This window comes from Halomonas sp. TH-94 (genome assembly GCF_057473365.1).
Window position 1 is genome coordinate 1 of sequence record NZ_JBYCKL010000039.1, and the last position, 52,599, is coordinate 52,599.

Consider the following 52,599-nt stretch of genomic DNA (forward strand, 5'->3'; position numbering starts at 1 on the left):
ACAGCCCCTCCGGGTCGGCGCCGGAAAGGGTGAAGGCATCGGTATGGCAGACACTGGTGGCCTTGATGTGCACCAGTACCTCGCCGGCTCGGGGCTCCTGGACGTCGATTTCGGTGAGTTCAAGGGGCTTGCCCGCTTCAAGGGCAACGGCGGCGCGCGATTTCATCGACAGGTCTCCCTGGTTCTTGTCATGTAAGGCGCGGTCGCGCCCGCAATGGGATGACGCTGATGACAGTCTAGGTGAGAGGAGGTGGGGTCATTGTGACGCTGGTGCACAACTGAGTTGCCGCTAGGCAACATTCCAGCAACGCGGATTACACGAGGGGTCCGGTGGGGCTGTGGAGCCACCAGCGGCGTGCCAAGCCGCCGGTGGCAAGGGCATGTGCCATGGCGCCCAGCTCGTCCGGGGAGAGCGAGGCCAGTGCCTGAGCTTCGGCCACCCAGGGCAACGGCTGCCAGGCCGCCATGGGATGGCTCGAGAATGCCTGGCGGCGGAGCGCCTGCCAAAGTCGGGTCATGGCCTCGGCGTGGGTTTCGGGAGGGCCGGCGTTGGCGAGCAGGCCCCGTCGGCGGCGTGTCAGGTCGTCGGTAGTGAGATGTGCCAGCGCTTCGTTCTGTTGATCGATAAATTCGAGGATGGCCTGACGTAGCGTCACTACCTCGATATCAGGTGACTGCACCACGTAGCCAAGCCTCGGGAATCCTGCCGATTCGCGATAGCGTACCGCCGCCGCGTAGCCAAGGCCCCGGCGCTGACGCATCTCGCGGTGAAAGGCCGCATCGTGGCACTGCGCCAGTAGCTGCAGTAGCCAGCGGCTGCGAGGGGTGTCGTCGGGGCCGACGACTTCGAGCATGACGGCATGATCGCTCCCCTGTGGTGGAAGACGGTGCGTCGTCGCAAGCGGCTCATGGGCGGTCTCGTCGTTACGTCGGCGCGCCGCAAGTCGACGGAGCAGCGTCTCGGCGGCCTGGGCATCGGCGTTGCCATACACCCAGCCGAGCGGCTGGGGGGGCTTGCCATCAAAGGCGTCGGGGGGCGGTAAGGTCTCGAGTCGGGACAGCATGCGCTGGGCCAGCAGCCCACACTCGGGTCTTTCGGGCACCTTGGGTGCTTTCTGAGGCCAGCTCGCCAAGGCCAGCTCCGCCAGTGCGGCAAGGCGCTCGGCCTCGCCCGTGGCAATCAGCCAGGTGCCGCGGGCATCGCCATCGCAGTTCAGCTGCAGGCCATGGGCCTGGGCGGCCTGACGCAGCGGCAGCGCGTTCTGACGCCACTGCGACAGGTAAGCGGCCTGCGGCGAGGCAGTCGTGGGCCAGCCCAGGCAGAGAGCGGCCGACGGGGTATCCGCCAGGCGCACCGGATCGCCGGCCCATAGTTTGAATCCGGCTCCCTGGCATAGCTGGCGCGGAGTCGGATCTCCGGCGCTCGAGGGAATAGGTCGAGTGGCGAGGGCCGGCGGCGCTCGCCATGGCAGGGGCACATTCTCTCGCGGTAGCGGTTCGAGGCGCCAGGCGGTGCCGGTCTCCGACATGTGCTTCCAACTGCCCGGGGTGTCAGGCGAGAGCCATAGCAGCCGGCACTGCTCAGGCGCCAACCAGGGTAGCAGTTCCTCTTCCGAGGCCTCGGGGGGATTGCTGCGGTTTTCCGTGGCGGCCAGCCGACAGGCGTGTTGCCGAGGCCAGGCGTCGAGGTCGATGGGAGGCGCGGATGGAGTGAACAGCGGCGAGGCGAGCGCCCGTTCCAGCGCCTGGCGACAAACGGAAAATAGCGTCTGCAGCGTCTCCCCGTCGGGCACCGGGGCCAGGCGCAGGGTCAGCGAGGCTCCGGTTCCCCCCGGGGCGAGCGTCACCTCGAGGCGATCGAGTTCGATCGCGGCCTGAAGAGTGGCGGCCAGCTTGCCGTCGAGCAGTCGCGCGGCGACGGCGTTCAGTCGCTCGCGATGAGTAGCGGCGAGTTCGTCGGGCAGCGGCCAGAACACTTCCAGAACCGAAGCCTCAGCGGTGGCTTGGGGTGGATGCCAGGCCACACCGCCCGGCTCGGCCCAGCGCCATGGGCGAATTGGCGGCCGGACTTCGCCCATCGGCAGCGCATTGCCATATCGCTCTAGCAGCGCCAGTTGCTCCTCGAGTGGCAGCGGTCCCAACATCGTCAGCGCCATGCACCCGGTGCGGTAGTGCTGCGTGTGAAAGTCGCTGAGACGGGCGACCAGATGAGCGACGTCGTCGCCCAGGCTCTTGCGGTTGCCGGCATGGCACTGCCGGGCAGGGTGTCCTTCACGACAGAGCCGGCCTAGCGCCGTCAGCCGGTGCAGGGCGGGGTCGCCCAAGCGGGCGCGGAATTCAGCGTCGAGCACGTCCACTTCGTGGCCGATGCGCTCGGCCTCGAACTGGGGACGGGCCAGCATGTCCACCAGTCGGGCCAGGCCTTCATCGGTATCGTTGGGCGGCAGCTGCAAGTGCACGTCGGTGACGGTCTCGTCGGTGCGGGCGTTGTAGCGTCCTCCGTGCTCGCCTACCCAGCGGGTGAAGCTGTCGGGGCCGGGAAAACGGGCCGATCCCAGGAACAGAGCGTGCTCTAGCAGGTGCGCCAGGCCGCGGCAGTCGTCGGGCTCGTCCAGGTAGCCGACACCCACTGCACCGACCAGACGCTGCATCCGCGCAGTGGGTACCTCCGCCGCGGCGATCCAAAGGCCGCTGGCCAGGCGAATTTCATGCAGGCGGCTGCCGGGTGGTAGCCCCGCGCGCCGGGCCGCTTCGTCGTTGGGGGCGGCGGGCGCATTCATTGGCGACAGAACACTTGCGACTCGCGCGCGTTGCGTAGGGTCAGCGTCTCCATCTCAGGTGAGGCGGCTTCGGCTTCGCGACGGGCAGCTTCGATCAGGTGATGATCCGGCGAGAGGTTGCAGACCGGGTCGGTGGCTGCAGCATCGCCGGTGAGCAGATAGGCCTGGCAGCGGCAGCCACCGACATCCTTGTGGCGCTCGTCGCAGCTGCGGCAGGGCGCCTGCATCCAGGCGTCACCGCGATAGCGGTTGAAGGGTTCGCTGTCGTACCAGATCTCCCTGAGCGGGCGCTCCCGGGCATTGGGAAAGCTCATCGGCAGCATGCGTGCGCTGTGGCAGGGCAGCACCGCGCCATCGGGGGCCACGGTCATGAAAATTGCGCCCCAGCCGCCCATGCACGCCTTGGGTCGCTCGCCGTAGTAGTCGGGCACCACGAACAGCAGGCGCATGTCGCGGCCGCGCTCGGCAAGGTGCTCGCGCCAACGGGCGGTAGTGGCTTCGGCGGCCTCGAGCTGGGCACGACTGGGTAGCAGCCCCTCGCGGTTGAGATGCGCCCAGCCGTAGAGCTGACAATTGGCCAGTTCGACCGCGTCGGCGCCGAGCTCGTCGCACAGCGCAATGATCTCGTCGATACGATCGATGTTGTGCCGGTGCAGCACCACGTTGAGCACCATGGGGTAGCCGGCGGCCTTGACCGCACGCGCCATGGCGAGCTTCTTGGCGTGCGCCTTGGGCGAGCCGGCTACCGCCGCCGCGACGTCGGGGTCGGCGGCTTGCAGGCTGATCTGGATATGGTCGAGTCCGGCGTCGCGCAGCGCCTCGATGCGCGCCTCATCGAGCCCCAGCCCCGAAGTGATCAGATTGGTATAGAAGCCGAGCCGGCGTGCCTCGGCTACCAGCGTTTCGAGATCGCGGCGCACCAGGGGTTCGCCGCCGGAGAAACCCATCTGCACGGCACCCATGGCGCGGGCCTGGGTCAGCACGTCGATCCATTCCTCGGTGGAGAGCTCCTCCTTCACCGCGGCGAAGTCGAGCGGATTCGAACAGTAGGCGCACTGCAGCGGGCAGCGATAGGTGAGCTCGGCGAGCAGCCACAGCGGTGCGCCGGTGGCGCCATTGACGGCAGTGGTGTGGGAGCGGTCAGTCATGTTGGATCCACCCTTGTTGGCTGGCGTCATGCAGGAATTCATGGACGTCCTGCTCGATCGCCGCGGCCGGCGCGTCGGGAAACAGTGCCTGCAGGTTGGCCACCATGCTCGCCACGTCGCGCTGGCCATCCAGCTGATTCAGTATGGCACCGGCGCTGTCGTTGAGCTGCACCATGCCCTCCGGATAGAGCAGCACGTGGCGGCCCTGGGCTTCCTCCCACTGCAGGCGCCAGCCGGGGCGAAGACGATAGACGCTTGCTGACTCTATCATGGCCATCATAGCCCCCTATGGTAGACGCGCCGATCGGTGACCGTATGAAAAGGCGGACGCTCGAGCTGGTAGGCCAGGGTCATGGCGTCGAGCATCGTCCACAGCACGTCGAGCTTGAACTGCAGGATCTCCAGCGCGCGCTGCTGGGCAGCGGCTGTCGTGCATACCGCCAGGGCCACCTCCAGTCCGTGATCGACATCGCGGCGGGCCTCCTTCAGACGCTTGCGGAAATAGCCGTAGCCGGCCTCGTCGATCCAGGGATAGTGGGTCGGCCAAGTGTCGAGCCGGCTCTGATGCGCCTCGGGGGCGAACAGCTCGGTAAGCGAGGAGATTGCCGCCTCGCGCCAGTCGGCGCGGCGCACGAAATTGACATAGGCGTCCACCGCGAAGCGCACGCCGGGCAGTACGTGCTCCTGGGCCCACAGCTCGTCGCGGGTCAGACCCACCGCCTCGCCCAGGGTCAGCCAGGCCTCGATGCCACCGCCATCGTCATCGTGGCCGTCATGATCGAGCAGGCGCTGAATCCAGCGGCGTCGCGTCGCGGCGTCGGGGCAGTTGGCCAGCAGCGCAGCGTCCTTCTGTGGAATGTTGACCTGATAATAGAACCGGTTGGCTACCCAGCCGCGAATCTGCTCCGGCGTGGCGCGTCCTGCGGCCATATCGACCTGATAGGGGTGGTGAATATGATAGTAGGCGCCCTTTTCCAGCAGGGCCTCGCGGAAAGCCTCCGACGACAGGGCGGGAGCATCGGTCTCGGCCGCCGAATCGGTGAAGGGCGAAGCGATCGATGTCATGGCGTTGCGTCCTTGTGTCGAATACGTTCTTGACCGTTATCTTGTGACGTCCGTCGTTCTTGCGGGTTCATATCTCCAGACGCATACCGTCGAAGGCGACCTCGATTCCGGCCTCGTCCAGCGAGGCTCGCTCCGGCGAGTGTTCGTCGAGGATCGGATTCGTGTTGTTGATATGTATCAGAACCCGGCGAGTGGCCTGCGGCAATCTGCCGAGCTCCTCGAGAAATCCACCAGGCCCGGCCAGCGCCAGGTGCCCCATGTCGGCCCCGGTCGACTTGCCTACGCCGGCGCGAATCAGCTCATCGTCGTGCCACAAGGTTCCGTCGACCAGAACGCAGTCCGCCTGACGGAGATAGCCGCGTACACGGTCGTCGAGCCGGCCGAGGCCGGGAGCGTAGAAAAGCTGCGTGCCGCGGGCGCGGTCCTCGATGATCAGGCCGATGTTGTCGCCCGGCGTGGGGGCGCCACGGCGTGGCGAGTAGGGCGGGGCGTTGCTGTCCAGCGCCACGGCGGTGAATGCGAGGCCGGGGCAGGCGGGTATCTCGAACGCCGCTTCTCGATGGTCCTGGTCGATGGCGATGGGCTGCCAATTCAACCCGCCCCAATGCTTCAACATGGTGAACAGAGGAAAACCGCTGCTCAAGTCCTCATGTACGTTCGGCGTGCACCAGACATCGAAGGGGCAGCCTTCGCGCAGGGACAAAAGGCCGGTGGTGTGATCGATCTGTGCGTCCACCAGCAGCACGCCCGAGATGCCGCTGTCGCGGGGAATGCGCCGTGGATGCAGCTCCGGGTTGGCTGCCAGCTGGCTGCGGATGTCGGGCGAGGCGTTGCATAGCAGCCAGCGCTCACCGTCGCTGCTGATGGCGATCGAAGATTGGGTCCGCGCGGTAGCCTCGATGCTCTCGTTGCGCAAGCCGTAGCAGAGCGGACAGTTACAGTTCCACTGGGGGAAACCGCCACCGGCGGCGGCTCCCAGAACCAGTACGTGCATGCAGTGCTCCGTGTCGGTGACAAAAAGAACGACGGCTGACGCCCTGAAGAACGTCAGCCGGTCGTTATTGCGTCATGGGGTGAATTTAGCGGTTGGAGATATATAGCGTCACTTCGAAGCCAAGACGAAGATCGGTATAAGCGGGTTTGGTCCACATAGGAGCCCCTCCACGATGGGTGGATGTATTTGCCTTGCACCCTAAGTAAAGCAGTGAATGCCAGTCCTGCCTTTCGACCAAAGTCGTAGGCGTGTTGGCAAAGTCATGGCGAAGCGATGTTTGGCACGGTGTTACAGCATTGTTGCTGGGGGGCAATAGTCTTTTGACTGAAAAGAGGTGCCTAAATCCACTCTGCTGCCCTGCCGCAAAGCTAAGTTGTGCTAGACCTTCAATGTCAATAGCTGAAACACAACTACACAACTACACAAGATGTGCCGTTCCCCCAGGCACACCTTCAGTGAGACGGAGAAACGCCATGCTTAGGGTGACCGGTTTTGCAGTCGCAGCCACCGGGCTGCTGGCGGCATCGGTGGCACATGCCAACCAGAACCAACTCGAACTCCAGCAGAACCCGGAATACTGGGCGACCCAGCTGGGTAATTATCAAGGCAACCGCTTCAGTGAGCTGGATCAGATCAACCGCGACAACGTCAATGAGTTGCGTTCGGTCTGGCAGTTCTCCACTGGCGTATTGCGGGGTCATGAGGGCGGTCCCCTCTATGTCGGCGATGGCCGGCTATATATCCACACCCCGTTTCCCAACAAGGTTTTCGCGCTCGATCTCGAGGACGAGGGGCGTGTGGTCTGGAGCTATGAACCCGACCAGGACTCTCGCGTCATTCCGGTGATGTGTTGCGATACGGTCAACCGCGGGCTGGCCTACGCCGACGGGCGTCTTTTCCTCGGCCAGGCCGACAACACCCTGATCGCCCTGGATGCCGAGAGCGGCGAGCTGCTGTGGGACGTCAGCAACGGTGATCACACCGTCGGCGAGACCAACACCATGTCGCCACTGGTGGTACACGACAAAGTCATCGTCGGCATCAGCGGCGGTGAGTACGGCATCCGCGGCCACATGACCGCCTATGACGTCGAGTCCGGCGAGATGGTGTGGCGCGGCTACTCCACCGGCCCGGACGATGAAGTGCTGATCGACCCCGAGACCACCCTGATGATGGGTGAGCCCATCGGCGAGGCCGACCTTGGTGTCTCCACCTGGCCCGAAGGCGAGTGGGAGCGCGGCGGCGGTGCCCCATGGGGCTGGGTCACCTACGACCCCGACCTGGATCTGATCTACTACGGCACCGGCAACCCCGGCACCTGGAACCCCGATCAGCGCGCCATCGACGGGGAGCCGGCCGACAACAAGTGGGCCATCACGGTGTTCGCCCGTGATCCCAGCAGCGGCGAGGTCAAGTGGGTCTATCAGAAGGTACCCTTCGACGAATGGGATTATGACGGGGTCAACGAGAACCAGCTGATCGACATCGAGTTCGAAGGCGAGGAGCGCAAGGGCCTGGCGATCATCGATCGCACCGGCTTCGGTATGCTGCTGGACCGCGAAACCGGAGAGCTGCTGGTGGCCGAGAAGTTCGCCCCGGAAACCAACTGGGCCGACAGCTACGACATGGAGACCGGCAGGCCCAATGTCAGCGAGGAGTACAGCACCTTCCGCCAGGGCGTGAACGTCAACACCACCGATATCTGCCCCACGGCCATGGGCGCCAAGAACATGCAGCCGAGCGCCTATTCGCCGCGTACCGGGCTGATCTACGCCGGGATCAATCGTATCTGCATGAACTACGAGCCCTACGAGACCGAGTACGTGGCCGGACAGCCCTACGTCGGCGCCACGCTGACCATGATGCCGGCACCGTCCGAGAACGGCGCCATGGAAGGCCGCATGGGTAGCTTCATTGCCTGGGATCCGGTTGCCGGCGAGACAGTGTGGGAAGTCGATGAGCGCTTCGCGGTATGGAGCGGGGCCCTGGCTACCGCCGGTGACCTGGCTTTCTACGGCACCCTGGAGGGGCACGTGAAAGCGGTGGACATCGAGAACGGGGAGGAGCTGTGGCGCTTCAAGACACCCTCCGGAATCATCGGTAACGTCAATACCTTCATGCACGAGGGCAAGCAGTACGTCGCCGTGCTCTCAGGCGTCGGCGGCTGGGCCGGCATCGGCCTGGCAGCCGGGCTCGAGGACCCCGAAGAGGGCCTCGGCGCCGTCGGCGTTTTCTCCGCGCTGGGTGACTACACCAAGCTCGGCGGTGTGCTGACGGTCTTTGCCCTGCCGGATTGATCCGGTTCTGTCCTGGGCGGGTATGGTGTAGGCCGTACTCGCCCCTCTTCACTCCCTTCTTCGATGGCACGCCGCGCGTGCCGTCGAAGCAGTCGCAAGAAGGATGTGCTGCATGACGGTATGTGTACGTTTTCGCGCTATTCCCGTATTCGCCCTTGCCTTGCTTGGGTTCGTTACCACTCACGCTGCCGCCGACGACGAGGACCGCATCACCGGCGAAGGGCCAGGGGCCTTTGTCGTCGAAGATGGCAAGGTGGACCCCAATACCTACGAGGGCTATCTTGTCTACACCCGAGCCTGCATGGCCTGTCATGGCCCTGATGGTATGGGCTCCTCCTTTGCCCCCAACCTGATTCGCGCGGTCGAACGGCGCGGCTGGGAGAATTTCGCCGGCACCATCGCCTCGGGTCGCGAGGTGCAGCCCGGCCAGGTGATGCCATCCTTCGCCGACGACCCCTATGTGATGGGCAACATCCCCAACCTCTACAGCTACATGCGAGCCCGCGGCGAAGGTGGTCTGGGGCGCGGCCGTCCCCGCATCATCGAGGCGATGCAGGAACAGGATGAAGAGAAAGACGAAGCCGCCGAGGAAGCGAATGCCGAGAGCTGAGTCCTGCGCCATTCTCGAGATCACTTCCTGAAGCGGAGGATGCATGAACGTAGCCTGTCGTCACCTGTTGCCCATGCTGGCCCTGACCATGGGGCTGGCCGCTGCCACCTCTGTGCTTGCCAACCCCCCCGAACGCCAGGAGCGCGAGGCCCTGCGGGTCTGCGCCGACGGCAACAACCTGCCCTTCAGCAACCAGGCCGGCGAAGGGTTCGAGAATCGCATTGCCGAGCTGATGGCCGACGATCTCGGCGTGCCGCTGACTTATGTCTGGTCGCCCCAGGTCATGGGCTTCGTGCGCAATACCCTGGAGCTGCGCGTGTGCGACGTGATGATCGGCGTCGTGGCGGGTTACGACTTCCTGCAGAACACCAACGCCTACTACCGTTCGGTCTATGCGCTGGTGGTACCCGAGGACTCCGAGCTGGAGGTCACTCGGTTGAGCGATCCAGCGCTGGCCGGACGGCGCATCGGTGTGGTGGCCGAGACCCCGCCGTTGGTGCCTTTACGGCAGACCGGCGCACGTATCCAGGGCTATCCGCTGATGGTCGATACCCGTGTGCGTGCTCCGGTACGCGATGCCGTTGCCGATGTCGTCGAAGGAGTGACAGAAGGTGCCGTGCTTTGGGGGCCGCTCGCGGCATACTACGCGGCCCGCCAGGACCCACCGCTCAAGGTCGTACCTCTGGTGGATGACGACTCCGACGCTACCCTCGACTATCGCATCACCATGGGCGTGCGCCGCGGCGAGCCCCACTGGAAGGATTGGATCAACGACTTCATCGAGCGCCGCCAGGGGGAGATCGATGCCATCCTGCGCGAGTACGGCGTGCCGCTGCTCGACCGCCGCGGCCAACTGCTGGGTACGGACGAAGGAGATGAGGCATGAGTCGTTCGCGTCCTTTCGCCCCCTTGCTGCTGGGAGCCGGGTTCACGCTAGCGCTGTTCACCGCGACCGAGCTCGAGGCCCAGCGTGCCGCTGCGGGGCCACCCGACTGGCCCTGCGTGCAGCGTCTGATACCTGAGCTGTCATGGGGCACCATCTGGACAGGCCCCTCCCCGGAGGAGCTGGAGCAGGCATGGTGGGAGGATGAGGAAGTCGGCCGGGTGGCGCGCTTCGCCATCTCGCGCTCGACTCCGGAGGCACAGGCTCTGGAGCGCGTACGTGAGTTCGTCGAGTCGGTGAACGAGGAGGCCACCGCGGAGGAGGCCGAACAGCGTCTCACGCTGCTCTTCGCTGGCTTGTTCGAGCTCACCAACCGTGAGCGGCGGCGCACCATCGAAGGAATTCGCAGCGCTTCCCGTGCCCAACTGGCACGCCTGGGAACCATTTCCGCCATGGTCGACGAACTCGAGGAGCGCCGCGCCGAGGAAGGCGCCGATGCCGCGGAGGTCGAACACCTCTCCGAGGCCCTGTTCTGGGAGCAGCGTACCTTTCAGCAGCGCCAGCAGGCGCTGCCGGCCATGTGCGAGCAGCCTTACCTGCTGGAGGAGAAGCTGTCCCGCATGGTGAGAACGATCATGGCGCACATGCCGTGAAGCAGTGGAGAGGGCAAGACAACAACCACAACAGCGGCAGCACGACTGCCTGAGGAGCATTTATGAGAACCTTACCCCGGTGCCTTCGCTGGCTGGTGATGGGGGGCATCGCCGCTGGCCTGGGCTGGTCGCCCCTGGTGTTGGCCGAGACGCCGGCAACCATCGTCGTGGGGTATCTGGGCATGGAGCGACCCGACGATCAGGAGCCGCTCTCGGTACTCGACCCCGTACTCGATGACGAAGGGCTTCAGGGCGCTCGGCTGGGTCTCAACGACAACAACGCCACGGCGCAGTTTCTGGGGCAGGAGTTCGTCTTGCACGAGGCGGTGGTGGCCCAGGGGGGCGACGTAGGCGAAGCGCTCGAGAGCCTGGTCGAGCAGGGCGCCGAATGGATCGTCAGCGGACTGCCCGCCGCGGCGCTCAATGAGCTGATGGCGCATCCCGCCCGCGGTGACCGGGTGGTGTTCAACGCCTGGGCGCCGGACGACGAGCTGCGCGGCGAGGCGTGCCATCCGGAGCTCTACCACTCCACACCGAGCCGGCGCATGCTGGCCGATGCGCTGGCTCAGTTCCTCGGCTTCAAGCAGTGGGACCGCTGGGCGCTGGTCTACGGCAATACCGACGAGGATCGCATCCTGGCCGACGTGCTGCGCGCCTCGGCCGAGCGCTACGGCCATCGCATCGTGGGTGACAGAATGTGGCCCCACGACCCCATGGCGCGTCGCGCCGAGGGGGGCTTTCACGCCATTCAGCGCGAGATTCCCGTTTTCATGCAGGATCTGCCCGAACACGACGTCCTGGTGATCGCCGACGAAACCGACTATTTCGGCGAGTACTTTCCCTTCCAGACCTGGGCCCCGCGCCCGGTGGTCGGCACCCAGGGGTTGATGGCCACGCCCTGGCATCGGGCTCACGAGTCGTGGGGCGCGGTGCAGCTGCAGCGGCGCTTCGAAAAGCTTGCCGACCGCTGGATGACGCCGCGGGACTTTGGCGCCTGGCTGGCGCTGCGCTCGCTGGGCGAGGCGGCGGCACGTACCGGCTCCGTGGAGCGCGAGACGGTCCTCGACTACATGCTCAGCGAAGAGTTCGAACTCGCCGGCTACCTGGGCTTCCCGGTCAGCTATCGCACCTGGAACCATCAGCTGCGCCAACCCATCCTGATCACCGGGCCGCGCATGGTGGCATCGGTGTCGCCGCAGGAGGGCTATCTGCATCCACGCACGCCGCTCGATGCACTCGGCGCCGACGAGGGGGAATCACAATGTCGCTTCTGAACCGCATTTACTCACCCGGGCTGCTCGGGCTGGCGCTGGGGGCACTGGCGCTGCTGCCATTGAGCGCGCAGGCGGAGCGTATCTTCGTCTCCAACGAGAAGGACAACACCATCTCGGTCATCGACGGGGCGCGCCTCGAGGTAGTGGAAACCATCAGCGTCGGGCGGCGGCCACGGTCGATGGCCTTCAGCAGCGACGGCAGCGAGCTGTTCGTGGCGGTGGGCGACGACGAGGCCATCGACATGATCGATCTGGAAACGCTGCAGGTGGTCCGCAGCCAGGCGTCGGGCGACGATCCGGAGGTGATCCGCGTCGACCCCAACCGGCCCTACATCTACGTTTCCAACGAGGACGACAACATCGTCTCGGTGCTCGACTACGAGCGGCGTACGCTGGTCACCGAGATCCCGGTGGGGGTCGAGCCGGAAGGGCTGGGCATCAGCCCCGACGGTCGCTGGCTGGTCTCCACCACCGAGACCTCCAACATGGCGCACATCATCGATACCGAGACCATGGAAACGGTCCATCACCGCTTGGTAGGTGCGCGGCCTCGCCACGCCGAATTCACTCACGACGGTCGTGAAGCCTGGGTCTCGGCGGAGATCGCCGGCACCGTGTCGATTCTCGACATGCAGGAGTCTTTCGACGTCGAGCACGTGATCCGCTTCGACGTGCCGGGCGTGCCCCGGGAAACCGTGCAGGCGGTAGGGGTGGCGCTGACCTCCGACGGTCGCTATGGCTTCGTCGCCCTGGGGCCCGCCAACCGGGTGGCGGTGGTCGACCAGCAGACCTACGAGGTACTCGACTACATCCTGGTCGGGCAGCGGGTGTGGCATCTGGCGCTCAACGGCGACGAGAGCCGGCTCTACACCACCAACGGGGTCAGCGGTGACGTCACCATGATCGAGGTGGATAGCCTGCGGGCGGTGCGTTCGATCCCGGTGGGGCGCTTCCCCTGGGGCGTGATCGTCGAACCGTGAATGAGGTCAACCACACGGCCGGGGCGGAGGCTCTCGCCCTGGATATCCACGAGCTGAGCTTCACCTACACCGGCAGGCCGGCGCTCGACGACGTCTCCCTGGCCATAAAGGCCGGGGAGTTCGTCGTGCTGCTCGGACCCAACGGCGCCGGCAAGACCACGCTGTTCTCGCTGATCACCCGGCTGCATGACCGCCGCCGGGGCGAGATTCGCATCGGCGGCTTCGACGTGCGCCGCCAGGCGGTGCAGGCCCACGCCCGCATCGGCGCGGTGTTTCAGCAGCCGACCCTGGATCTCGACCTCAGCGTGATGCAGAACCTGGCCTACCACGGTGCCCTGCATGGCATGTCGCCACGCGAGGCGAAGGCACGCGCGCTGGCTCAGCTCGAGCGGGTGGGACTGGCCGACCAGCGGCGCACCCGAGTGCGCCGCCTCTCCGGCGGCCAGCGGCGGCGGGTGGAGATCGCCCGCGGGTTGATGCATGAACCGCGCTTGCTGCTGCTCGACGAGCCCACCGTGGGGCTCGACATCGCCTCACGTCGCGATCTCGTCACTCACGCTCACCGGCTGTGCGTCGAGGCCGGCGTTGCGGTGCTGTGGGCGACCCACCTAATCGACGAGGTACGCCCCGGCGACCGGGTCGCGGTGCTGCACCACGGGCGGCTGCTGGCCGACGAACACAGCGAGACGCTGACCGCCCGCCTCGGTGTCGAGACGCTGGGTGAGGCCTTCGACCGCCTCGTCGGGGATGAGGAGACCGCATGCGAGTGATGCCCTGGCTGCACTGTCTGCGCGGCGTGGTGGGCCGCGAGCTGCTGCGCTTTCTGCACCAGCGCAGCCGCTTTCTCGCCGCGCTGGTGCGGCCGCTGGTATGGCTGTTCGTGTTCGCCGCCGGCTTTCGCATGGCACTGGGGGTGGCCATGACCGAGCCCTACCAGACCTACATCCTCTACGAGGTGTACATCGTCCCGGGGCTGGTGGGCATGATCCAGCTGTTCAACGGCATGCAGAGCTCGCTCTCCATGGTCTACGACCGCGAGATGGGCAGCATGCGGGTGCTGCTGGTCAGTCCCTTTCCGCGCTGGTATCTGCTGGTGTGCAAGCTGCTGGCCAGCACCCTGGTGTCGGTGGTGCAGGTCTATGTCTTTCTGGCCATCGCCTGGGTCTACGGCATCCAGGCCCCGGCGATGGGCTATCTCTACCTGCTGCCGGCACTGCTGGTGACCGGTTTCATGGTCGGCGCGCTGGGGCTGCTGCTTTCGTCATTCATCCGCCAGTTGGAGAACTTCGCCGGGGTGATGAACTTCGTCATCTTCCCGATGTTCTTTCTCTCCTCGGCGCTCTATCCGCTGTGGCGCATCCGCGAGGGCAGCTATCTGGTCTATCAGATCGCTGCGCTCAATCCCTTTACCCACGCCGTGGAGATGATCCGCTTCGCCATGTACGAGCGCTTCAACGCCGATGCGGTGCTGATCAGCGTGGTGGTGGCGGTGGTGCTGCTGGTGCTGGCGATTGTGGGGTATAACCCGTCCCGCGGCATGATGGCCCGCAAGGGCGGCTGAAGCCCACGCCACGCGGCCTATTGCGTCGAGTCAGGGAGTGCCCTGGCTCTCCTCGTTCTGGCTTTCCAGGCTGCGGTACTCCAGATAGTCGATGATGCGCTGGCGGGTGCGTTCGTCGAGCTCCCACAGCACCATGCGATTGCCCGGCAGGAGGGCCTCGGGCCCGGCAAGGAAGGCGTCGAGGGTGTCGCGGTTCCAAACCAGATCGGCCTGCTGGAGCGCCGGCGAGTAGTCGAACTCCTCGATGCTCCCCGCCGGGCGCCCGATCAGGTCGTGCAGGCTGGGGCCGGCCAGGTGGCGGCCGGGTTCGATGCTGTGACAACCGACGCACTGAGCGCGGAACAGCCGCTCGCCCTCGGCGTGTTCGGCGGCGTTGGCCGCAAGCGGGGCGAGCAGCAGCGTAGCGAGGGCCAGACCGAGGCGGCCGCTTCGAGCATGGGGCCTGCGCATCAGAAGCAGCGCAGGTTGGCGTCGGCCTGAGCCTGATTGAGCGCCTGCACCTGGTCCTGCATGCCGCGCTCGGTGCGGAACAGCACGCCCAGTTCGCCGCGCTGGTCCTGCATCCCCATGACCGTCTCGACCTGCTCGTAGGTTTCGTAAGGCAGGTGCTCGGCGATCACGTCGATGCTGCAGGCGCACTTCTGCATGGTCAGGTAGCTGTTGCCGTTGGCCGCCATGCAGCCAAGCACGTAATCCACCCGTGCTTCGGTAGGGTAGTCATTGGCCAGGGCGGGCAGGGCGAAGGAAAGCAGCAGGCAGGCGGGCAGGGCGGGGCGCAGCACGCGTGCCGCCGTCGTCCGAAGTCGAGGCATTGTTGTTGTCCTCCGGATTGTCAGGGGCGTGTATTTTCAAGTTATGGCAGCCGGACGCTTTTTTCCACCGGCAATGCCGTCTTATCAGGTCGATGCGAAAAGGCTATTGGTCGATTCGATAGGGCAGGCGGTAACGTGACCCGGTCGGCCGAGTCCGACTGTCTGCATCCCCCTGCATGACACCCTTTCGACCCGCCACCCGGCGGGTCTTTTTTCATCGAGCTACTTTCTGCGCTCGTCCTCGCGCACCTCGTACTCTCCCTCCAGCAGTTCCTGTTCGCCGCCGCGGCGATGTTCGCGGAATGGGGAGTCGTGGCTGTAATAGCCGCTGCCTGCGTCGCGGGCCTGCTCGGCGCGGAGCTGCTCGAGGCGCTTTTTCATACGGTAGCGCACGATCGGCAGCATGGCCCAGCCGAGCAGCAGGAAGAACAGGCCGAGCACGGTGCCGACGATGAGCAGTACGCCGAACAGCAGCCAGGTCAGGATCAGCTTCAGCCCGCCCAGGGGGCCGCGGGGGGAGCTGCTGGCCCGGGCGCGCCATTGCTGGGCGGCCTGCCAGGCGGCGTTTCGGCGTGGGTCGTTGGGATCGAACATGGACATCTCCGGGCGGTAATGGCACCGCCAGTCGCGGGATCGAGTACCTCTTGGAGGCCCGCACGGGGCAAACGTTCCCGAGCCTTGGTCATCACAGCCATAGCCGCCACAGCGCCGCCGCCAGAATGCCGGCGCTGATCGCCGCCAGCGCTTTCTGCGTGGCCAGCATCACCACCAGGGTGGCCACCAGCGCCAGGCGTGCGCCCCAGTCACCCTGCACCGCCATGGGCGTGATCACGGCGACCAGTACCGAGCCCGCCATGGCATTGATGAAGCGCTCTACTCTTGGCCCGATGGGCACGCGCGACATCACGAAGACACCGCCGGCACGGGTCACATAGGTGACCACGGCCATGATCACAATGGCCATGACGGCGCCGGCTGCTGTGGAAGGCAGCGTCACGCGGGTGTCTCCTTCGCCGGGGGTGACGGCAACAACAGGCCCGCCAGGCCACCGGCCAGGGCCCCGACGATCACATGCGAATGCGGCGGCAACCAGGCCATGGCGGCCAAGGCGGCAAGCGCGGCGGCGCCCCACGGCACCAGCATGGCCAGGTCGCGTCGACCGCCCACCAGCATCGCCAACAGGAAGCAGCCCATGATCACGTCGAGGCCGAAGCGCTCGGGCTCTTCGATACCGCTGCCGAAAACCACGCCGAGCAGGGTGCCGAGCAGCCAGGTCAGCCACAGCGCGATGCCGCCGCCTACCAGCATGCCCACATTGGTTTCACCCTTCTGGCGATCGGCGGCAGCCATGGCCCAGTTGGAATCACTCATCAGCACGACGCAGCCATAGCGCTGGCTGGCAGGGAGGTGCGCCAGCCAAGGCTGGATGGCCGCCCCCATCAGCAAGTGTCGAGCATTGATGGCAAAGGTGGTGGCGATCAGCGGCAACAGCGGGATTTCCGGCCCCCAGAGCTCCAGAGCGGCGAACTGCGAGGCGCCGGCGAACACCAGCGCACTCATCAGCATCGCCTCGAGTCCCGACAGGCCGCGCGCCAGGGCGGCCACACCGAAGGCCAGTCCGAATACCACCACGAACAGCGACAGCGGCGCCATACGGCGAATGCCGAGAAGCGTGCCGGCAAGGTCCAGTTTGGCGCCTGGGGGCGTAACGGTCATGCTCGCCATAGCTCGGCGACGATCTCGTAGCTGCGCAGACGATCCGCACTGGCATAGGTATCGGTATTGAGCATCAGCTCGTCGGCGCCGGTCTGCTCGAGAAAGCGTTCGAGGCCCGCCCGTACGGTGTCGGGACCGCCAATCACCGCTGCCCCCAGAAACTGCTCCACCTGCACCCGCTCCATGGGCGTCCAGTCGAGGTTTTCGACCGGAGGCAGTGAGCGAGTGCGCTTGCCTCGCACCATGCCGAGGAACTTCTGGCGGGTGGTGGAGGCGAGGAATTCGGCCTGGTCGTCGCTTTCGGCGGCGATCACCGGCAACCCGACCATGGCGTAGGGGCGGTCGAGCAGCGCCGAGGGGCGGAAGTTGTCGCGGTAGAGGCGCAGTGCCTCGTGCAGATAGCCCGGAGCGAACTGGGCGGCGAAGGCGAACGGCAACCCCTCACGAGCGGCGAGCTGGGCGCTGTAGCCGCTGGAGCCAAGCAGCCAGAGCGGCACCCTGGTGCCCTGGCCGGGCACGGCGCGCACCCGCTGGTCGGGGCGTTCGTCGTCGAGGAAGCCCTGCAATTCGGCAAGCAGCTCGGGGAAGTTCTCGCCGCCGGCGTAGGGGTCTCGGCGCAGCGCCGCCATGGTGGCACCATCCGAACCGGGCGCGCGGCCCAGCCCCAGGTCGATGCGCCCCGGGTAGAGCGTCTCCAGGGTGCCGAACTGTTCGGCGATCACCAGCGGTGCATGGTTGGGTAGCATGATGCCGCCGCTACCCACGCGAATCCGGCTCGTGGCACCGGCAATGTGGCCGATCAATACCGCCGTAGCGGCACTGGCGATGCCGTCGAGGCTGTGGTGCTCGGCCAGCCAGTAACGCGTGAAGCCAAGGCTTTCTGTCAGCTGGGCAAGAGCCACGCTCTCGGCAAAGCTGTCGGCGATAGTGCCGCCCTGGCGGATGGGCGCCAGGTCGAGCACGGAAAGCGGGGTCCGGGAGAGGTTGGGCATGGTCACGCTGGAATTCCTTAGCCTGCTTGGTATTCCTAGAATCCTCTTCTCCGCGCTTCGATGCAATCCTCGCGTGGTCTGCCACGGGGGAGAATTGTGTGCCGCTGGGGTCATGCTGCTAGCATGAGAGGCCCAAGGACGGAATAAGGGATTTCTGTATGGCCAACCATGGAGGGCAGCGGGTCTTTACCGTATCGGCCCTGATCATTCTGGTGCTGGTCGTTACCGGCGCCGGTTTTCCCGAAGCGTTCGGCAATGCCGCCGATGCCGCGCTGGTCGGCGTGACCCGGCTTTTCGGTTGGTTCTACCTGCTTTCGGTGTTCGGCTTCGTCATTTTTCTGGTGGGCCTGGCGTTCAGCAAGTACGGCAAGATCCGCCTCGGGCCGCAGGACAGCACGCCAAGTTTCAGTTTCTTCTCCTGGATCAGCATGCTGCTGGCCGCCGGTTTCGGCGTGGGTCTGGTGTTCTACGGTATGGCCGAACCGATGTTCCACTACATCGACCCGCCCTATGGCGATGTCACGGCGGAATCCACCGAGGCGGCGCGTTACGCCATTCAGTACAGTTATTTCAACTGGGGCGTGCACCAGTGGGCCGCCTTTTCGGTGGTCGGGCTGATCATTGCCTATTTCCAGTTTCGCAAGGGGCAGGCCGGGCTGGTCTCTTCGGTGCTGTCGTCGATCTCGGCCAAATACCCCCGGGTGCGCCCCTACGCACCCACCCTTGACGTTTTCGCGGTGGTGGCCACGGTCATGGGGGTGGCGACCTCGCTGGGCCTTGGCGTGCTCCAGCTCAATGGCGGCTTCAACGCCGTGTTCGGGCTGCCCGAGAGTGTGCTGTGGCAGTTCGTCATCCTCTTCGTGATGTTCCTGGCCTACATGGCTTCCACCTGGTCGGGGCTGGACAAGGGCATTCGCCGGCTCTCCAACCTCAACATGATCCTGTGTATCGCGCTGATGCTCTATGTGCTGATCACCGGTCCAACGGTGATGATTCTGGAAACCATCACCCTGGGTATCGGCGATTATCTGCAGAACTTCATCGGCATGAGCCTGCGTATCTCGCCCTTCACCGACAACACCTGGGCGGCTAATTGGACGATCTTCTACTGGGCCTGGGTAATCGCCTGGTCGCCTTTCGTCGGCACTTTCGTGGCCCGGGTGTCGCGTGGTCGCACGATCAAGCAGTACGTCTTCGGTGTGCTGATCGTGCCACCGATGCTGGCCTGCCTGTGGATCGGGGTGTTCGGAGGCGCTGCATTGCACATGGAACTCAACGGCGATGTGGGCCTGGCGGCCGCCACCGAGGCCAACATCACCGTGGCGCTGTTCGAGATGTTCGAGCTCATGCCGTTTTCCGGCGTGCTGTCGTTGATCGCCATGCTGTTGATCTTCATCTTCCTGGTCACCTCGGCCGACTCTGCCTCCTATATCGTGGCGCAGATGACCGATAACGGGTCGATCAACCCGCCCTTGTTCAAGCGGGTGATCTGGGGCGTGCTGATCGCTGCCATCTGCCTCACCTTGATCGCCGCCGGCGGGCTGTCGGGGCTGCAGTCCGCCGCCGTGCTCTCGGCGCTACCGTTCACCTTCATCATCTACGGCATGATCCTGGTGCTGATCCGTGAGCTACGCGCCGACCGCCAGGCCATGCTGACCCAACTCTACCGTCGCCATGGCGAAACACCGGTGGGAGCCGACGCCTTCGAGGCCGAATCGCTGGGCGAGCAGGAGCGATTACGTCGCGCACCCAATGTGATCAACCGGCGCATTCATCGCCGTGAAGGGGGGTAGGCAAGCTCACGCTGCGATTGCCGGTAGCCAGCGTGCGGCGCAGGTCGTACTCTCTGAAAAAACAGGAAGCGGAAGCTCGGCATGGCAATCATCGGTACGCGTCATCGTCCACATCGCGGCGCCACCCGGCGGCGTCAGCCGCCTCGCCGCCGCCAGGGCGGCTTCGACCGCTGGCTCGACCGAGCGGTGGATATTGCCGTGATAACCGCGCTGGTGGTGGGCGGTGTGGCGCTGATCCTGCATTTGTTGCTCTGACACTGAGGTGAGATGCGCTCGCTGCTGGTTCTGATGTTACTGCTGGGAGCTGCTGCCTGGGCCTTATGGCAGTACGAGGAGCGCATTCCGCGCCACTGGCACCCCTGGGCACCGCTGAGTGTCGATGATCGGTTGACGCCGGTGACGAAATGGAAGCTGCATCGTCTTTCCGATGATCGTGCAGGCTGCCTGGCCGCGCTGGAAACCGCCCCTGAAGGCGCGCTGCGCTTCACGCCGCTGGACGACCATGAGCCGGTGCAGGGCTGTCCGCTGGAAAACGTGGTGCGCGTTCACGGCAGTGAGGTCGAATTCAACGCCAGTTTCGTCGCCCGCTGCCCGCTGGCCCTGGCCTGGGTCATGTACGAGCGCCAGCGTTTGCAGCCGGCGGCTGAGGCGCACTTCGATACGCGTGTGGCAAGCATCGAACATTTCGGCAGTTTTGCCTGTCGTAACGTCTATGGTCGTGAGAGCGGCCGGCTCAGCGAACATGCCACGGCCGAGGCGCTCGACGTAGCGGCCTTCCATCTCGAGGACGGGCGGCGGATCACGTTGATCCATCACTGGGACGATGAAGGCGAGCGCGGTAGCTTCCTGCGCGAGGCCCGCGATGGTGCCTGCGATCTGTTCGGCAACGTGCTGGGCCCGGAATACAACCGTGCCCATGCCGACCATTTCCACTTCGGCATGCGTGGCTTTCGCCTGTGCCGCTGAGTTCAGCGGACTCGCACCGCGACGCCGGCCCCCGTACACTCGGAAACATCTACCCGCTGGCGCACGAGGCTTATGCTGGGATTTCTGCAGGGATTCGCATATGGGCTGTTCGTCACCTGCCTGCCGTGGTGTCTGGTCGGGCTGGCCAACCCGCGTCTGGCGTTGCCCACCGAGAACCCCAATCGCTTTCAAGTCCTGTTTCGCTACTGTTTGCTGGTGCCCTTCATCAGCACACTGCTGTGGCTGACTTCGCTGTGGGGCGGATTTGGCCCCACCCTTGGCGGCTGGCTAGCCGGCCTGGTAGCGGTGGGGGTAGCGCTGCCCGTTGAGCGGGGCTGGCGTCGCTGGCGTGCCAGGAGGCACCAGCGGCAGTTGCAGGAACGGCTGGCGGCCGAATCCGAGCGCAAGCGCGCCGAACGTGAGCGCAGCGCGCGGGAAGCCGGGGTGGCGGAACTCGATCCGGCGAAGCCGCCGGTGGGTGCCGACGAGCTGACACTGGCGCTGTGCCGCGCCAAGCAGCAGCTGCTCGACGTCAAACGCGGTGACCTGGCGAGCCAGGTGGATCGTTTCTATACCCGCTATGCGCACGTGATGGAGCTGCTGGGCAACCGCTTCGACCGCAGCGAGCTGGCCTACGAGCGCTCCCGCAGCCTGATCACTGAAGTTTGCCTCGGGGTGGTGGATACCTTCACTTCCATGTCTGCCCAGGCACGAGGCGTCATGGGGCTCGATGGCGACTACGTGCGCCGTCGCCTGGAGCAGGAGGGCAGCAGCCGGCTCTCGGTCGAGGAACGGATCGCGCTGAAGCGCCGTCTGGAACTCATCGAGGAGACCGACCGACGCATTCGCCGCCTGGTGGCACGCAACGAGTCGGCGTTGACCCTGCTCGACGATACGGCAGTGGCCTTGGCGCGGGTGGAAACGGAGCGGCCTCAGGCCTCGCTCGCGACCGACCGTGCTCTGGAGGACTTGCGGCGTTTCATCGAGGGTGCCGAGCGGTACAGTCGCAGCGAGCGACGTTGACCTGGCCCAGGCCAGGGCGAGCATCACGCCTGACATTGTTGATAAGGTGCGGGAAAGGCCTGAAGGGAGAACGCATATGAAGCAGCCGTCCGAACGTGGCTCATCGCTCTCGCTGCCGCCATTGGAGCAGATCGCCAGTGAGCTCGAGGAGGTCGCTCCGGTGCCTTCGGACAGCGATGAGATCGTGATCGACGACCCTGAACTAGAGCAGTTGGCCGATACCTTCGTTGACGAAGTGCTGGCCAGCGAAGGTGCCGGGCTCGACCGGCAGCGGCGTGCGGTGGACGAGATGGGTCTGGAGCTGCAGCAGCAGGCGGCGCATCACAGCGAAATGCTGCAGGCACCGCTGCGCAAGCTGGCCCATCAGGGCGATGAGGGCGGCCCCGTGGCCAAGGCCCTGATCGACCTGCGCGGCCACATGCAGGAACTCGACCCCCATCAACACCGCCTGGCGTCAGGGACTTTCGACCGCTTGCTTTCCCGGATACCCGGTGCCGGTAGCCGCGTGCAGCGCTACTTCCGCAAATTCGAGAACGCCCAGCAGGCGCTGGATGCGATCATCGCCGACCTTGAATCCGGCCGCGATATGCTGCGCCGCGACAACATTACCCTCAGTGACGACCAGGAGAGCCTACGCCAGCTGCTGGGCCGCCTTCAGCGTCAGGTCGACCTGGGGCGGCTGATCGACAGGCGCCTGGCTCAGGCGCTGCAGCAGATGGGTGACGAGCACCCCCAGCGGGGATTCATCGAGGAAGAGCTGCTGTTCCCGCTGCGCCAGCGCATTCTCGACCTTCAGCAGCAGCAGGCGGTGAGTCAGCAGGGCGTGCTGGCGCTGGAGGTGATCATTCGCAACAATCGCGAGCTGATCCGCGGCGTCGACCGAGCCCTGCATGTCACTGTCTCGGCGCTGACCGTGGCGGTGGCGGTGGCGTTGGCGCTGGCCAATCAGCGCCTGGTCCTGGATCGCGTGGAGTCGCTCAACACCACGACCTCGGAGATGATTGCAGGGACGGCCAAGGCGTTGCGCCAGCAGGGAGTGGAGATACAGACCCGCGCTTCCTCGGCTCAGCTCGACATGCAGGCGCTGGAACAGGCCTTCGATGACGTGCTCGGCGCTATCGACGACCTATCCCGCTACCGCCAGGAAGCGCTGCCTCAGCTCGACGCCCAGATCGACCGCCTGGCGCAGCTGACACGCCAGGGGGGTGAGTCGATCGACAGGCTGCAGCGCGGCAGCGAGGTGCACGCGCCCGATGCCAAGGCGCCGGATAGTGAGGACAAGCGCTAGGGAGAGCCGCCCGGCGAACGGGGCGGTTCGTCCCCCGGCTGATTGACGTCCTTTGGTGGCGGCGCATGGCGTTGGGCGTCGCGCAACGCCTTGCGCATCAGCTCCCAGGCGTCGTCGAGCCCTTGCTGCAGAGCATCCCAAGCCGCCTCGCTGGCATACTGCAACTCTTCGAGCCGCCGCTGGGTTTCGTCGCGGCGCCGCTTCAGACGTTCGATGTCGTCGTGGTATCGGGCCTGTGCCTCGACGCTTGCCTGGCGCGCACGAGCCGCCAAGGCTTCGATCTCGGCGTTCCACTCGTCCAGTCGCGCCTTCATCTGTTCGATGAACTCGTCACGTCTGCTCATGCATCTTCTCCGCCTCGGGTTCTACTCTATCGATCCTCAGCTTACCCGCCGGTTCCCTGGGCAGTTCAGTTCTGAACGGCGACTTGGTCGCGGCCCTGTCGCTTGGCGCGATAGAGCTGGCCGTCGGCCTGGGCCAGCAGCGCCTCACAGCTGCTTCCGTCGTGGGCGGGTTTGCTGCTGGACACCCCGAAACTGGCGGTGACCCGCCCCGAGCGGGTGGAGTGTTCGTGGGCGATGTCGAGGTCGCGGATCTCTTTCTGAATGCGTTGGGCCACTAGCTCGGCGCCCTCCAGATCGGTGTCCGGCAGCACGCAGACAAACTCCTCGCCGCCGTAGCGTGCCACCAGATCGGAGGCGCGGTGTACGACTCGGGTGAGCGCCTTGGCAATGGCTCTCAAGGTGTCGTCGCCGGCCACATGGCCGTAGTGATCGTTGAACTCCTTGAAATGGTCGATATCGATGAAGATCACTGAAATGGCATGGTCGCTTCGCTGGGCGCGCTGCCACTCCTGGTGAAGAAAGGTATCGAAGTGGCGGCGATTGGCGATACCTGTCAGGCCATCGATCGTGGAAATCTGATGCAGCTGGTCACGCTGGTCCAGGCCACGCTGAAAGGCCTGCAGCAGTTGATCGACGCTAGCCACCAGATGGCCCAGCTCGTCGTTGACATGACGGCCCATGGCCGGCTTGGGCCAGCGGCCGGGATGGTTAGGGTCGGTGGCAGCGATGGCCGCATGCACCTTGAGCAGCGGGCGAGTGACGAACCAGTGGAACACCAGTGCCAGCAGTGCCGCAATGGCCAGCGCCTTTACCACGCCGAGCGAGAAGATCAGCAGGCTACGCTGGCTGAAGTCATGAGCCAGACTGTCGATCGCCAGGCTCAGGGATAGCTCGCCGATGGGCTGTGGGGTGGCATGGGTGCCGGCCTGGTAATAGAGGGTTTTGCGATAGTGGAGGATATCGCCGAACAGCGCCTGGGCGAACCGGTTGGCGGTCGGCTCAGTCTCGCGCTGGCGCTCGGCCATGGCGCGCTGGAAGTCGTCACGAATGGCCACGCTGGCAACGGGGCCACCCTGGAAAAGGCCGTTGACTACCTGTTCCGCCAGCTCGGGATTGAGCTGGAAAGCGGCTTCGGCCGCGGTGCCATGTACCAGGTCGAGGCGCACGCGGGTTTCGTTCACGATTTCGCGCTGCATCGCCCGTGCATCCAGCGCCAACTCGACTGTGCCGGCGAGTATGCTCAGCACCAGCGCAATGATGAGGGTGAGGCCGGCTTGCTTGGCGGTCAGGCTGCGCCTGCGGGGCTGGCGTTCCATGCCAGAGGATTGATTCACGGGGGCGTCTCCACGACGTCATGAGTCCGGTCGAGTGCAGCTTGCAAGCGGGTAATGAAGTGTTCGGGCACCGAAGGGTGGCAGGCGAGATAGAGATCCACCTCGTTGAACGCGAACAGACGGCGCAGCGGTAGATCGGCCTCTTCGGCAAGGTAGTTAGCAGTGTGTTCGCCGGTGACCCAAGCATCGATTACACCGGCACGCAGGCGGCCAATGTTCTCGCGTTCGGCGCTGGCGACGACGATAGGAACGTCCTGATTGGCGGCGTACTGGCCTACGGCATCCTCGCGAAAGCTGCCGACGCGCAGGGTCGTCAGGTCATTCAGGGACGCAGCCTCGATACCGGCGTCCTCCAGGGCGAAGGCGGCCCAGGTGCTGGATGTCAGCGGCCCCACCCAGGTGAACAGCGATTCACGCTCGGGTGTTCGGGTGGTCGAGTAGACGCAGTGGCGTTCGCGCAGCTGGGCCTCAGTATAGGCCCGTGCCCATGGCAGCAATCTGAATTCGGCCTCGAGTCCGGCTTCGGCCAATGCGGCGCGCAGCCGCTCCGTGGAAATCCCCGTGATGGTGCCGTCTTCTCCCTGGTAGTTATAGGGTGGGTACTCCTCGGTATTGAAGGCAATGTTGCCACCGAGAATTTCACTGACGACGCCACGGCTCTGAAGCTGGTCCAGTGCCGCTTGCATGCGCTGTACCAGGCGCGGGTCGGTGTCGCGATTCAGAGCGTAGTAGAGATCGGATTCGCTAATGGTCAGTGCCGGCGCGAAGTCGGTGGTGGGCAGGCCCTCTTCATGCATCAGCCAGAAGGCGACATCCTCGCCATAGGCCCACAGGTCCACCCGGCCTCGTTCGAGCATGCGCAGGGCACTGACGCTGGAGATCGCTGCATGAATCTGCTCACTGGGCACTCCAGCTGCCTGGAGCTTCTGGGCGCCGATATCCTCGCGAATGACGGCGATACGGTATCTTCCGGCGATGACGTCGTCGATGTCGTCGAGCTGGATGTCACGGTCACGCCTGGCGATCAGCGTCACCCTGTCGGTGGCGATGGGGCCCACCCACTGGAAGAGGTCTTCACGCTGCTCGGTGCGCGTGGTGGAAAACAGCACCGTATTGGGCTCGGAGAGAGCCGTTTCATAGCCTCGCGCCCAAGGATAGAAGTGCACGTCGTCCCGAGACAGATCGGTATCCGTTTCGGCGAAGATCCGCTCGAGCAGTTCGATGGACAATCCTTCGAGGCGCTCATTCTGGCGGTAGTTATAAGGGGGATACTCTTCGGTGATGAAGGTCAGCTCCGCCAGGCTGGCGGCAGCCGGGAACGAATGTAGCACGAGCAACGGCAACAGCGATGACCACCACTTTTTCATGTGTCCTGTGCCCCTTGCTGTTTTTCTTTTTCTCTTGGCTTGCTGGCCTCGTTCGCACGCTCGTGCTCATGGCAGGAGCCTTTCGGATGCGAAGCCACACAGGCGGAGTACTTAACCTGGATTAACTCCGATAATGCCCGGGGGAGCGTGAGAAGTGAAGCTGTACCGTGTCCACGCAAGGGGGATGAGGCCCGCCGTACGGCGGGCCGAAAGGAAACTTATTCGTCGAGTTCGAGCCGGTAGAGGGTGCCCTCCTCGTCGCCGATCAGAACGTAGAGATACCCCTCAGGGCTTAGGCGTATGTCGCGCACCGGCCCCAAGGGCTGGTCGAGCAGTTCTTCCACTGCCACCACCTCTTCACCGTTTACCTCGAAGCGGTAGAGCTGCTCGCTTTCCAGGCCGCCTACGAGCAGGTTACCTTGCCACTGTGGGTAGCGGTCACCGTCGATCACCGCCAGTCCCGCGGGGGACACATCGGATTCGAAGCGGTAGGAGGGGGCGACGACGTCCTCATCGCTGAATAGCTCACCGCTGGCGAGATCGTCCAGGAAGTCTGCACCGGCAGACTCTTCGCTGTCTTCCTCTCCAGACCAGCCGTGGTTCTCACCGCTGCGTATGCGGATGAGTTCGTCGTGTCCGCTGTTGCGTGCTTCCACGGCCCAGACATCGCCGCGGGTCTCACCCACCGCCAGGCCGAGTACATGGCGGTGCCCCCAGGAGTAGATTTCGGGCAGATAGCCAGCCTCTTCGAACAGAGGATTGTCCTCGGGCGCCAGACCCTGCGGATTAAGCCGCAGTATCGAGCCGGCATGATCGTTGGTGTCCTGGGCCCGCTCGGATGAGTCGCGGTCGCCTATCGACATCAGCAGGGTACCGTCGTCCATCCAGGCCAGTCGCGAGCCCGATCGTGATCCGGGTTCGGAACGCCGGTTCTGTTCGAACAGCTCTTCCACTTCCGTCAACTGGTCCCCCGCTAGCCGGCCCCGCGCCAACGCCGTGGCGGTGGAGTCGCTGTCGCCACTGGAATAGGTGAAGTAAATCCAGCCTGAGTCGGGGTAGTCCGGTGAGGCGGCTACATCGAGCAGTCCTCCCTGTCCTTCGACGTGGATGCCGGGCAGGCCTTCCACCGTCTGGCTCTCATCGTTGTGGAAGATCCTGAGCTGTCCGGTGCGTTCACTTATCACGTAGAGCTCGCCGGGCAGTACGGCAACGCCCCAGGGCTGATCGAGATCTTCCGCTACCGGTACCAGCCTCAGCTCATGATGATCGGTGCTCAACGTCACCTCATCGGCGCCGGCGGCTGCCGCGACCATGGCCAGGGTCAGCAGTGGGGTACCACTCCAGCGTCCATTCATTATTCACCTCCGTCCAAGTGTGTCCCTACGGAAACACTGTACAAATGCCAGCGCGAGCGAATCGCTGCGTTGCGCGGAACCCTCACATATTCCATATGCTTCGGTTACCGTGCTCAGTGCGTCTTGTGCTTCGTCTCGCTCGTCGATTTGTTCAGCACTTCCTTCCAGTGTAGTGAAAGCCGCTCCTGCGTCATGTCGGACACGAATTGCTGGTAGGCTTAGCGCTTCGGGGGAGCTCCCAAAGGGCATAGGAGAAAGGGGATGAGCGTGACACCGGCGACTGGTAGCGCTGGCGCCAGGCAGCGGGCATCGAACAAGGAAATCCTGGGCTGGGCGATGTTCGACTTCGCCAACCAGGCGTATACGCTCTTGATCATCACCGTCGTGTTCGGTGAGCTGTTCACCACCGTCATCGTCGGTGACCGCGAGGATGGCTTCCGGCTGGCCAATCTGCTATGGAGCCTGGCGCTCGCCACGAGCTATCTGCTGGTGGTGATCACCGCACCGCTGTGCGGGGCGGTGATGGACTACCGGGCGGCCAAGAAGCGCTTCTTGTTCGTCAGCTACATCGTCACGGTGGTGGCCACGGCACTGCTCTACTTCGTGGCGCCGGGCTACATCATGCTCGGGCTGCTGCTGATCGTGATATCCAACTACGCCTATTCCATGGGCGAGTCGTTCATCGCCGCTTTCCTGCCGGATCTGGGCCCGCCGCAGGACCTCGGCAAGATTTCCGGCTTCGGCTGGGCGCTGGGCTATGTCGGTGGCCTGTTCGCGGCAGGTTTCACACTGGTGGCGTTGGGTGAGGCCACGTTGAACAACTTCGAGCGCATCCGCTGGGTCGGTCCTTTTGCTGCGGCTTTTTTCCTGATCGCTGCCATTCCCACCTTCCTCTGGGTAAAGGAGCGTGGCACGCCGCAGCCCCAGCACAAGCGCTATCGCGACATCGCCTGGGAGCGGGTCTCCACTACGCTGCATGAGCTCAGGCGCTTCCGCGACCTGGGCATCTTCCTGGTGTCGCTGCTGTTCTCCATGGCTGGGGTCTACATCATCATCGCCTTTGCGTTCATCTACGGCGCCCAGGTGATCGGCTGGGACGAGTCGGTGCGCAACATCATGTTCATCATCGTGCAGATCACGGCGGCAGCCGGCGCCTTGGGTTTCGGCTTCATTCAGGATCGTATCGGTACCAAGTTCACCTATCAGCTGACCCTGCTGCTGTGGGTGGCGGCGGTGCTCGCCATCTGGGCCACGCCGGAGGTCACCGCCTTCCTCAATGCCAGCCTGGGGCTCACCTGGGAAGCCCAGCACCTTTTCCTGTTCGTCGGCTGTCTGGCAGGGCTCTCGCTGGGCTCCAGTCAGTCCGCCAGCCGCGCCCTGGTGGGGCTGTTCTCCCCCGCGCGCAAGTCGGCCGAGTTCTTCGGCTTCTGGGGGCTGGCCAACAAGCTGGCGGGCGTTTTCGGGATCGTCGCTCTCGGGCTGCTGCAGACCGTGGTGGGGCTGCAGGCTTCGATTCTGCTGTGCGCGGCGCTGTTCATCGTCGCCATGCTGATCTGCCTGGCGGTCAATCAGGTTCGGGGCCAGCAGGCGGCGGCCGAATGGGAAGCGAGCAACGGCGCGGTGGCCTCTGGCGAGGTAACCCCCTCATGACCTTCGATCCGGTGCTGCTGATACTGGTGGCGGCAACGTTCGTCGTCGCCGGTATCGTCAAGGGTGTCGTCGGCATGGGCATGCCGACGGTGTCGCTGGCGCTGCTCACGGCCACGGTGGGGCTGCCGTCGGCCATGGCGCTGCTGCTGGCGCCCACCATCATCACCAACGTCTGGCAGGCCCTGGTGGGCGGTTATCTGCAGCAGATCCTGCGACGTTTATGGCCCTTCCTGGCGGCCTCGGTGGTGACGGTGTGGCTGGGCGTGGGCATCCTCGCCAGGGTCGACGTACGCTGGCTCTCGGGTCTGCTCGGGCTACTGATCGTTTTCTACGCCCTTGCCGGGCTGTTCAACCTCGGCCTCGGCAAGCTGGTCAGCCGGGGTCGTCATGCTGCGCCGATCAACGGCGCCCTGACCGGCCTGCTCACCGGCATGACCGGCTCTTCGGTCTTCCCCGGGGTGGCGTACCTGCAGTCGCTCGGCTTGCCCAGGGACATGCTGATCCAGGCCATGGGCGTGCTGTTCGTGGTCACCACCATGGCGCTGGGTCTCTCCATGGGTGGCCAGCGGCTGCTCAGCCTGGAACTGGGGCTGCTATCGCTGGGGGCGGTAGTGCCGGCCCTGGTGGGCATGCAGCTGGGGCAGCGATTGCGCCGCCGGCTCTCGGAAACGACCTTCCGTCGTGTCTTCCTCAGCGGCTTGCTGGCCATGGGGGCCTATCTCCTGGTGCGCTCCCTGGCGGGTTGAGCCGTCAGGGAGCGGGCGCCTTACTGAGACAGAAAATCGCGGATACGATCCCCGGCCTGGTCGATGCCGAGCACACCATCCAGATGGCCGCGCGAGCCCTCCAGTGTGATGAGCTCGACCGAGGTGCCGCCGGCTTCGATCAGCTCGGCCGTCTTGCGCACGCCCTCCGGTGCGAAGACCAGATCGTTCTCGCTGTAGAGGATAAGGGTGGGTGCTTCGATACGCGCCAGCCCCTCTTCCAGATCCCCGTCGTGTCCGACAACGAATGCCTGATTGGCCTTGACCAGATAAAGCAGGTGGTTGGCATCGGCGATCTCTGCGCGGGCAGCGGCGATGTCGTCGAGGGTCTGCTCGATGGCATAGCGTGCGTCGAGTTCGCGGGTCGGGTCGGCGCCCTCGTCGGCCCAGCTCCGATCGAAGGTTTCATTGGCCCACTGCCAGTGGTTGGCGTTCAGCGTCACCAGCTTGAGCGCTTCGCGCAGCCCGTCCAGCGGAGGCTCGCCGTCGTAGTAGTCACCCTGGTTCCAGTTGGCGTCCACACGGATGGGAGCGGCCCAAGCGCTAAGAGTCGCCAGCAGCCAGGGATCGGCAACACCGCCGCCGATTACCGAGATCAGCCGCTCGACCCGGTCGGGATAAGCGCTGGCCCACTCGTAGGCCTGCAGGGCGCCCATGGAGGGCCCCATCACGGCATGCAGCTGCTCTATGCCCTGGCTCTCGAGCAAGGCCTTCTGCACCTCGACGAAGTCGCGAATGGTAACCAGCGGGAAGTCGGTGCCCCACGGTTCGCCGGTTTCGGGGTTGGTCGTCGCCGGTCCGGTAGTGGTCACGTTGGGATCGTGGGCGTTCAGATTGACCAGGGTGTCCGAGGCGATGATGTAGTACTCGTCGGTATCGAGCGGCTTGCCGGGGCCGATGATGGCATCCCAGTAGCCGGGGGCGGCATCGTCCTCGGCGTAGCGGCCTGCGGCGTGACTGGTGCCGGAGAAGAAATGGGTGATCAGGATGACGTTGTCCTTCTCCTCGTTGAGGGTGCCGTAGGCCTCCCAGCCGATGCGTACCGGGGCAATGGTCTCCCCGCTGACGGTGGTGTATTCCTCCATCTCGAAGATCTGCTTCTCTACCAGGCCGTCCCAAGCGGCTGCGGACGTACTGGCCAGCAGGACAACGGCCAGGCTGGCGCTGGTCAAAACCGAGGCCGTGCGGGAATGGCTGTGAATCATCATTGTCGAAGTGTCGATGCCGTCGTGCATATAGCTATCCTTGTCATTGTTGAGTCGAAGTCGACGCTCCTGGCGGGGAAGGAGATGGCGCAACGCAGCAAAGCCAAGCGTGACGCCGTTCATTACAGACAGCGGATGCGCGAGTGTCAAAGTGGACGGGACCTGCCACACAGGAGATAGGACATGAACCGACAGAACGGTTCGATCCGGCGCGCTGGCATGGGAATGATGCTGCTGTTCTGGGCATCCTTCATCGGGTTTGGCAGCTGGTGGCTATATGGCTTTCTCGAAGCCCAGCGCAATCCCAACGCGCATCTGGTCAATGCAGTGACAGGGCAGGAGGAGCCGATCGTGCTCGAGCGCAATCGCTCGGGGCACTTCATTGCCACTGGGCGCATCAACGGAGAGCCGATCGAGTTTTTGCTCGATACCGGCGCCACTTACGTGGCCGTTCCCGCCGAGTTCGCCGAGCGGCTGGGGCTGGAACGGACGGGCTCGGCCTGGTTCAACACCGCGAACGGGCGTGTTCGCGGCGACCTGACGCTGCTCGACGAAGTCAGCCTGGGCGGCTTTACGGCCGCTGAAGTACGCGGCTCCGTCAGCTCCGGGCTCGAAGGCGATGTGGCTCTGCTGGGCATGAGCTTTCTCAACCGCTTCGATATCGAGATCCGGGACGCCCGCATGATACTGCGCCCGGCTCAGCAACCTTAAGGAGAAACATGGCGAAGCCGCAGAGGGGCCGCAAGGCGGGTAAACCTAACCAGATACCCGGCGCGGGATGGCTGGACGTATTCTGGCGAGTCAAGGAGCAGTTGGCCGACGATCGCGTCAACATGCTGGCGGCAGGGATCGCCTTCTATGCGCTGCTTTCATTGTTCCCTGCCATTGCTGCGGTCATTTCGCTGTGGGCATTGGTCTTCGACCCGGCGGAGATGGTCAGTCAAATCGCCGAGATCAGCCGCTTCATGCCAGCCGGGGGAGCTCACCTGGTCAACGAGCAAGCCCGTGAGGTCAGCGAAAACACCGACACCGGCCTCAGCCTGACGGCTTTGTTGAGCCTGACGATAGCGATGTTCGTGGCTTCCAAGGGCGTGCGCGGCCTGATGGTGGGGCTGAACGTCGTCTACGGAGAGGAAGACCGGCGGGGGCTGGTCAAGAAGACGCTGGTTGTCGCGGCACTGACCATCGGTTTGATCGTGATGTCGCTCGGGGCGACCAGCTTCATTGCGCTATATCCCTTGGCCGTTGCCTGGCTTGCCCTGGAGGGCCCCGTGGTCACGCTGATTACCTGGCTGCGCTGGCCGGCGCTGCTGCTCTTGATGATGTTCGGCGTTGCCGTGCTCTATCGCTACGGCCCCTATCGGCGCTCGCCGCGCTGGGAGTGGGTCAGCATGGGTACGGTGGTGGCGACGCTGCTGTGGCTGTTGGGCTCGGGGGGGCTGTCGCTGTATGTCGGCCAGTTTGCCAATATGGATGAGCTCTACGGTTCGCTGGGGGCCGTGGTGGTGTTGATGCTGTGGTTCTGGCTTTCCTCATTCGTCGTATTGCTGGGCGCCGAGATCAACGCTGAAATGGAGCGCCAGACCCGCAAGGACACCACGGTAGGTGAGCCCAAGCCGATGGGTGAGCGAGATGCCTACGCCGCCGATACCCTGGGACCGAAGCGACCATGGCGGCGCAATCGCAACCAGCAAGGAGAGGAACCATGAGCCTGACCCGCCAGCTCGGTATCGAGCTTCCCATCTTTCAGGCCCCCATGGCCGGCGTACAGGGCAGTGAGCTGGCCGTGGCCGTCAGCGAGGCGGGTGGTCTCGGGGCCTTGCCCTGCGCCATGCTTTCCCCCGAGGCCATGACGGAGGCGCTGCAGCGCATCCGTGCTGCCACCACGCGCCCGCTCAACGTCAATTTCTTCTGCCATGTGCCACCGACGCCGGATGAGGCCCGGCTGGCGCGCTGGCATCGGGCTCTGGAGCCCTATTACGCCGAATACGGTCTCGATATCGGCAGTGTGCCGACGGGGGCCGGCCGGCGGCCATTCGATACGGCGGCCTGCGACGCTCTGGAGCCCTTTCGCCCCGAGGTGGTCAGCTTTCATTTCGGCCTGCCGGATGCAGCACTGTTAGAGCGGGTCAAGGCTTGGGGGGCGAGGGTGCTGTCGTCTGCCACTACCGTCGAAGAGGCGCGCTGGCTCGAGGCATACGGTGCCGATGCGGTGATTGCTCAAGGCCTGGAAGCGGGGGGGCATCGCGGCATGTTCCTCAGCGAGGACGTGACCACCCAGGTCGGCACCTTCGCCCTGTTGCCCCAGGTGGTGAAGGCCGTTTCGGTGCCGGTGATCGCCGCCGGCGGCATCGCCGATGCGCGTGGCGTGGCGGCAGCCCTGGCGTTGGGCGCTTCGGCGGTCCAGGTCGGAACCGCCTTCCTGTGCTGTCCGGAGGCCACTACCTCGGCGCTGCATCGTCGTGCGCTGCAAAGCGAAGCGGCATGCCACACTGCTCTGACCAACCTCTACAGTGGCCGGCCGGCGCGGGGGATCGTCACGCGGCTGATGCATGAACTCGGCCCGCTGAGTGACGTGGCTCCCGCCTTTCCTCTAGCGACCTCAGCCATCGCGCCGCTGCGAAGCGCTGCCGAGGCGGCGGGCAGCAGCGATTTTTCACCGCTATGGGCCGGTCAGAACGCCAGCGCCTGCCGTGAGGCGCCGGCGGCCGAGGTGGTGCGCTCACTCGCCGCAGGTCTGCGCTGAGCGTGGATGCTGGCGAAGGGCGGCAAGGCTGATATCATGGATGCATGAACAGTATTTCCGCCCCGGTGTCGTCCACGGCGTCGCTCGACGACCCTTTCTACTATCTGGCGAACTTTCGCTTCGTTCTCGACTGGGTGAGTGATCGTCACGCCGATTTGCTGACCGAGCAGGAGCTGGCCTTCGCTGAACGCTTTGCGGCCGTGCCGAAGGCTGCCCAGGCGCTGCTGGTGCGCATGGTGATGCGCAAGGGCGACTGCTTTCGCAGTGGGAAACTCACATACGCAGAGATCGGTGCGACCCGTGAGGCCATGACGCCTTTGATCGAGGCCGGCTGGGTGGAGGCGGAGCCGAAGCTCACGCTTGTTGAATTGTTCCGTCTGCTGCGCCTGGATGAGCTGCGCCAGGCCCTGGCCGGGGAGATCGCGGCGGCGGGGCTTACGCCCAGAGCCAGCAAGGCGGCCATTGGCGAGGCGCTGCTGCCAAAGCTGGATCAGCCACGACCCCTGGCGCAATGGTGGCCGCAAGCCAGCGCCGTGCTGGGCGAAGAGCGTATCGTGCGGCTGACCCTGATGCCGTGGTGCGACCGGCTGCGGCTGATGTTCTTCGGCAACCTGCGTCAGGACTGGTCCGAATTCGTACTGACCGAGCTTGGCTTGCAGCGTTTCGAGCGGGTCGAGTGGCATCCCGGCTCACGCGCGTTTCGCGATCGAGAGGAGGTGGACGCCTATTTAAGCCTGCATGCACTACGCGAACGCCTTGCGGTAGGCGAGACACCCGAGGAGCTCATGGCAGCAGTGCCGACGGTGCCGGAGGACAACGTCTGGTTGGCGCAGCGACGCGGCCGGCTGCTGTTTCATCTGGGGCAGGCTGCCGAGCGCGCCGGGCGGGTGGCACTGGCCCTCGAACTCTACGGCGCAAGCGGTGCAGGGCTGGGCGGGCAGGTGGAGGCACGTATTCGTCGCCTGCGCTTGCTGGAGCGAATGGGTGAGTACCGACAGGCCCATAGCCTTGCCAGCAAGGCGCTGATGGCGCCGGCCTGCGAACAGGAGCACCAGGCGCTGGAGCGCCTGGTACCCAGGCTGTGCCGCCGGTTGGGCTTGGCGGCGCCGGAGCACGCGCCGGAAGCGACGCCGCAACGCTTTGAACTTTGTCTGGCGCGGGCCGCTACGGTAAGCGTAGAGCGGGCGGTTGCCGAGCATCTGACGCGGCCCGACGCCCCGGTGTACTACGTCGAGAACACCCTGGTGACCGGGCTGTTCGGCCTGCTTTGCTGGCCTGCGCTGTTCGCTCCGCTGCCAGGCGCTTTCTTCCATCCCTTTCACAGTGGGCCGGCGGACCTTTATCGCGACGACTTCGTGGCTCGTCGCCGTGAGCTGTTCGAGGCCAGCCTGGCACGGCTCGATGAGGGCAGCCACGGCGAGGCGATATGGAATACCTGGCGCGAGAAGCGGGGATTGGCCTCACCCTTCGTGCACTGGGAGGGGCTCGACGAGCCCATGCTGGAGCTGGCGCTGCGCTGTATCCCCGCCGTTCATCTGCGGGCCTGTTTCGAGCGCCTGCTGACCGATCTCAGGGCCAACCGCGCCGGCTTGCCCGATCTCATCCAGTTCACGCCGGAAGCCGCCGAATCTCGCTATCGATTGATCGAGGTGAAGGGCCCCGGCGACCGACTGCAGGACAATCAGCGCCGCTGGCTGGCCTGCTTTCGCCAGCATGGCATTCCCGCTGCGGTGTGCCATGTGAGCTGGCAGCCGGATCGGTGCCATGAGTGATGCCGCCGAGCAGAGCGAAACACCGCTCTATCGAGTGCCGGTGCGAGCGCTGTGTGACTTCACTGCCCGCGAGGGCGACCTCGACCACCGCTTCACCCCCTCGCCCAGTGCCCGCGAGGGCATTGCCGGCCATCGTCTGGTCGCGGGTCGTCGCGCTGAAGGTTACGAGAGCGAGATCGTCCTGCAGGGCCACTATCGCGGCCTGGTCGTCAGTGGTCGCGCCGACGGCTTCGATCCGGCCAACCATCGTCTCGAGGAGATCAAGACCCATCGTGGCGACCTGTCGCGCATGGGACACAATCAGCGTGCGCTGCACTGGGCTCAGGTCAAGGTCTATGGCGCCTTGCTGTGCGCCGCACGAGGGTTCGATTCCCTGACCGTGGCATTGGTCTATTTCGATATCGCCAGCGAGCGCGAGACGCTGCTTACCCAGCAGGCCAGCGCCGCCGAACTCAGCGCGTTCTTCGAGGCGCAGTGCGAACGCTTCCTGAGCTGGGCCAAGCAGGAAAGCGAGCATCGCCGTCGGCGTAACGCCGCGCTGACCGCACTGACCTTTCCCCATGCCGAATTCCGCCCGGGACAGCGGGAACTGGCCGAGGGCGTCTACAAGACGGCCGCCACCGGTCGTTGCCTGCTGGCCCAGGCCCCCACCGGCATCGGTAAGACCGTTGCCACCCTGTTTCCGACTCTCAAGGCGATGCCGCGACAGGACATCGACCGAATCGCCTTCCTGACCATGAAGACCCCGGGACGACGGTTGGCGCTGGAGGCGCTGACTCTACTTGGAGCTACCGCACGCGATACAAGGAGCCCGGAGCCGCCGTTAGCCCTGCGGGTACTGGAGCTGACGGCTCGCAGCAAGGCCTGCGAGCATCCCGACAAGGCGTGTCATGGCGATGCCTGCCCGCTGGCGGCGGGCTTCTACGATCGCCTGCCTGGGGCGCGTCAGGCCGCAGTCGAACGTGGCTGGCTCGATCGTGAGGCACTGCGCAAGGTGGCCCTCGAACATGAGGTGTGCCCCTACTACCTGGGGCAGGAGTTGGCGCGCTGGTGCGACGTCTGTGTGGGTGATGTGAACCACTACTTCGATGTCTCGGCGCTGCTGCATGGCCTGGCTCAGGCCAACGGCTGGCGTCTGGCGCTGCTGGTGGACGAGGCACACAATCTGGTGGAGCGTGCCCGCAGCATGTACAGCAGCGAACTCGACCAACACACCTTCAGCCAGCTGCACCGTCGTGCCCCCGCAGCGCTGGTGAAGCCGCTTGGCCGGTTGCTTCGTCAGTGGCAAAAGCTGGTGCGGGAGCAGAGCGGAGCCGATGAGGGCCGTCAGGGAAGCCCGGGGTATCGCGTGCTCGATGACTTGCCAGGGCGTTTCGTCAATTCCTTGCAGCAGGTGGCGACGGCGCTGACCGACTATCTCGCCGAACACCCCGGCGGTGCCGATGCCGCTCTACAGGAACGGCTGTTCGAGGCCCTCGGTTTCATTCGTCTGGCCGAGTCGTTCGGTGAGCACTCGCTGTGCGATCTCACCTGGCATGGCCGTGGACGCTCGGTTCTGGGCCTGCGTAACCTGGTGCCGGCGGATTTCCTGGCGCCGCGCTTCGCCCAGGCTCACAGCAGCGTGCTGTTTTCGGCCACCCTGAGCCCCTCGCATTACCATCGCGATCTGCTGGGTCTACCCGATGACTGCGTCTGGCAGACGGTTGCCTCGCCATTTCACCGCGATCAGCTCGAGGTGCGCATTCAAGGCGGCATCTCGACGCGGATGCGCGACCGCGAAGCCTCGCTCGACCCGATCGTGGCTGAGCTGGCCGGGCAGTACCACAGCCGGCCTGGGCTCTATCTCGCTTTCTTCAGCAGCTTTGCCTACCTCCAGGCCGCGGCCGAGCGGCTCTCGCAGCGACACCCCGAGCTGCCCCAATGGAGCCAGACCCGCGCCATGAGCGAGGCCGATCGCGATGCCTTTCTGACCCGCTTTCGACCGGGCGGGCAGGGTATCGGTTTTGCCGTGCTGGGCGGGGCCTTTGGTGAAGGCATCGACCTGCCAGGCGAGCGCCTCGTCGGTGCCTTCATTGCCACCTTGGGCTTGCCGCCCTTCGATCCCTTCAACGAAGCGCTGAAGACCCGACTCGAGGCACGTTTCGGTGACGGTGATGCCTATGCTTATCGCATCCCGGGGCTGATCAAGGTGATTCAGGCCGCCGGCAGAGTGATTCGCAGCCCCGAGGACAATGGCACGCTGGTGCTGATGGATGACCGTTACCTTCGCCGGGACGTGAAGCGTTTACTCCCTGACTGGTGGCGGATTGGCCGCGCTGTGTAACGGCAAGCTTACTCAGGGTTACAGTTTCGGATTGTTACCTGTGCCGCAGCGTGCTACTTCTGAACCAACACTTACCGCTGGACAAGGAGATGTCTGATGGGAATCGAAGTGGGCGGCCTGCTAGGCCTTATCTGGTTGATCATCCTGGTGTGGGCCATCGTCAAGGTGGCCAAGAGCCCGGCGGGACCCATCGCCAAGCTGCTATGGATCGTCGTGCTGCTGCTGTTTCCGCTGGTCGGCCTGATCATTTGGCTACTGATGGGCCCCAAGGGATAGTGCCGCGTGGCGGGGCTCGGCTCCCAGGCGGCTTTCAGGCAGTGTCCCGAGGTTCGCCGCGCTCACATTTCAGGCAGTTGAGTTCGAGGCCGAGGCGCGAGCGGCGCCCGGTCTCGGTCATTACCCAGGGGCGCTCGACCCAAGGCGGTTGATGTCGCACATGTTGGTAGTGGCCGCATGCCAATTGCGCCACCCAATGCCGCTCTTCATCCTGATGGTAACCGACGATGGCCTGCCGCATGGGACCCCCTGGTGGTTTCACGCCGTGCTAGCAGCTGATCGCATTGCCCGCGCGTACCCGCCCGAAATTGCTCAACACCAGCTCGGTACCCTGACCATGCCGGCCGCAGATCCGGAAGGTGCCGTTGTGGCCCGATGAACGCCCCAGCATGCCATAGCGTACCGGCTTGCCATCCTGGCGATAGCTCACGCTGACACCGCGTCCCCCCTCGACTACGCGAAGCAGGGCGTCGGGGCTGAAGGCGTTCCCCGCCAGCGGATCGAGCACGATGGCCAGAGGAGCGCTCCAGTCGTCCATGTTGCAGCTGAGCCGATCAGGGCTGGGACAAACGATTACTGCACTGCGCCGGGTAATGGCCGTGTTGCGACCAAGGGACAGCGCGACCCGTAGCCGATGCGCCTCGGCCGCCACTTCCTGCCGGGCGCTCATGGCCTGCAGGCCGGGAACGGCCCAGCCCATCAATAGGCTTGCCACGGCAATGACGATGAGCAGCTCGATGAGGGTTAGGCCGCGCTGGTGCGAGGCAGCACGATTCGAGGCGTTTGCCGCTTCCATGACGCTCTCCGGAGTGTCGTCCGCTATTCACGAGACGTTCACTCTAGTCGAGCGCAAGATCGCTTCCATCAGACATGGCCGATGGACTCTGTAGGCGATTGCCGCTACGGCTTGCCGGCCTACTCTTCGGGTTGCTGCTCTTGCAGATAGCGGTCGCGATGGGCGCTGCTGCAGAACCATTCCCCCTTTTCGCGCAGGGCGTCGGACTCCGGTACGTGCACCTGGCACCAGGCGCAGCGCACCATCTGACCGCCCTCCTGGTGCGACTTGTCTTCCAGCTCTCCCTCGCGGTCGAGCTTCCACTCTCGGTACATGCGGTAGAGCTTCAGGCCGGCGAAGAACAGCACGGCGAAGATAATCAGGCGAATGAGCAACAGGTTCATCCTTTTTGGCTCCCCTCTGGGTTGGCGGCTTTGCCAGCCGGACGCCCTTGCGGGACAATGGCATGACTACGGATTCTCAAGAGATTTCTACGCCCATGCAAGATTTGACGCTGGTAATGGCGCAGTTGGACCCTCTGGTCGGGGATATTCCCGGCAACGCCGATCGCGCCATCGAGGCCGTACGCGAGGCACGCATCGAGCACGGGGCCGATATCGTGGTATTCCCTGAGCTGTTCCTGAGCGGCTATCCGCCCGAGGATCTGCTGCTGCGTCCTTCCATGGAGACCCGCCTGCGCGAGGCACGTTCACGCATGGCGGCGAAGATGTCTCGCGACGTACTGGTGATCATCGGCTATCCGGGACGTCGCGAGGGTCTCGGCTACAATCTGGCCGGCCTGCTTTACAACGGTGAATGGATCGGTGAGTACGCCAAGCAGGTCCTGCCCAACTATCAGGTCTTCGACGAACGACGTTACTTCGCCAACGGCGAGCAGAGCCTCGTCATCGAGCACAAAGGCGCCCGGCTCGGCGTGTTGATCTGCGAGGACCTGTGGGACGGCGAGCCGGTACGAGCGGCACGCGACGCCGGAGCGGAGATACTGGTCACGCTCAATGCCTCGCCTTACCACCATGACAAGCCCGCGGAGCGTTTGCGTCTTCTCGAGCAGCGTGCCGCCGAAGTATCGTTGCCGCTGGTTTACGTCAACACCATCGGTGGCCAGGACGAGCTGGTCTTCGACGGCGGTTCGGCCTGTGTCGACGCCGCCGGCCAGGTGCGGGTGGTCGCCCCCTACTGGCAGGCGGGCCTGATGCCGGTGCAGTTCGTGCAGGAGAAGGGTGCCTGGGCGCCGGTGGAAGGGGAGATCGAGCCCCCAGAGGAGCCCGAGGAGAGCCTCTACTGTGCACTGGTCAGCGGCCTGCGCGACTACGTCAACAAGAGTGGCTTCGACGGCGTGGTGCTCGGCCTTTCCGGGGGAATCGACTCAGCGCTGTCATTGGCCATCGCCGTGGATGCGCTTGGCCCCCAGCGGGTGCATGCGGTGATGATGCCCTACCGCTACACGGCCGACATCTCCCAGGCGGACGCCGCCGAGCAGGCCCGGCTGCTGGGCGTGCACTACGAGGTGCTCCCCATTGAGCCGATGGTGGACGCCTTCACGGCGACACTGGCCGATACCTTTGCCGGTACCGAGCGCGACACCACCGAGGAGAACCTGCAATCGCGCTGTCGTGGCGTATTGCTGATGGCGATCTCCAACAAGAAGGGGCTGATGGTTCTCACCACCGGCAACAAGAGCGAGATGGCGGTGGGCTATGCCACGCTCTACGGCGACATGGTAGGTGGCTTCAATGCGCTGAAGGATGTCTACAAGAGCTGGGTCTATCGCTTGGCCCACTGGCGCAATGCGCAATCGCCGGCGATTCCCGAGCGGGTGATCACCCGGCCGCCCTCGGCCGAGCTGGCTCCCGACCAGAAGGATTCCGACTCGCTGCCCGACTACGATACGCTCGATGCCATCCTGGTGCGCTACATCGAGGGCGACATGAGCGCCGAGGCGATCATCGAGGCCGGCTTCGAGCGCGACGATGTCTATCAAGTCGTGAAGCTGGTCGATCGCAGCGAATACAAGCGGCGTCAGGCGCCGGTCGGCGTACGAGTGTCGCCGCGCGGCTTCGGCCGCGATCGCCGCTACCCCATCGTCAACGGCTGGCAGCCCGGCGACTGATGGCCGGGCATTAACGCAAGAACCCGCGAGCAGGCTCGCGGGTTCTTGGTTTCAGCTCACAGCGGCTGTCAGGCAGAGAGCGATTGCGCGCGCACATGCTGGGGCTGGAAGGTGCGGCCACGCAGACGGTCGTTGCCCGGGTCGTTCTGGATCAGGACCTGGAGGACCTCGCGGGCGCGGTCACGCATGTCGAGGCCCAGATAGCCCTCGACCATCACTGCCAATGCATCGCGAGTGGCCTCGGCCTCCGGGTAGTTCTCGATCACCCAGCGGCCGCGCTCGACGGCAGCCAGATAGGCCCCCTTGCGCAGGTAGAAGTCGGCCACGTGCAGCTCATGACGGGCCAGCACGTTGCGCAGGTAGACGATGCGCTGCTCGGCGTCGGGCGCGTATTCGCTGGCTGGGTAGCGCGATACCAGTTCGCGGAAATCGGCATAGGCGTCGCGAGAGGCCCCGACATCACGCTTCGAGATGTCGATCAGGCGTAGCCGTTCGAGGCTGAAGCGGCCTGCCTGCCACGAAGCCAACCCGCGCATGTAGAGCGCGTAGTCCGCCTGGGGGTGGGTGGGATGCAGGCGAATGAAGCGGCTGGCTGCGGCCCGGGTGGCTTCCCAGTCCTGGGTCTCGTAATAGGCGTAGATCAATTCCAGCTGTGCCTGTTCGGCATGACGCCCGAAGGGATAACGTGTGTCGATGGCCTCGAGGCGCGAGATGGCGGTGGTATAGCGCCCACCCTCGAGCGCTTCGCGCGCCTCGTCATAGAGCTGCTGCTCTGCGACGCCTTCGAATTCATCTTCATCCGTGGCGGTCCTGCCGGCACATCCGGTGACCAGTGCGGTCACCAGCAGCAGGGCGACAAGGCGTGTGGCGATGGGGGAAACGCGCATCGTGATCCTCGTGTCTAACAACCCGTGTCGGCCATGGTAGGATTGGCCGTAAACCCGTCCACTATAAAGCACCTCGCGAAAAAACGCAGTCCGAGGATGTCGACAAACGCAGCCGTTTGTCGTTATCCGGTTCCGCGAGGGCTCTTCAGCGAAAGCCATTATGCCCCAGAACGTGGAAGCCCAGCAGCGCGTGCCCATTTCCTTGGCCGGCAGCCGCCTCGATCAGGCGGCCGCCGAGCTCTTCGACGGCCACTCCCGTGAGCGTCTCAAGCAGTGGATCAAGGAAGGAGCGCTCACCGTGGATGGCCAGCCCGGCAAGCCGAAGGACAAGATGGCCGGCGGTGAGTGGCTGCAGCTGGCGGCCACCCTCGAGGAGCAGACCCGCTTCGAGGCCGAGGACATCCCCCTCGACATCGTGCACGAGGACGACGATGTACTGATCATCGACAAGCCGGCCGGCCTGGTGGTGCATCCTGCTGCGGGCAACCCCGACGGCACCCTGCTCAACGCCCTGCTGCATCATTGCCCAAGCCTCGCCACCGTGCCGCGGGCCGGCATCGTGCATCGCCTGGACAAGGACACCACAGGGCTGATGGTCGTGGCCAAGACCTTGACCGCCCAGACGGCGTTGGTAGAGCAGCTTCAGGCTCGCACGGTCTCCCGCGAATACGATGCGATCTGCATTGGCGTGATGACCTCTGGCGGCACTGTGGATGCCCCCATCGGCAGGCATCCCAAGGACCGCAAGCGTCAGGCGGTTCACGCCAGCGGCAAGCCCGCGGTGACGCACTATCGAGTGGTCGAGCGCTTCCGCACGCATACCCACGTACGCTGCCGGCTCGAGACGGGGCGTACCCATCAGATCCGTGTGCACCTGGCGCATCGGCGCTTCCCGCTGGTCGGCGATCCGGTATACGGTGGGCGGTTGAAGCTGCCGGCCGGGGCGAGCGAAGCGCTGAAGACGCTGCTGCGCGAATTTCCGCGCCAGGCGCTGCACGCCAGGAAGCTGGCCTTTATTCATCCTGGCAGCGGCGAGACGGTCGAGTTTCGAGCGGCGCTGCCCGATGACCTGTTGCTGTTGATCGATTACCTGCGTGACGACCACGCGGTCATGCGCTGAGGAGCCTTGATGAGCGACGCCCCCCATCTGCAACCGACCCTGATCGAACCCGACTGGCCTGCACCCGTCAGCATCGGAGCATTCGTCACCACGCGGGAAACCGGCCCCAGCCAGGGCGAATTCGCCTGCTTCAACCCAGCCGACCAGGTAGGCGACAATGCTGTCCATGTGGCGCTGTGTCGTCGTCTACTGGGCGAGGCGATCGATGACGACCGTCCGCTGCTTTGGCTGCGCCAGGTGCATGGTGCTCGGGTACAGTCGAGATACAGCGACTGCGTGCCCGAAGCCGACGCCTCGGTGGCCTTCGATCGCGGGCACGCCTGCGTGGTGCTCACCGCCGACTGTCTGCCGGTTTTCTTCTGCGACCGCCAGGGCACCCGGGTCGGGGTGGCTCACGCCGGCTGGCGCGGTCTGGCCGGCGGTGTGCTGGAGGCGGCTGTCGCCGCGCTCGGGGTGGCGTCGGAAGACCTCATGGCCTGGCTGGGACCGGCCATATCCAACGCGCAGTTCGAAGTCGGTCCCGAAGTGCAGCAGGCCTTCATCGGCATCCATCCGGAAGCGGCGGCGGCGTTCGACCCCAGCCCTTATCGAATGGGCCACTACATGGCCGACCTCTACAAGCTCGCTCGCCTGCGCCTGGAGCGGCTCGGGATAGCGCATATCAGCGGCGGTCACTTCTGTACCGCCTGTGAACCGCGTTTCTACTCCTACCGTCGCGACGATGGCCAAACCGGTCGCATGGCCAGTGTGATCTGGCTGCGCTGATCTGGATCAAGACCTGAATCGCTTTCCTTGGCCGGCGACTTGAAAGCCGGCCACGCTGACTCCATTGAATCTGTCAATACGATACGACAGGGCCAAGCGGCGCGTCCGAACGCGCCGTCACCCCGATGGAGGAAAGCGAATGCGTTTCGACAAGTTCACCGCCAAGCTGCAGAACGCCGTGGCCGATGCCCAGTCCCTTGCCGTGGGTCGTGGCCACAACCAGCTGGAGCCCGGCCATCTGCTGTTGGCACTGCTGGATGCTCGCGACACCGGCATCAAGGCGTTGATTCAGAAGGCGGGTGGCGACGCTGCACGGCTGCGCGACACCCTGGCGGGACATCTCGATGACCTGCCTGAGGTCGGCCAGTTCACCGGCGAGGTACAGCCCTCGCGTGAATTGATTAAACTGTTCAACCTCACCGACCGCGAGGCCCAGAAGCGCGGCGATCAGTACATCGCCAGCGAGCTGGTACTGCTGGCCGCGCTGGAGATGGGCCATGCGGTGACCAAGCTGCTGACCCAGGCCGGCGTGACTCGCAAGGCGTTGGAAAGCGCCATCGACAGCGTACGCGGCGGAGAGCGGGTCGATGACCCCAACGCCGAGGAGCAGCGCGAGGCACTGGAGAAGTACACCCTTGACCTGACCGAACGCGCCGCCGAGGGCAAGCTCGATCCGGTAATCGGCCGTGACGACGAGATCCGTCGCACCATCCAGGTACTGCAGCGGCGTACCAAGAACAATCCGGTTCTGATCGGCGAGCCCGGCGTGGGCAAGACCGCCATCGTCGAGGGCCTGGCCCAGCGCATCGTCAATGGCGAGGTGCCGGAGGGGCTCAAGGACAAGCGTGTGCTGTCGCTGGACATGGGCTCGCTGCTGGCCGGAGCCAAGTTCCGCGGTGAATTCGAGGAGCGCCTCAAGTCGGTGCTCAAGGAGCTGGCCCAGGAAGAGGGCCGGGTGATTCTGTTCATCGACGAACTGCATACCATGGTGGGTGCCGGCAAGGCCGAGGGCGCCATGGACGCCGGCAACATGCTCAAGCCGGCGCTGGCCCGTGGCGAGCTGCACTGCGTGGGGGCGACCACCCTCGACGAGTACCGCAAGTACATCGAAAAGGATGCCGCGCTGGAGCGGCGCTTCCAGAAGGTGCAGGTCGACGAGCCCAGTGAAGAGGATACCGTGGCGATCCTGCGCGGCCTCAAGGAGCGCTACGAGGTGCATCACGGCGTCGACATCACCGATGGTGCCATCATCGCTGCGGCCAAGCTCTCGACCCGCTATATCACCGACCGTCAGTTGCCCGACAAGGCCATCGACCTGATCGACGAGGCCTCGTCGCGCATTCGCATGGAGCTCGACTCCAAGCCGGAGGAGATGGATCGCCTCGATCGCCGTTTGATTCAGCTCAAAATGGAGCGTGAGCACCTCAAGAAAGAGACCGATGACGCCTCTAAGAAGCGGCTCGAACTCATCGAGGCTCAGATCGCCGAGCTCGAGCGTGAATACGCCGACCTCGACGAGATCTGGAAGGCGGAAAAAGCCAGCATCCAAGGGGCAGCCCAGTTCAAGGACGAGCTCGAGCGTGCTCGCATCGATCTGGAACAGGCGCGCCGGCAGGGCGATCTCGGCCGTATGTCGGAGCTGCAGTATGGTGTGATACCGGAACTGGAGAAAAAGATCGCCGAGTCGAGCGAGCTCGAGGCCGATACCGCCAGCCACAAGCTGCTGCGCTCCAACGTCACCGAAGAGGAAATTGCCGAGGTCGTGTCGCGCTGGACCGGCATTCCGGTAGCCAAGATGCTCGAGGGCGAGCGCGACAAGCTGCTGCGAATGGAGGAGGCGCTGCACCGACGGGTCATCGGCCAGGAGGAGGCCGTCACGGCAGTGGCCAACGCCGTGCGCCGTTCACGCGCCGGGCTTGCCGATCCCAACCGGCCCAACGGTTCGTTCCTGTTCCTCGGCCCTACCGGCGTGGGCAAGACCGAGCTGTGCAAGGCGCTGGCCAGTTTCCTGTTCGACACCGAGGAGGCAATGGTACGCATCGACATGTCGGAGTTCATGGAGAAGCACTCCGTGGCACGCCTTATCGGTGCTCCTCCCGGCTATGTCGGCTACGAGGAGGGTGGCTACCTGACCGAAGCGGTGCGTCGCAAGCCGTACTCCGTCTTGCTGCTCGACGAGGTGGAGAAAGCCCACCCCGACGTCTTCAACATCCTGTTGCAGGTACTGGATGACGGCCGTCTCACCGACGGGCAGGGGCGCACCGTGGATTTCCGCAACACGGTGATCGTGATGACCTCCAACATGGGCTCGGACATCATCCAGCGCATGGGTGGCGCCGATGAGCAGTACGAGGAGATGAAGCGGGCGGTGATGGATGTCGTCGGCATGCATTTCCGCCCCGAGCTGATCAACCGCATCGACGAGGTGGTGGTGTTCCACGCGCTGCGCCAGGCTCAGATCGAAGCGATTGCCGGTATTCAGCTCGACCGCCTGCGTGCACGACTGGCCGAGCATGACCTGCGCCTCGAGGTGAGCGAAGAGGCCATGGCTCAGCTCGCCCTGGCAGGTTTCGATCCGGTCTTCGGCGCGCGCCCGCTCAAACGGGCGATCCAGAGCCGCATCGAGAACCCCTTGGCCCAGGATCTGCTGTCCGGCCGATATTCACCGGGCGACGTCATTCAGGTCGTCGTCGAGGGAGACAAGTTCGCGTTCCATCGCTGATACACAGCGTTACGCGATGGCCGCAGCATCCGCCAGCGAACGTCTACACTGTCTATAGGTTGCGTCCTGTAACCCCTTGCCCGCCGGTGGACCCACCGGCGGGCTTTTTTGATTCAATCTGCGTCCGCACCCCCATCACGGTTGACACTGCCGCAAGGCTGTTGGAATCTTGAGCGTTCCTGATTTGCGGGCGCGGATTTCAGCGGGCAACCCCCCATCCCCGCGCGAAGGGTAGGCAGTATGGCCTCTACCCGCCGAAGGACTACCGGATTCCGGCCAACCGCCGGTTCTGGCCAATGCCCCGACGCGGCAATCCGCCGTGCTAGGAAACTGCTGATCGACGCTGCCAGCGCAGCCATCAAGCAGCCTTTCCAATGAGAGTGCAGGCCCCAACAGGGCTAAATGCCAGGGTTTGGCATCAGGTGTCGGCCTCGCCGACAGCGGCATACCGCCGCACTCGAACCCGTGCCCATGGGCGCGGATCGCACTCGAGACCTCCAGGGGAGATACACAAGTGGAATTGCTTTCCGGCGCGGATATGATCGCCCGATTCCTGCAGGATGAAGGCGTCGAATACATCTATGGCTACCCGGGCGGCGCGGCACTGCATATTTACGATGCACTGTTCCGTCAGGATAAGGTCAAGCACATTCTGGTGCGCCATGAGCAGGCGGCTACCCATGCCGCCGACGGCTATGCTCGGGCCTCCGGCAAGCCCGGCGTGGTACTGGTCACCTCCGGCCCCGGCGCCACCAACGCCGTTACCGGCATCGCCACCGCCTACATGGACTCGATTCCCATGGTCGTGCTGTGCGGCCAGGTCATGAGTCATCTGATCGGCGACGATGCTTTCCAGGAAACCGACATCATCGGCGTGACCCGCCCGATCGTGAAGCACAGCTTCTCGATCAAGCACCCGACCGAGATACCGGAAGTTCTCAAGAAAGCCTTCTACCTGGCCGCGACGGGGCGTCCCGGTCCGGTGGTGGTGGACATTCCCAAGGATATGACCGCCCCCACAGAACGCTACGAGTACATCTACCCGAAAAAGGTCAAGATGCGCTCCTACAACCCGGTCGCGCGGGGTCATACCGGCCAGATCAAGAAGGCCGTGGAGATGATGCTCAAGGCCAAGCGGCCGGTGTTCTATACCGGCGGCGGGGTGATCACCGGACGTGCCTGCGAAGGCTTGACCGATCTGGTCAAGCGCCTCGGCTACCCCATCACCACCACGCTGATGGGTATCGGCTCCTATCCGCAGAGCGATCGTCAGTGTCTGGGCTGGCTGGGCATGCACGGCTCCTATGAGTCGAACATGGCCATGCACCACGCCGACTTGATCATCGCCATCGGCGCGCGCTTCGACGACCGCGTGACCAACAACACCTCCAAGTTCTGTCCTACGGCCAAGATCGTGCATGTCGACATCGATCCCAGCTCCGTCTCCAAGACGGTACGTGCCGACGTTCCCATCGTCGGCCCGGCGGCCAGCGTCATCGACGAGATGATCAGCCTGATTCAGGGTAAGGAGATCGCTCATCCCGAGGCGCTTGACGAGTGGTGGCAGAAGATCGACGGCTGGCGCGAGGAGCGCCGAGGCAAGCTCTACGAGCCGTCGAAGCCGGGCGAGCAGCTCAAGCCGCAGGAAGTGATCGAGGCGCTGTGCGAAATCACCCGCGGTGAGGCCTATGTGACCACCGACGTGGGCCAGCACCAGATGTTCGCGGCGCAGTACTACAAGTTCGACAAGCCCAACCGCTTCATCACCTCGGGCGGCCTGGGCACCATGGGGTTCGGTTTCCCCGCGGCCATGGGCGTCAAGCAGAACTTCCCCGAGGAGCAGGTGGTCTGCGTCACCGGTGAGGGCAGCTTCCAGATGATGATGCAGGAGCTCTCCACCTGTAAGCAGTTCGGCGGTGGGGTGAAGATCATCAATCTCAACAACGCCTCGCTGGGCATGGTGCGCCAGTGGCAGGACCTCAACTACAAGTCGCGCCACGCGCACTCCTACATGGAATCGCTGCCCGACTTCGCCAAACTGATCGAGGCCTATGGCTTCACCGCACTGCGGGTGGAGACCATGGACGAGCTGCGCCCGGCGCTTGAACGCACTTTTGCCGACAAGCACGAGCTGGTGTTCGTCGATGTCATCGTCGACCCGCGCGAGCACGTTTATCCGATGCAGGTGCCGCTGGGCTCCATGCGTGACATGCTGCTTTCCAAGACGGAGCGGACCTGATGCGCCATATCATCTCGATTCTCATGGAAAACGAACCGGGCGCACTGTCTCGCGTGGTAGGGCTGTTCTCGCAGCGTAACTTCAACATCGAGACGCTAAACGTGGCGCCCACCGAGGATCCGTCGCTGTCGCGGCTTACTGTCACCACCGTTGGCGATGACCGGGTCATCGAGCAGATCACCAAGCACCTCAACAAGCTCATCGACGTGATCAAGCTGGTCGATCTCACCGAGGGCAACCACATCGAGCGTGAGCTGATGCTGGTGAAGGTAAAGGCGTTGGGGGCGGCCCGTGACGAGGTCAAGCGAACCGTCGATATCTTTCGTGCCCAGATCGTCGACGTCACGCCGAGCCTATACACGGTGCAGATTACCGGGGACGCCCCCAAGCTCGATGCCTTCCTGCAGGCCATGGGGCCGGTGGGCATTCTCGAGGTGGCGCGTACCGGGGTCTCCGGTATCGCACGGGGCGACAAGGTGCTTTCGCTCTGATTTACTACTGCGCTCGATATCTCGGTCGCCGGCGGTGCTCACAATCCTCATTGAGCAGCCAGTCAACTCCGGTTGCTGCGCGCCGGCGGCAACCGACCTATCTTCGCTCGTGACGTAAATCAACTCACAGAGTTTTCTAGGCCGCCCTTCGGGGCGGCTTTTTCGTCTTCAGCGCTCGGTGACCGTCTCCCACAGCGCCTGTATCAGCGGGCTCTTCAAACGGTGATGCAGAACGCACAGCCCGACGTCGTAGTGGGGCAGCTCCGGCTTGACCGGCAGTATGCTGACTCGCTGGGCCAAGGGGCTGTTGTCGAGCACGATCTTTGGCACCACACCGATGCCGAAGCCTAGCCCCACCATGCTCACGATCGCCTCGTGGCCGGCCACCTGGGCATAGATCGTTGGCGCGACTCCCAGTGCCCTGAACCAGGTGTCGGCATACTCGCGAGACAGCCCGGCTTCGGACAGGATCATCGGCACGCCTTGCCACTGCTCCACTGAGGGGGAGTCGGGGCTAGCCGGAATCCACGCGGCCTGTTCCACAGGAGCGATGAATACCAGCGGTGATCGAGTCAGCGACTTGAAGGCCAGGCCCGCCGGTGCGCTGCGTGGGCGAGGAGTGATCGCCATGTCCTCTTCGCCTGCCAGCACACGGCCCATCGATTCTGCCGGGTCGCCGGTATGCAGCTTGAGCTCGATGCGAGGATGGCGCTGGCGTACATCGCTGAGCAAGTCGTAGAGAAAACTGTAGCTGGCGGTGACCGAGCAGTAGATGCTGATCTCTCCGGCAAGCTCGCCGGCCTTGCTGCTCAGATCATGACGCAGCAGCTCCCAGCGATGCAGGGTTTCGCGCGCGTACGCCTGGAACGCACGCCCCTGACTCGTCAGGGCGACATGGCGGTTGTCGCGTACGAACAGCGGCACGTCGACGCTCTCCTCGAGCTGACGAATGGTGCGGGAGAGCGTCGAGGGGCTGACATGGCAGAGTTCGCTGGCACGACCGAAGTGCAGCGTATCGGCCAGAGCGAGGAACTGTTTGAGAGGGCGCGTATCCATTCCGCCATTATTGCATGATCTGGCATGTGGTATTGCAAATATCGCGTTTTACGCAACGTGGATGCGGCGCTAAGGTAGGCGAATCGAATGAGCCGACTCCCAGCGCCACGACAGATGGCGCGGGTGGCCATCAACGCTGACACAACCTTCGCCAATTTCGTTTTCAGGAGCACCTCATGCACGTTTACTACGACAAGGACTGCGATCTCGCTCTCATTCAGGGCAAGAAGGTCACTATCGTGGGCTACGGCTCGCAGGGCCATGCCCATGCCAACAACCTCAAGGAGTCCGGTGTCGACGTGACCGTCGCGCTGCGCTCGGGCTCGTCCTCTGCGGCCAAGGCAGAAGCTGCCGGCCTCAAGGTGGCCAGCGTCGAAGAAGCGTGCAAGACAGCTGATGTGGTGATGATGCTGGCTCCGGACGAGAATCAGAAGGCGATCTACGAAAGCCAGATCGAGCCCAATCTGCAGGATGGCGCCACGCTGGCCTTCGCCCACGGCTTCAATATCCACTACAACCAGATCGAGCCGCGCCGCGACCTCGACGTGATCATGGTGGCCCCCAAGGCGCCGGGCCACACCGTGCGCTCCGAGTTCGTCAAGGGCGGCGGTATCCCCGATCTGATCGCCATTCATCAGGACGCTTCGGGCAAGGCGAAGGAGCTCGCGCTCTCCTACGCCGCTGCCATTGGCGGCGGTCGCAGCGGCATCATCGAGACCACCTTCAAGGACGAGACCGAAACCGACCTGTTCGGTGAGCAGGCCGTGCTGTGTGGCGGTGCCGTCGAGCTGGTCAAGGCGGGTTTCGAAACGCTGACCGAAGCCGGCTACGCGCCGGAGATGGCCTACTTCGAGTGTCTGCACGAGCTCAAGCTGATCGTCGACCTGATGTACGAGGGCGGTATTGCCAACATGAACTACTCCATCTCCAACAATGCGGAGTATGGTGAGTACGTGACAGGCCCCGAGGTGATCAACGAACAGTCTCGCCAGGCCATGCGCAATGCGCTCAAGCGTATCCAGACCGGCGAATACGCCAAGATGTTCATTCAGGAAGGCAACACCAACTATCCCTCGATGACGGCGCGTCGTCGCCTGAATGCCGAGCACGACATCGAACAGGTGGGTGCGAAGTTGCGTGGCATGATGCCGTGGATCGCAGCCAATCAGCTGGTGGACAAGTCCAAGAACTGATCCTGGTTCGCTTTCGTCACTGGCCAAGGGCGCGGATTTCCGCGCCCTTGGCGCATCCGAGACGTGGCCAAGCGCTTCCCGCTCCGGTATCTCGGTGTAGAATGGTATGACTACCTTAGGGTGAACCCATTCTGGAAATGGACGAAACGAATGAGTCAGGAGCCCCGCAACACCGAACATGACGTTTCCCGCGAAGAGCCCGAGCCGGAATCTGCCGGTGGCAAGGATGAACGGCGCGGCGAAGAGGACCTTGCCGCTGTCTTCGTGCGCGAGACGGAGGTGATCGAAGAATCGATCGAGAATGGCAAGAAGGTGCGTCGCAAAGGCATTTACCTGCTGCCCAATCTCTTTACCACTTCTGCCCTGTTCGCCGGTTTTTTTTCCGTGGTGGCGGGGATCAATGGAGATTTCACTGCAGCTGCAGTCGCCATCTTCATCGCCATGGTGCTCGATGGCCTGGATGGGCGCGTTGCGCGCATGACCAATACCCAGAGTGCCTTCGGTGCCGAGTATGACAGCCTTTCCGATATGCTCTCCTTCGGGGTTGCGCCTGCGCTAGTGGCCTTCACCTGGATCCTCCAGGACATCGGCAAGACCGGTTGGGTAGTGGCCTTTCTCTACGTTGCCTGTGCCGCTCTGCGTCTGGCGCGTTTCAACGTGCAGATTGGCAGCGTCGACAAGAAGTGGTTCATCGGGCTCCCCAGTCCTTCCGCCGCCGCCTTCGTGGCGGCAAGCGTATGGACGTTTCACAGCTTCGACGCCGAGGCTTTCGGCTTCAAGCTGCTCATGATGCTGGTGGTGGCGGCGGCGGGCATTCTCATGGTCAGCAATATTCGCTACTACAGTTTCAAGGAGATCGATCTCAAGGGGCCCGTGCCGTTCGTTGTATTACTGGCGATCGTGCTTGGCTTCGTGGTGATCTCGGTAGAGCCTTCCGTCATGCTGCTGCTGCTTTTCGGTGCCTATGTCGCCTCCGGGCCGACGCTGGCCATCATGCGCAAGATGCGGCACTCACCGCCAGGCGGTTGAATCGTCACCGATCGTATGCGCCCGCCTTGAGCGGGCGCTGTCGTTTCTGGGTCAGGGTTTCTATCCACAGGCGCCCGCCTTCCGGCGCCTGTGGATAGTTTGGCGGCCATCGTTTCGTCACCACCCCGTCACCGGCGTGAAACTTTTTTACAAGCGCCCCTTGCAGGGGCCGGATGAAAACCGTAAAGTACGCATCCGCTGCCGGTGACGGGCAACGTTG

The 52,599-nt window shown here is 64.4% G+C and carries 52 protein-coding genes and 1 pseudogene; 29 read left to right on the forward strand and 24 right to left on the reverse strand.

Annotated features, from left to right (window positions below; genetic code table 11):
- From AC2VNO_RS07455 to pqqA, 7 genes and pseudogenes are all read right to left on the reverse strand, one after another.
- A pseudogene (locus AC2VNO_RS07455) lies at positions 1–166 on the reverse strand (S-(hydroxymethyl)glutathione dehydrogenase); the annotation flags it as partial.
- Positions 167–314: 148 nt separating this feature from the next.
- The gene (locus AC2VNO_RS07460; RefSeq protein WP_486933542.1) at positions 315–2,780 is read right to left on the reverse strand and encodes an insulinase family protein; all 2,466 of its coding nucleotides are present in this window, start codon (positions 2,778–2,780) and stop codon (positions 315–317) included.
- Positions 2,777–3,928, reverse strand: coding sequence for a pyrroloquinoline quinone biosynthesis protein PqqE (gene pqqE, locus AC2VNO_RS07465; RefSeq protein WP_486933543.1), 1,152 nt, complete (start codon positions 3,926–3,928; stop codon positions 2,777–2,779). The genes AC2VNO_RS07460 and pqqE overlap by 4 nt, the downstream gene beginning before the upstream one ends.
- On the reverse strand, positions 3,921–4,199 hold the full coding sequence (pqqD, locus tag AC2VNO_RS07470) for a pyrroloquinoline quinone biosynthesis peptide chaperone PqqD (RefSeq protein ID WP_486933544.1): 279 nt from the start codon (positions 4,197–4,199) through the stop codon (positions 3,921–3,923). Before pqqD ends, pqqE begins: the two co-directional genes overlap by 8 nt.
- A gap of 5 nt (positions 4,200–4,204) precedes the next feature.
- Positions 4,205–4,993, reverse strand: coding sequence for a pyrroloquinoline-quinone synthase PqqC (pqqC, locus tag AC2VNO_RS07475; RefSeq protein WP_486933545.1), 789 nt, complete (start codon positions 4,991–4,993; stop codon positions 4,205–4,207).
- A 67-nt stretch (positions 4,994–5,060) separates the two neighbouring features.
- Positions 5,061–5,987, reverse strand: a complete 927-nt coding sequence (gene pqqB, locus AC2VNO_RS07480; RefSeq protein ID WP_486933546.1) for a pyrroloquinoline quinone biosynthesis protein PqqB — start codon at positions 5,985–5,987, stop codon at positions 5,061–5,063.
- 85 nt (positions 5,988–6,072) lie between these two features.
- Positions 6,073–6,144, reverse strand: coding sequence for a pyrroloquinoline quinone precursor peptide PqqA (pqqA, locus tag AC2VNO_RS07485; RefSeq protein WP_081786101.1), 72 nt, complete (start codon positions 6,142–6,144; stop codon positions 6,073–6,075).
- A 316-nt stretch (positions 6,145–6,460) separates the two neighbouring features.
- On the opposite strand from pqqA, the gene AC2VNO_RS07490 reads away from it, so the two are divergent.
- The 8 genes from AC2VNO_RS07490 (at position 6,461) to AC2VNO_RS07525 (ending at position 14,245) form a co-directional block, all read left to right on the forward strand.
- Positions 6,461–8,284, forward strand: a complete 1,824-nt coding sequence (locus tag AC2VNO_RS07490; RefSeq protein WP_486933547.1) for a methanol/ethanol family PQQ-dependent dehydrogenase — start codon at positions 6,461–6,463, stop codon at positions 8,282–8,284.
- Positions 8,285–8,396: 112 nt separating this feature from the next.
- Positions 8,397–8,894 carry a c-type cytochrome gene (locus AC2VNO_RS07495; protein WP_486933548.1) on the forward strand — a complete coding sequence of 166 codons (498 nt, stop codon included), beginning with the start codon at positions 8,397–8,399 and terminating at the stop codon, positions 8,892–8,894.
- A gap of 43 nt (positions 8,895–8,937) precedes the next feature.
- A complete protein-coding gene (locus AC2VNO_RS07500) occupies positions 8,938–9,780 on the forward strand; it encodes a quinoprotein dehydrogenase-associated putative ABC transporter substrate-binding protein (protein WP_486933549.1) in 843 nt (280 codons plus the stop codon).
- Entirely contained in the window at positions 9,777–10,430 is a 654-nt protein-coding gene (locus AC2VNO_RS07505) for a hypothetical protein (protein WP_486933550.1), read from the forward strand. Before AC2VNO_RS07500 ends, AC2VNO_RS07505 begins: the two co-directional genes overlap by 4 nt.
- A gap of 62 nt (positions 10,431–10,492) precedes the next feature.
- Complete coding sequence (locus AC2VNO_RS07510; protein WP_486933551.1) at positions 10,493–11,704, forward strand: ABC transporter substrate-binding protein; 1,212 nt, start codon at positions 10,493–10,495, stop codon at positions 11,702–11,704.
- On the forward strand, positions 11,692–12,684 hold the full coding sequence (locus AC2VNO_RS07515) for a PQQ-dependent catabolism-associated beta-propeller protein (RefSeq protein ID WP_486933552.1): 993 nt from the start codon (positions 11,692–11,694) through the stop codon (positions 12,682–12,684). Before AC2VNO_RS07510 ends, AC2VNO_RS07515 begins: the two co-directional genes overlap by 13 nt.
- Complete coding sequence (locus AC2VNO_RS07520) at positions 12,681–13,454, forward strand: ABC transporter ATP-binding protein (protein WP_486933553.1); 774 nt, start codon at positions 12,681–12,683, stop codon at positions 13,452–13,454. Before AC2VNO_RS07515 ends, AC2VNO_RS07520 begins: the two co-directional genes overlap by 4 nt.
- On the forward strand, positions 13,445–14,245 hold the full coding sequence (locus AC2VNO_RS07525) for an ABC transporter permease (protein ID WP_486933554.1): 801 nt from the start codon (positions 13,445–13,447) through the stop codon (positions 14,243–14,245). The genes AC2VNO_RS07520 and AC2VNO_RS07525 overlap by 10 nt, the downstream gene beginning before the upstream one ends.
- A gap of 30 nt (positions 14,246–14,275) precedes the next feature.
- On the opposite strand, the gene AC2VNO_RS07530 is transcribed toward AC2VNO_RS07525, so the two are convergent.
- From AC2VNO_RS07530 to AC2VNO_RS07555, 6 genes are all read right to left on the reverse strand, one after another.
- Complete coding sequence (locus AC2VNO_RS07530) at positions 14,276–14,695, reverse strand: c-type cytochrome (RefSeq protein ID WP_486933555.1); 420 nt, start codon at positions 14,693–14,695, stop codon at positions 14,276–14,278.
- Entirely contained in the window at positions 14,695–15,057 is a 363-nt protein-coding gene (locus tag AC2VNO_RS07535; RefSeq protein ID WP_486933556.1) for a hypothetical protein, read from the reverse strand. The genes AC2VNO_RS07530 and AC2VNO_RS07535 overlap by 1 nt, the downstream gene beginning before the upstream one ends.
- Before the next feature lie 222 nt (positions 15,058–15,279).
- Positions 15,280–15,657 carry a hypothetical protein gene (locus AC2VNO_RS07540; RefSeq protein ID WP_486933557.1) on the reverse strand — a complete coding sequence of 126 codons (378 nt, stop codon included), beginning with the start codon at positions 15,655–15,657 and terminating at the stop codon, positions 15,280–15,282.
- A gap of 85 nt (positions 15,658–15,742) precedes the next feature.
- Positions 15,743–16,054: an AzlD family protein gene (locus AC2VNO_RS07545; RefSeq protein WP_486933558.1), complete on the reverse strand. Its 312-nt coding sequence runs from the start codon at positions 16,052–16,054 to the stop codon at positions 15,743–15,745.
- Positions 16,051–16,773 (reverse strand): AzlC family ABC transporter permease, encoded by a 723-nt coding sequence (locus tag AC2VNO_RS07550; protein WP_486933559.1) that lies wholly within the window; start codon positions 16,771–16,773, stop codon positions 16,051–16,053. The genes AC2VNO_RS07545 and AC2VNO_RS07550 overlap by 4 nt, the downstream gene beginning before the upstream one ends.
- Complete coding sequence (locus AC2VNO_RS07555; RefSeq protein WP_486933588.1) at positions 16,770–17,765, reverse strand: LLM class flavin-dependent oxidoreductase; 996 nt, start codon at positions 17,763–17,765, stop codon at positions 16,770–16,772. The genes AC2VNO_RS07550 and AC2VNO_RS07555 overlap by 4 nt, the downstream gene beginning before the upstream one ends.
- 158 nt (positions 17,766–17,923) lie before the next feature.
- Between AC2VNO_RS07555 and AC2VNO_RS07560 the strand changes: the two genes are divergently transcribed.
- The 5 genes from AC2VNO_RS07560 (at position 17,924) to AC2VNO_RS07580 (ending at position 22,835) form a co-directional block, all read left to right on the forward strand.
- Positions 17,924–19,558 carry a BCCT family transporter gene (locus AC2VNO_RS07560; protein WP_486933560.1) on the forward strand — a complete coding sequence of 545 codons (1,635 nt, stop codon included), beginning with the start codon at positions 17,924–17,926 and terminating at the stop codon, positions 19,556–19,558.
- A gap of 81 nt (positions 19,559–19,639) precedes the next feature.
- On the forward strand, positions 19,640–19,813 hold the full coding sequence (locus tag AC2VNO_RS07565) for a hypothetical protein (RefSeq protein WP_486933561.1): 174 nt from the start codon (positions 19,640–19,642) through the stop codon (positions 19,811–19,813).
- Positions 19,814–19,825: 12 nt separating this feature from the next.
- Positions 19,826–20,524, forward strand: coding sequence for an extensin-like domain-containing protein (locus AC2VNO_RS07570; protein WP_486933562.1), 699 nt, complete (start codon positions 19,826–19,828; stop codon positions 20,522–20,524).
- 72 nt (positions 20,525–20,596) lie between these two features.
- Positions 20,597–21,547, forward strand: coding sequence for a cobyrinic acid a,c-diamide synthase (locus tag AC2VNO_RS07575; RefSeq protein ID WP_486933563.1), 951 nt, complete (start codon positions 20,597–20,599; stop codon positions 21,545–21,547).
- Between the two features lie 76 nt (positions 21,548–21,623).
- Positions 21,624–22,835: a toxic anion resistance protein gene (locus AC2VNO_RS07580; RefSeq protein WP_486933564.1), complete on the forward strand. Its 1,212-nt coding sequence runs from the start codon at positions 21,624–21,626 to the stop codon at positions 22,833–22,835.
- Here the strand turns inward: AC2VNO_RS07580 and AC2VNO_RS07585 are convergent.
- From AC2VNO_RS07585 to AC2VNO_RS07600, 4 genes are all read right to left on the reverse strand, one after another.
- Positions 22,832–23,179: a sll1863 family stress response protein gene (locus AC2VNO_RS07585; protein ID WP_486933565.1), complete on the reverse strand. Its 348-nt coding sequence runs from the start codon at positions 23,177–23,179 to the stop codon at positions 22,832–22,834. The genes AC2VNO_RS07580 and AC2VNO_RS07585 overlap by 4 nt on opposite strands.
- Positions 23,180–23,244: 65 nt before the next feature.
- Positions 23,245–24,513 carry a GGDEF domain-containing protein gene (locus AC2VNO_RS07590; protein ID WP_486933566.1) on the reverse strand — a complete coding sequence of 423 codons (1,269 nt, stop codon included), beginning with the start codon at positions 24,511–24,513 and terminating at the stop codon, positions 23,245–23,247.
- Positions 24,510–25,880, reverse strand: a complete 1,371-nt coding sequence (locus AC2VNO_RS07595; RefSeq protein ID WP_486933567.1) for a substrate-binding periplasmic protein — start codon at positions 25,878–25,880, stop codon at positions 24,510–24,512. The genes AC2VNO_RS07590 and AC2VNO_RS07595 overlap by 4 nt, the downstream gene beginning before the upstream one ends.
- Before the next feature lie 218 nt (positions 25,881–26,098).
- On the reverse strand, positions 26,099–27,235 hold the full coding sequence (locus tag AC2VNO_RS07600) for a PQQ-dependent sugar dehydrogenase (RefSeq protein ID WP_486933568.1): 1,137 nt from the start codon (positions 27,233–27,235) through the stop codon (positions 26,099–26,101).
- 261 nt (positions 27,236–27,496) lie between these two features.
- On the opposite strand from AC2VNO_RS07600, the gene AC2VNO_RS07605 reads away from it, so the two are divergent.
- Both AC2VNO_RS07605 and AC2VNO_RS07610 read left to right on the forward strand, forming a co-directional pair.
- Complete coding sequence (locus AC2VNO_RS07605) at positions 27,497–28,885, forward strand: MFS transporter (RefSeq protein WP_486933569.1); 1,389 nt, start codon at positions 27,497–27,499, stop codon at positions 28,883–28,885.
- Positions 28,882–29,631, forward strand: coding sequence for a sulfite exporter TauE/SafE family protein (locus tag AC2VNO_RS07610; protein ID WP_486933570.1), 750 nt, complete (start codon positions 28,882–28,884; stop codon positions 29,629–29,631). Before AC2VNO_RS07605 ends, AC2VNO_RS07610 begins: the two co-directional genes overlap by 4 nt.
- A gap of 20 nt (positions 29,632–29,651) precedes the next feature.
- Here the strand turns inward: AC2VNO_RS07610 and AC2VNO_RS07615 are convergent, their stop codons facing one another.
- A complete protein-coding gene (locus AC2VNO_RS07615) occupies positions 29,652–30,884 on the reverse strand; it encodes an E22 family MetX-like putative esterase (protein WP_486933571.1) in 1,233 nt (410 codons plus the stop codon).
- A 153-nt stretch (positions 30,885–31,037) separates the two neighbouring features.
- Here AC2VNO_RS07615 and AC2VNO_RS07620 point away from each other — a divergent pair, with 153 nt between their 5' ends.
- From AC2VNO_RS07620 to AC2VNO_RS07645, 6 genes are all read left to right on the forward strand, one after another.
- The gene (locus tag AC2VNO_RS07620; protein WP_486933572.1) at positions 31,038–31,565 is read left to right on the forward strand and encodes a retropepsin-like aspartic protease family protein; all 528 of its coding nucleotides are present in this window, start codon (positions 31,038–31,040) and stop codon (positions 31,563–31,565) included.
- An 8-nt stretch (positions 31,566–31,573) separates the two neighbouring features.
- Positions 31,574–32,563 carry a YihY/virulence factor BrkB family protein gene (locus tag AC2VNO_RS07625; RefSeq protein WP_486933573.1) on the forward strand — a complete coding sequence of 330 codons (990 nt, stop codon included), beginning with the start codon at positions 31,574–31,576 and terminating at the stop codon, positions 32,561–32,563.
- Positions 32,560–33,600, forward strand: coding sequence for an NAD(P)H-dependent flavin oxidoreductase (locus AC2VNO_RS07630; RefSeq protein WP_486933574.1), 1,041 nt, complete (start codon positions 32,560–32,562; stop codon positions 33,598–33,600). Before AC2VNO_RS07625 ends, AC2VNO_RS07630 begins: the two co-directional genes overlap by 4 nt.
- Positions 33,601–33,644: 44 nt before the next feature.
- The gene (locus AC2VNO_RS07635; protein ID WP_486933575.1) at positions 33,645–35,372 is read left to right on the forward strand and encodes a VRR-NUC domain-containing protein; all 1,728 of its coding nucleotides are present in this window, start codon (positions 33,645–33,647) and stop codon (positions 35,370–35,372) included.
- Positions 35,365–37,695, forward strand: coding sequence for an ATP-dependent DNA helicase (locus AC2VNO_RS07640; protein WP_486933576.1), 2,331 nt, complete (start codon positions 35,365–35,367; stop codon positions 37,693–37,695). Before AC2VNO_RS07635 ends, AC2VNO_RS07640 begins: the two co-directional genes overlap by 8 nt.
- Positions 37,696–37,791: 96 nt before the next feature.
- Complete coding sequence (locus AC2VNO_RS07645) at positions 37,792–37,971, forward strand: PLDc N-terminal domain-containing protein (protein WP_228579377.1); 180 nt, start codon at positions 37,792–37,794, stop codon at positions 37,969–37,971.
- 34 nt (positions 37,972–38,005) lie between these two features.
- Here the strand turns inward: AC2VNO_RS07645 and AC2VNO_RS07650 are convergent, their stop codons facing one another.
- The 3 genes from AC2VNO_RS07650 to AC2VNO_RS07660 all read right to left on the reverse strand — a co-directional run bounded on the left by AC2VNO_RS07650 (position 38,006) and on the right by AC2VNO_RS07660 (position 39,150).
- Positions 38,006–38,212, reverse strand: coding sequence for a DUF3565 domain-containing protein (locus AC2VNO_RS07650; protein WP_486933577.1), 207 nt, complete (start codon positions 38,210–38,212; stop codon positions 38,006–38,008).
- A gap of 27 nt (positions 38,213–38,239) precedes the next feature.
- Positions 38,240–38,767 carry a GspH/FimT family pseudopilin gene (locus AC2VNO_RS07655; RefSeq protein WP_486933578.1) on the reverse strand — a complete coding sequence of 176 codons (528 nt, stop codon included), beginning with the start codon at positions 38,765–38,767 and terminating at the stop codon, positions 38,240–38,242.
- 119 nt (positions 38,768–38,886) lie between these two features.
- Complete coding sequence (locus AC2VNO_RS07660) at positions 38,887–39,150, reverse strand: PP0621 family protein (protein ID WP_228579371.1); 264 nt, start codon at positions 39,148–39,150, stop codon at positions 38,887–38,889.
- Between the two features lie 95 nt (positions 39,151–39,245).
- Between AC2VNO_RS07660 and AC2VNO_RS07665 the strand changes: the two genes are divergently transcribed.
- Positions 39,246–40,877, forward strand: a complete 1,632-nt coding sequence (locus AC2VNO_RS07665; protein ID WP_486933579.1) for an NAD+ synthase — start codon at positions 39,246–39,248, stop codon at positions 40,875–40,877.
- Between the two features lie 68 nt (positions 40,878–40,945).
- Here AC2VNO_RS07665 and AC2VNO_RS07670 read toward each other — a convergent pair whose 3' ends face one another.
- Positions 40,946–41,764 (reverse strand): outer membrane protein assembly factor BamD, encoded by an 819-nt coding sequence (locus tag AC2VNO_RS07670; RefSeq protein WP_228579369.1) that lies wholly within the window; start codon positions 41,762–41,764, stop codon positions 40,946–40,948.
- Between the two features lie 160 nt (positions 41,765–41,924).
- Between AC2VNO_RS07670 and rluD the strand changes: the two genes are divergently transcribed.
- The 5 genes from rluD to ilvN all read left to right on the forward strand — a co-directional run bounded on the left by rluD (position 41,925) and on the right by ilvN (position 49,101).
- Positions 41,925–42,884: a 23S rRNA pseudouridine(1911/1915/1917) synthase RluD gene (gene rluD / locus AC2VNO_RS07675; protein WP_486933580.1), complete on the forward strand. Its 960-nt coding sequence runs from the start codon at positions 41,925–41,927 to the stop codon at positions 42,882–42,884.
- A gap of 9 nt (positions 42,885–42,893) precedes the next feature.
- Complete coding sequence (pgeF, locus tag AC2VNO_RS07680) at positions 42,894–43,649, forward strand: peptidoglycan editing factor PgeF (RefSeq protein WP_486933581.1); 756 nt, start codon at positions 42,894–42,896, stop codon at positions 43,647–43,649.
- Between the two features lie 139 nt (positions 43,650–43,788).
- Positions 43,789–46,371 carry an ATP-dependent chaperone ClpB gene (gene clpB, locus AC2VNO_RS07685; RefSeq protein WP_486933582.1) on the forward strand — a complete coding sequence of 861 codons (2,583 nt, stop codon included), beginning with the start codon at positions 43,789–43,791 and terminating at the stop codon, positions 46,369–46,371.
- A gap of 514 nt (positions 46,372–46,885) precedes the next feature.
- Positions 46,886–48,610 (forward strand): acetolactate synthase 3 large subunit, encoded by a 1,725-nt coding sequence (locus tag AC2VNO_RS07690; RefSeq protein ID WP_486933583.1) that lies wholly within the window; start codon positions 46,886–46,888, stop codon positions 48,608–48,610.
- Complete coding sequence (ilvN, locus tag AC2VNO_RS07695) at positions 48,610–49,101, forward strand: acetolactate synthase small subunit (protein WP_010627682.1); 492 nt, start codon at positions 48,610–48,612, stop codon at positions 49,099–49,101. Before AC2VNO_RS07690 ends, ilvN begins: the two co-directional genes overlap by 1 nt.
- Before the next feature lie 168 nt (positions 49,102–49,269).
- Here the strand turns inward: ilvN and ilvY are convergent, their stop codons facing one another.
- The gene (ilvY, locus tag AC2VNO_RS07700) at positions 49,270–50,157 is read right to left on the reverse strand and encodes an HTH-type transcriptional activator IlvY (RefSeq protein ID WP_486933584.1); all 888 of its coding nucleotides are present in this window, start codon (positions 50,155–50,157) and stop codon (positions 49,270–49,272) included.
- 176 nt (positions 50,158–50,333) lie between these two features.
- Between ilvY and ilvC the strand changes: the two genes are divergently transcribed.
- Together ilvC and pssA are read left to right on the forward strand one after the other, a co-directional pair.
- Positions 50,334–51,350, forward strand: coding sequence for a ketol-acid reductoisomerase (ilvC, locus tag AC2VNO_RS07705; protein WP_486933585.1), 1,017 nt, complete (start codon positions 50,334–50,336; stop codon positions 51,348–51,350).
- Positions 51,351–51,500: 150 nt separating this feature from the next.
- Entirely contained in the window at positions 51,501–52,379 is an 879-nt protein-coding gene (gene pssA, locus AC2VNO_RS07710; protein WP_486933586.1) for a CDP-diacylglycerol--serine O-phosphatidyltransferase, read from the forward strand.
- A gap of 4 nt (positions 52,380–52,383) precedes the next feature.
- Here the strand turns inward: pssA and AC2VNO_RS07715 are convergent.
- Positions 52,384–52,599 (reverse strand): hypothetical protein (locus AC2VNO_RS07715; RefSeq protein ID WP_486933587.1); only part of this gene is annotated, 216 nt, incomplete at its 5' end.

Bases quoted from the DNA above. Each gene is read 5' to 3' on its own strand.
- pqqD (WP_486933544.1), bottom strand. From the start codon at position 4,199: ATGATAGAGTCAGCAAGCGTCTATCGTCTTCGCCCCGGCTGGCGCCTG.
- AC2VNO_RS07620 (WP_486933572.1), top strand. From the start codon at position 31,038: ATGAACCGACAGAACGGTTCGATCCGGCGCGCTGGCATGGGAATGATG.
- AC2VNO_RS07660 (WP_228579371.1), bottom strand. From the start codon at position 39,150: ATGAACCTGTTGCTCATTCGCCTGATTATCTTCGCCGTGCTGTTCTTC.
- AC2VNO_RS07535 (WP_486933556.1), bottom strand. From the start codon at position 15,057: ATGCCTCGACTTCGGACGACGGCGGCACGCGTGCTGCGCCCCGCCCTG.
- clpB (WP_486933582.1), top strand. From the start codon at position 43,789: ATGCGTTTCGACAAGTTCACCGCCAAGCTGCAGAACGCCGTGGCCGAT.
- rluD (WP_486933580.1), top strand. From the start codon at position 41,925: ATGCCCCAGAACGTGGAAGCCCAGCAGCGCGTGCCCATTTCCTTGGCC.
- AC2VNO_RS07610 (WP_486933570.1), top strand. From the start codon at position 28,882: ATGACCTTCGATCCGGTGCTGCTGATACTGGTGGCGGCAACGTTCGTC.
- ilvN (WP_010627682.1), top strand. From the start codon at position 48,610: ATGCGCCATATCATCTCGATTCTCATGGAAAACGAACCGGGCGCACTG.
- AC2VNO_RS07650 (WP_486933577.1), bottom strand. From the start codon at position 38,212: ATGCGGCAGGCCATCGTCGGTTACCATCAGGATGAAGAGCGGCATTGG.
- AC2VNO_RS07665 (WP_486933579.1), top strand. From the start codon at position 39,246: ATGCAAGATTTGACGCTGGTAATGGCGCAGTTGGACCCTCTGGTCGGG.
- AC2VNO_RS07670 (WP_228579369.1), bottom strand. From the start codon at position 41,764: ATGCGCGTTTCCCCCATCGCCACACGCCTTGTCGCCCTGCTGCTGGTG.
- AC2VNO_RS07505 (WP_486933550.1), top strand. From the start codon at position 9,777: ATGAGTCGTTCGCGTCCTTTCGCCCCCTTGCTGCTGGGAGCCGGGTTC.
- AC2VNO_RS07655 (WP_486933578.1), bottom strand. From the start codon at position 38,767: ATGGAAGCGGCAAACGCCTCGAATCGTGCTGCCTCGCACCAGCGCGGC.
- pqqE (WP_486933543.1), bottom strand. From the start codon at position 3,928: ATGACTGACCGCTCCCACACCACTGCCGTCAATGGCGCCACCGGCGCA.
- AC2VNO_RS07580 (WP_486933564.1), top strand. From the start codon at position 21,624: ATGAAGCAGCCGTCCGAACGTGGCTCATCGCTCTCGCTGCCGCCATTG.
- pssA (WP_486933586.1), top strand. From the start codon at position 51,501: ATGAGTCAGGAGCCCCGCAACACCGAACATGACGTTTCCCGCGAAGAG.
- AC2VNO_RS07530 (WP_486933555.1), bottom strand. From the start codon at position 14,695: ATGCGCAGGCCCCATGCTCGAAGCGGCCGCCTCGGTCTGGCCCTCGCT.
- AC2VNO_RS07490 (WP_486933547.1), top strand. From the start codon at position 6,461: ATGCTTAGGGTGACCGGTTTTGCAGTCGCAGCCACCGGGCTGCTGGCG.
- AC2VNO_RS07605 (WP_486933569.1), top strand. From the start codon at position 27,497: ATGAGCGTGACACCGGCGACTGGTAGCGCTGGCGCCAGGCAGCGGGCA.
- pqqB (WP_486933546.1), bottom strand. From the start codon at position 5,987: ATGCACGTACTGGTTCTGGGAGCCGCCGCCGGTGGCGGTTTCCCCCAG.
- AC2VNO_RS07575 (WP_486933563.1), top strand. From the start codon at position 20,597: ATGCTGGGATTTCTGCAGGGATTCGCATATGGGCTGTTCGTCACCTGC.
- AC2VNO_RS07565 (WP_486933561.1), top strand. From the start codon at position 19,640: ATGGCAATCATCGGTACGCGTCATCGTCCACATCGCGGCGCCACCCGG.
- pgeF (WP_486933581.1), top strand. From the start codon at position 42,894: ATGAGCGACGCCCCCCATCTGCAACCGACCCTGATCGAACCCGACTGG.
- AC2VNO_RS07510 (WP_486933551.1), top strand. From the start codon at position 10,493: ATGAGAACCTTACCCCGGTGCCTTCGCTGGCTGGTGATGGGGGGCATC.
- AC2VNO_RS07600 (WP_486933568.1), bottom strand. From the start codon at position 27,235: ATGAATGGACGCTGGAGTGGTACCCCACTGCTGACCCTGGCCATGGTC.
- AC2VNO_RS07625 (WP_486933573.1), top strand. From the start codon at position 31,574: ATGGCGAAGCCGCAGAGGGGCCGCAAGGCGGGTAAACCTAACCAGATA.
- pqqC (WP_486933545.1), bottom strand. From the start codon at position 4,993: ATGACATCGATCGCTTCGCCCTTCACCGATTCGGCGGCCGAGACCGAT.
- ilvY (WP_486933584.1), bottom strand. From the start codon at position 50,157: ATGGATACGCGCCCTCTCAAACAGTTCCTCGCTCTGGCCGATACGCTG.
- AC2VNO_RS07615 (WP_486933571.1), bottom strand. From the start codon at position 30,884: ATGCACGACGGCATCGACACTTCGACAATGATGATTCACAGCCATTCC.
- AC2VNO_RS07525 (WP_486933554.1), top strand. From the start codon at position 13,445: ATGCGAGTGATGCCCTGGCTGCACTGTCTGCGCGGCGTGGTGGGCCGC.
- AC2VNO_RS07460 (WP_486933542.1), bottom strand. From the start codon at position 2,780: ATGAATGCGCCCGCCGCCCCCAACGACGAAGCGGCCCGGCGCGCGGGG.
- AC2VNO_RS07635 (WP_486933575.1), top strand. From the start codon at position 33,645: ATGAACAGTATTTCCGCCCCGGTGTCGTCCACGGCGTCGCTCGACGAC.
- AC2VNO_RS07585 (WP_486933565.1), bottom strand. From the start codon at position 23,179: ATGAGCAGACGTGACGAGTTCATCGAACAGATGAAGGCGCGACTGGAC.
- AC2VNO_RS07515 (WP_486933552.1), top strand. From the start codon at position 11,692: ATGTCGCTTCTGAACCGCATTTACTCACCCGGGCTGCTCGGGCTGGCG.
- AC2VNO_RS07570 (WP_486933562.1), top strand. From the start codon at position 19,826: ATGCGCTCGCTGCTGGTTCTGATGTTACTGCTGGGAGCTGCTGCCTGG.
- AC2VNO_RS07500 (WP_486933549.1), top strand. From the start codon at position 8,938: ATGAACGTAGCCTGTCGTCACCTGTTGCCCATGCTGGCCCTGACCATG.
- AC2VNO_RS07595 (WP_486933567.1), bottom strand. From the start codon at position 25,880: ATGAAAAAGTGGTGGTCATCGCTGTTGCCGTTGCTCGTGCTACATTCG.
- AC2VNO_RS07555 (WP_486933588.1), bottom strand. From the start codon at position 17,765: ATGCCCAACCTCTCCCGGACCCCGCTTTCCGTGCTCGACCTGGCGCCC.
- AC2VNO_RS07560 (WP_486933560.1), top strand. From the start codon at position 17,924: ATGGCCAACCATGGAGGGCAGCGGGTCTTTACCGTATCGGCCCTGATC.
- AC2VNO_RS07645 (WP_228579377.1), top strand. From the start codon at position 37,792: ATGGGAATCGAAGTGGGCGGCCTGCTAGGCCTTATCTGGTTGATCATC.
- AC2VNO_RS07640 (WP_486933576.1), top strand. From the start codon at position 35,365: ATGAGTGATGCCGCCGAGCAGAGCGAAACACCGCTCTATCGAGTGCCG.
- AC2VNO_RS07550 (WP_486933559.1), bottom strand. From the start codon at position 16,773: ATGACCGTTACGCCCCCAGGCGCCAAACTGGACCTTGCCGGCACGCTT.
- AC2VNO_RS07540 (WP_486933557.1), bottom strand. From the start codon at position 15,657: ATGTCCATGTTCGATCCCAACGACCCACGCCGAAACGCCGCCTGGCAG.
- AC2VNO_RS07630 (WP_486933574.1), top strand. From the start codon at position 32,560: ATGAGCCTGACCCGCCAGCTCGGTATCGAGCTTCCCATCTTTCAGGCC.
- AC2VNO_RS07495 (WP_486933548.1), top strand. From the start codon at position 8,397: ATGACGGTATGTGTACGTTTTCGCGCTATTCCCGTATTCGCCCTTGCC.
- ilvC (WP_486933585.1), top strand. From the start codon at position 50,334: ATGCACGTTTACTACGACAAGGACTGCGATCTCGCTCTCATTCAGGGC.